The following is a 57,671-nucleotide window of genomic DNA, read 5'->3' as shown; positions in this document are numbered from 1 at the left end:
TCCGGGTGCAAGCATTTCATAACACCTGGCGTAACGCCTGTAGCTTCCTTTGTGTAATTAAGAGTTCTTTCTATTTGAGTAGCTGCCACAATGGCTATCTTTCTGCCACCGACAATAAAGTATATCGGCTTTTTGGCTTCCTCAAGATTAACTCCTGCCCCTACATAAGGAATGCCTTGTAAATTTAGGGTATTTAATGTATCTAAAAATCCAATTTCATCATAGTCATAGACATGATTGTTGGCCACACTAACTGCGTCAACTCCAAGCTCTTCGAGCAAAGCAACTCGACTTGGATCTGCTTTAAATGTATATGCCTTTCCAGCAAGAGGAGTCCCTCTGTTTGTATAGGCAAACTCATTATTAACAAGAAGAATATCAGCTTCTCGCATTTCTTCTAACAAATCTGCCGAAAAGCAATCTTCTATTCCATTAATTTGGCTGTCCATAAACTCTGTTGTAGCTATTCCTTCTGCAAATGACAAATCGCCGGTAAAATCAAGAACTATGTCTCCATAGACTGGCTTATCTATTACGTATGTTTTGTCATAGGAATAACTCTGCAAGCCTGTATCCATACAGTACTCGTACCAAAGTACATGAATACTCTTGCCAGTAAGTTGATACCAAATTTCTGGTGTTTGGAAATTTGCATAACTTGCAATTTCCTCTATTACATCCTCACCATATTCAGATGTAATCATCGCGAGAAAAGACTCGTCTATAGGATGACCTCCTATAAACTCAATTGTACTATTGTTTAAAATCGTATCCCACGCGTCCGTTAAATCCGCAATTTCAATGATTTCCGGCTCGCTAGCTTCAAGATTTACGGTATCAACCTCAATTGTTTTGTGTCCGCATCCTGTTAGTAAAGAGATAACAACCGTAACTATCGCTATGCAAAAGTTACATTTCTTCATTAATCTGTGCCTTTACTCGGACAACAGCCTCCATAGCGCCTTCATAACCCGAATCAGCCGCCATTTCATAATACGACAAAGCTGTTTCCAAATTCCTCTCAACCCCGTACCCGTTTTCATAAAGAAAACCTAAATTAACCTGAGCAATTGCATAACCCTGCAATGCTGCAAGCTTTTGGTAATAAACTGCCGATGCAAAATCTACATCTACACCAAATCCATTGTAATACATGTAACCAATCTGGTTAAGTGCTGGTGCGTAGTCTGCATCTGCTGCGATAAGATAATACTCCATCGCTTTTTCATAATCTCTATCTACATCTAAGCCATTTTCATAAATCTGGCCTAGGTAATAGCTAGCCTTAGCGTAGCCGTTGTCAGAAGCAGCTGTAAAATACTCGATAGCCTTTTCTGTATCCGCTTCTACTCCATTGCCTTCTACGTAAAGAAGACCAACTGCTGTATTCGCAAGATTGATAGCATATTGATCTGCTAAATCTGTGCTTTCTGATTTGGTAACCCTTGAATAGTAATCAAAAGCCTTTTTGTAATCCTGAGCAATGCCAATACCATGCTCATATGCATAACCTAGATAGTATGTACCATCTATATCTCCGGCAATCTGTGCCTTGTATATGTAATCGTAAGCTTCTTCTGCTTTTTCTTCGTCTTCTGTGGATATTTCTACTTCTTCTGATTCTTCTGTGTCAGTGATATCCATATCCTCATCAGATTCATCAGCGAAAAATGCTTCTGGTAACGATGCCATTATAACTCTGGCCTTGCCAACGTAAGCATTATCTGAGCCACCCTCAATGGCAGCATCAAAAAGCTCCTCTGCTTTTTCTAAATCCTGCTCAACACCTGTGCCTGTTAAGTAGAAATAACCAAGTGCACATGTACCGTCAACATTTCCTGAATCAGATGCCATTTGATACCAGGAAATCGCCTCAGCAAAGTCCTGCTTAACATCCTCTGTGCCGTACTCTAGCATACGACCAAGCATAACCTGTGCGTCAGTGTCGTCCTCATATGCAAGAACTTCAAGCTCACTATATGAAAGAACTGTATAATCCTCAACTTCCACGTCGTCAAATGCGACCTGTTCAGTAGTATCTACTGTATCCTCTACTTCCTCTTCCTCTTTCTTGCCGCAGGCAATAAGTGAAAGCGAGCAAAGGCCTAACATAAAGTATAAACGAAATTTTCGTTTCATAAATTCCTCCAAGGACAAAACGTCCATCAGCGCAAATTATATCATAAAATGAACTTATTTAAAACAAAAATAGCGCACCAGAAACTGGTGCGCATGTAAAACTTTAGGAGTTTTTACTACTTATAATTGACAATTTCAACAAAGTCTTTCCTAAAACCCAATTTTATTAAGCATTAACGATTTTACCGAAGTCTGGCTTAAGTGAAGCACCGCCGATAAGACCACCATCAATGTTTGGCTTGCTAAGAAGCTCAGCTGCGTTAGAAGCATTCATAGATCCGCCGTACTGAATACGAACAGCCTCTGCTGTAGCACCATCATAAAGCTTAGCAATAAGCTCACGGATGAATGCACAAACTTCTTCTGCCTGATCAGCTGTAGCTGTCTCACCTGTACCGATAGCCCAGATTGGCTCGTAAGCGATAACAAGGTTCTTTACCTGGTCAGCTGTAACGCCTGAAAGATCCCAAGTAATCTGACGCTCAATCCACTCCTTGTATGTGCCAGCCTTGCGAAGTGCAAGTGACTCACCACAGCAAAGGATTGGTGTAAGACCAGCAGCAAATGCCTTCTTAACCTTAGCGTTGATAAGAATATCATTCTCACCAAAGATGTCACGTCTCTCAGAGTGACCCATGATAACGTACTTAACACCAGCATCTACAAGCATAGGAGCTGAAATTTCGCCTGTGAAAGCACCCTTATCCTCGATGTAGAAGTTCTCAGCACCAACGTTTACGTTTGTGCCCTTTACAGCCTCTACTACAGGAACGATGTCGATTGCAGGTACGCAATATACTACGTCTACATCATCGTTCTTTACTAAATCCTTAAGCTCAGCAACAAGCTTTACAGCCTCAGAAGGTGTCATGTTCATCTTCCAGTTGCCGGCAATAATTCTTCTTCTTGCCATTTTTTCTCTCCTTTACGAGAATAGAACTTCGCTAGTTACGCCTACAAGCCTTAGTATCTTTTCGCTCGACTAGAATGTCTCGCGCAAAAGATCTAAGAGCTTGTTGTCTACTAGCTTGTTCAATTCTCTTAATCTACATAAATAAGATTTATTTACCTTTACGATTTATTTATCGTCTGCTGCGTAAACGCCTGGAAGCTCCTTACCCTCAAGGAACTCAAGTGATGCTCCACCACCTGTAGAGATGTGGCTCATCTTGTCAGCGAATCCCATCTGGTTAACAGCTGCAGCTGAATCACCACCACCGATGATTGTTGTAGCATCTGTCTCAGCAAGTGCCTTAGCAACTGCTTCTGTACCTACAGCAAGTGCTGGGTTCTCGAAAAGACCCATTGGTCCGTTCCAAAGAACTGTCTTAGCTGTCTTAACCTTCTCAGAGAAAAGAGCAACTGTCTTAGGTCCAATATCGCAACCCTCTCTGTCAGCTGGCATGTTCTCTGTATCATATGTCTCGCACTCTACTGGAGCGTCGATTGGATCTGGGAAGCCTGCGATTGTAACAGCATCAAGTGGAAGGAGAATTTCCTTACCCATGCTCTTAGCCTTCTCGAGCATTTCCTTACAGTAATCAAGCTTTGTATCGTCGCAAAGTGACTTACCGATTTCGTAACCCATAGCCTTCTGGAATGTGTAAGACATACCACCACCGATGATAAGTGTGTCGCACTTCTCAAGAAGGTTGTTGATAACGTTAAGCTTATCAGCTACCTTTGCACCACCAAGAATTGCTACGAATGGACGTACAGGATTCTCAACAGCGTTGCCAAGGAAGTCGATTTCCTTCTGCATAAGGTATCCAACTACGTTTGAACCACCCTTAGCTGTGATGAACTTTGTAACACCAGCTACAGAAGCGTGAGCTCTGTGTGATGAACCGAAAGCATCGCATACATAATCATCTGCAAGATCAGCAAGCTCCTTAGAGAATGCCTCACCGTTCTTTGTCTCTTCCTCGCCACGGAAACGAGTATTCTGAAGAAGAACTACATCTCCTTCCTTCATAGCCTCAACTGCCTTTGTAGCAGCTTCTCCTGTTACGTTGTAATCAGAAACGAATGTTACTTCCTTACCAAGCTTCTCTGAAAGACGCTTTGCAACTGGAGCAAGTGACTCGCCCTCGTTAGGACCATTCTTTACCTTTCCAAGATGTGAGCAAAGAATAACCTTTCCACCATCAGCAATAAGCTTGTTGATTGTAGGAAGAGCTGCCTTGATACGTGTATCATCTGTGATTTCGCCTGCCTTAAGAGGTACGTTGAAATCGCAACGAACAAGTACACGACGACCCTTAACATTAATGTCATCTACTGTCTTCTTATTTAATGCCATAATTTTATCCTCCATATAAAATAAAAAAGGGCTCGGTCCAATAGGACCGGACCCTTAAAAGTCGTATTTCGTAAAAACGAATTAAGCTAACTCTGAGAAGTACTTGATTGTACGAACCATCTGAGATGTGTAGCTGTTCTCGTTATCATACCAAGAAACAACCTGTACCTCGTACTGATCATCAGAAACCTTAGAAACCATTGTCTGTGTAGCATCGAAGAGAGAACCAAATCTCATACCTACGATATCTGAAGAAACGATTTCATCCTCGTTGTAACCGAATGACTCGTTAGCTGCTGCCTTCATAGCTGCGTTGATACCCTCAACTGTAACGTCCTTCTTGTTTACAACTGCTGTAAGGATTGTTGTAGAACCTGTTGGTGTAGGAACACGCTGAGCAGATCCGATAAGCTTTCCGTTAAGCTCTGGGATAACAAGACCGATAGCCTTTGCTGCACCTGTTGAGTTAGGAACGATGTTAACTGCTGCTGCACGTGAACGACGAAGATCACCCTTTCTCTGTGGGCCATCAAGTGTCATCTGATCACCTGTGTAAGCGTGAATTGTTACCATGATACCAGACTGGATTGGAGCGTACTTGTTAAGTGCGTCAGCCATTGGTGCTAAGCAGTTTGTTGTACATGAAGCTGCTGAAATGATTGTATCAGAAGCCTTAAGTGTCTCATGGTTTGTATTGTAAACGATTGTAGGAAGATCGTTTCCTGCTGGTGCAGAGATAACAACCTTTCTAGCACCTGCATTGATGTGAGCCTGTGCCTTTTCCTTTGATGTGTAGAATCCTGAGCACTCAAGAACTACGTCAACCTTAAGGTCACCCCATGGGCAATTGTTTGCATCTGGGAATGCATAGATCTTGATTTCCTTACCGCAAACGATGATTGAATCATCTGTGCAAGAAACCTCATCTGCATGCTCATACTTTCCCTGTGATGAATCATACTTTAAAAGATGTGCTAACATCTTTGGGCTAGTTAAGTCGTTGATTGCTACTACTTCGTAACCTTCTGCTCCGAACATCTGACGGAATGCAAGACGTCCGATACGGCCAAAACCGTTGATTGCTACTCTTACTGCCATTTTTAAATCCTCCTAAAGATTCTTTTAAAATTTTCTTTGAAGCTCTCAAAGAGCCCCGTATGCACTTTATTTTATACAACATCAATCTATAATTCAACCCCAAATTGAAATATTGTTAAAATTTTCTCAATGTACTTATATTATTTGTATTTTCAAACAATATTTCTTGCGCCTGTCAGTATCATCAATTAATATTTAGTTACTTATACAAAGGAGGCTACAACAATGTTTTGTGACAATCACATGCACTGTAATTTTTCAGGAGACTCCGACGCGTCTCCTATTGATATGATAAACTCTGCAAAAGCAAAAGGCCTGCTAGGTATTACTTTTACAGACCACCTGGATATCGACTATCCTAAGCAGTTTGGATTCTTCGATTTAGATTTAGAGAACTACTATTCTACCTTGCACAAACTTGCAAAGCAGGAATCAACTGATAAATTCACCATATTGAATGGACTAGAGGTTGGCATTCAGCCACATGTTGTTGATAAATGCAATGAAGCTGTTAATGCTCATCCATATGACTTCATAATTGGAAGTACTCACCTTGTGGATAAATGGGACCCATACTTCGACAGCTTTTGGGAACGTGATACAGAAAGCGCTTTGCTAAACCGCTATTACGAATCTATTCTTGAGAACATTACCGCATTTACGAATTTTGATACAGTTGGTCATTTGGATTACGCATTTAGATATGCACGAAACCCAGAGACAAAGCACAACACACATCAACCATATGCAGAAATCATTGATGCCATCCTTCAGCAAATTATAAAGCTAGATAAGGCATTGGAGGTAAACACTGCCGCATTCAGAAAAGGAATGGGTGCTCCCAATCCTGCTCCATCTATTATCAAAAGATACAAAGAATTGGGCGGTAAAATGATTACACTAGGTGCCGACGCACATACTCCCGAGGATGTTGCTGCAGATTTTGATAAGCTACCTGACTTATTAAATGATTGTGGCTTCCATGAATATTATGTATTTAAAAACAGAAAGCCTGAAGCTTATCCATTGAGATAGGCCTCAGGCTTTTTCTTAATCGTTATCTAATTTTAAAAGAGAATTAACAAGTTCCTCGCAAATTTCCAACTCTGACTTACCATCAGTTTCAATTATGATATCAGCTGCAGCAACATATTTCTCTCTTCTTTTAAGCATCAACTCTTCTATAAATTCAACACTCTTATTATTTTCAATAAGAGGTCTATCATGGCTATCCTTTACTCTTTCAAGTATTGTCTCTGGCTTTGCGGTTAAAAGAACAACACGTCCATTCTTCTTCATCTCCTGGACGTTTACATCACGCATTGGTGTACCACCACCACATGAAATTACAACATTACGCTTTGACTGCATTTCCTTCAATAGGTTTGTCTCGGCATTTCTGAAGTGCTCTTCTCCATATACCTCAAAAATATCAGAAATAGACATGCCCTCTCTATCAGAAATAACCTGATCCATCTCTACCACTTCCATGGCAAAGCATGTGCTCAAATAATCAGAGATTGTGGTTTTACCTGCTCCCATAAATCCGATTAGTACAATATTGTAATTAAACAAATGTCTAGCTTGAATACGCTTGGCATTTTTAACTATCGAACTATAAATGTCCTTTACTTCCTTGCCGTGACGTTTCCCTTCCAAACTCTTGTCTAACCAGCGGTCTCTTTTTTCATCCTGTTCTGGCTGTAAAATCTGCAAACCATTCTCTTCTTTGTATGCCATAATTTCCTCAACAATGGCATTTCTCATAAGCAGTGCATTAAGAATAATTTCGTCGTTCTGAGCAAGATGCTCTCTTAACATTTTGAGCTGTTCCATGTCTTATTCCCCTTTGATACCTTGTTTTGAATAGTATCATACTAAAAAATCAGACAGAAAGAAACAACTTTTTCCTTCTGTCTGATAAATAAATTTTAGATTAAATTAACAAGGAAGTTAAATCTTAAAGAAAATCATGTCTCTCAAGAACCTTGATAATATCACGACCCTCTTCTGTACCTTCGATAATACGACGAGCACGCTTAGAATCACCAATATTGTAAATCTCAACATTTGTGTCTTCAAATGCAGTATTTAACTCATCGATGATAGGTGTGTTAGCGCGCATACCAAGGCAGATGAATCCTAAATCAAAGTCAATGTTTTCGATTTCGCCTTCTGGATTCTTAACGATAAACTTGTCGTTGCATACTTCCTGAAGTGCTGTATTTGTCATCTGACGAACATTGTACTTAGCCATCTTTGCAGCTGTATCGCACTTTGTGATTGGATCAAGTCCGTTACCAATAATAGGTAACATCTCGATGATAGTAACTTCAGCACCTCTTTCTGTGAAGTATTCCATAACATCAAGACCTACGGCACCGCCACCAACAACAGCAACCTTCTTACCTGTCATATCCTCTGGATATGTATCAAGACGCTCAATCATCTTAATAACTGTAGCTACATTTGAATCATCCTTATCAACAAGGTCTAATAATCCCTTGATAGGTGGTAATGTAGGGTTTGAACCTGTAGCATTTACGATGATATCAGGGTTCAAGCTCTTAATCTGATCAACTGTAGTATTGTTGTTCTTAAATATGAAGAGATTTCTTAATTTGCTAGCACGGTTAATCATGTACTTAGGGAAATCAGCAAGTCTCTTCTTGTCAGGAATCTTTGAAATCTGAACAGAAAGACCGCCAAGCTCTGCCTTCTTCTCAAGAAGGAATGTTGTACATCCAACCTCTGCAGCTGTACAAGCAGCTTCAAGACCTGCTGTACCACCACCGATAACTACAACGTTGCAAGGCTTGTTAACCTTTCTCTTGTAGTATTCGTCATTAGCGTTAACAGCTGGGTTTACTGTACAACGAATTGGAAGGTTAAGACCAATTCTGTGGCCTGCACAACCTACGTTACATGAAATACACTTACGAAGCTCATCCTCACGGTTGAACTCTACCTTATTTACCCAATTAGGATCTGCAATAAGACCACGGCCCATACCGATGATATCAGCATCTCCTCTTTCAAGAATTTCCTCAGCGACCTTAGGATCACGAATATTTCCCATTGTCACACAAGGCTTGCCATATTTTTCCTTAACAGCCTTTGCCATGTATGAACGCCATCCATCTGGAAGATAGTTTGCATCAATCTGGAACTGAATAGAACTATTAAGACCAGCAGAAACGTCAAATACGTCTACTTCTTCCTGGAAGTACTGTAAATACTCAATTGCGTCCTCTAGTGTGTTTCCTCCCTCAACAAACTCATCAGCACTAATACGGACAAAAATTGGGAAAAATGGTCCTACCTGCTTTCTTACTTCTTCTACAACAAGCTTTGTAAATCTAGCGCGATTCTCTGGTGATCCGCCAAACTCATCTGTACGCTTGTTAGTAGTAGGTGAAAGGAACTGGCTCAAAAGATATGAGTGACCAGCATGAATTTCAACACAGTCAAAACCGGCTGTCTGTGCACGCTTTGCTGCCTCACCATACTTCTTTACAATATTGTAGATTTCTTCCTTCTCAAGTGGACGTGGAATCTCTCCGCCTGCCTTTGAAGGGATATCTGATGCAGAAACTGGCTGCTCTCCTGTACGAGCAGAAACAGCTGACGCACCAGCGTGGTTAATCTGAATACCTACACAAGCGCCATGCTTATGCATTCTCTCTGTAAAGTAATATAAACGTGGAATGAAATTGTCATGATCAATTCGAAGCTGGGTTGTACCATTAGAACCCTGTGGTGAAAAGACACTAGCATTTTCAACCATTAATAATCCTGTACCACCCTTAGCTCTCTGCTCATAGTAATCAATATGAACAAATGTCATCTCACCATTCTGATCACCGTAGTTAGTTCCCATTGGTGTCATCATGATACGATTCTTAAGTGTCATACGACGAATTGTAAGTGGTTCAAAAATGTGTGGATACTTATTTCTCATTATAGAATGCTCCTATTTACAAACAAAATTTACGTGATAAGAGCTGTCAAGATGAAAAGCGGGCATGCTTTCCTTTTTTATAAGAAAAGTATAATCCCGCTTTAATATCAAAATCCAATTCATTTTTTGTAATTAATTAGTGCATAGAATGTACCAATATGAAGTCAATCATACGTTTTACGGCAGGCATCTGATATCGCCCCTTCATATATGCCATATAAACAGTGTGTGAAAGACTATATTCTGTGGAAAGCTTCTTTATTATAACGTCATTTCTGTGAATACTATCTACATCCGCAACAAGGGCTATTCCAAAGTCAGCTGCAACAAGGGCTGCTATACCATTTTCGTCAGGTGATTCACAGATAAAGTTAGGCTCAACCTTATTCTGCAAAAAGAAGTCCCTGGTCAGACGACCTAAGCCTGATTTGCGTGTGTATCCCAAAACAGGGTATTTTTCAAAAATTGATGCATCTAAGGTATCGTTTTCTTCCAATGGATGTCCCTTAGGAATAATAACCACCAGTTCCTGTTGTAATATAGGAATAAACTTGATATTTGGCTCATCCTTCACAAAGGAACCAAATATAATATCGTAGTTACCTGACTTTAAACCTTCTATATTTTTAGAAGTGATATCCTGATGGAAATTGAATGTTACTTCGCTATTTTTATCTTCTAATAGGAAAGCTCTACAAACATTCGGAATAAACGAACCAGCAAGTGGAGCCACATATGCTAAATCAATATGCCCTCCTGAACCTGTCAATTGATGCATTTTTCGATCAGCCAAGTTGATTTCATTTAGAATTCTATCAACGTGCTCATAAAAAATATCTCCTGTTTTGGTCAAAACTACGTTTCGTCCAGTTCTTTCAAATAAGACTACTCCCAGCTCTGATTCAAGGGCATTTATTGAGCGGCTAAGTGATGGTTCTGATATATGAAGCTTTTCTGCAGCCTGATTGAAATGCTGTAATCTAGCGGCCTCATAAAAATACATCATTTGATTTAGAGTCATAGTTCTCCTCTCTCTGTTTTGCACAATATAATTGTTGTATTTTCATTACTTATTATCAATTTTACCACAATTAATAGCTAAAAGCTATTAATAATATGCAATAGAAGTATTGGAATTATTCATTAATACACATTAGAATATTATGTATAAAGACTGTTAAGATTTTAACAAAGGGCATGCAAAATCTTAAAGAATTTATGGAGGAATTAAAATTATGGCAGAAAGAATTACAGGACACACAGAGCTTATCGGACTTATGGCTTATCCAATCAGACACTCAAGCTCACCAGCTATGCACAATGAAGCATTTGCATATCTTGGTCTCGATTATGCTTATCTCGCATTTGAGGTTGATAATAGCACACTCGAGGATGCTGTAAAAGGTATCAGAGCACTTAAGCTTGTAGGCTCAAACGTTTCTATGCCTAACAAGACTGTAGTAGGTAAGTATCTTGATAAGTTATCTCCTGCTGCTGAGCTTTGCGGAGCTGTAAACACAATCGTAAATGAGAACGGTGTTCTTACAGGTCACATCACAGACGGTATCGGTTACATGCAGTCACTTAAGGACTACGATATCGATGTTATCGGAAAGAAAATGACAATCGTTGGTTGCGGCGGTGCTGGTACTGCTATCCAGATTCAGGCTGCACTTGATGGCGTTAAAGAAATGTCTATCTTCAACGTAAAGGATGCTTTCTGGGATAACGCTCAGGAAACAGTAAACAAAATCAACGAGAGAACAAACTGCAAGGCTACACTTTATGACTTAGCAGACCTTGATGCTCTTAGAAGAGAAATCGCTGATTCTTACCTTCTTGCAAACGCAACAGGTATGGGTATGAAGCCACTTGAGGGCCAGACATGGTTACCAGATACTTCATATCTTCGTCCAGACCTTATCGTAACTGATACAGTTTACGCACCAGCTAAGACAAAGTTCCTTGAGATGGCTGAGGAAGTTGGATGTAAGAGAATGAACGGTTTTGGAATGATGTTATTCCAGGGCGCTGCAGCATTCAAGCTTTGGACAGGCAAAGAAATGCCAATCGAACACATGAAAGAAGTACTTGGAATTAAGTACGAGTAAATTTAAGGAGAAAAATATGAACAAGAAATATTTTCCAGCAGCTTTAATTCTTTATTTGAATTACTTTATTCACGGAGTTGGTTGCTCAATCTTAGGACAATCAGTTATTAAGGAAGCTCTTGCTACTAGCTGGGGTGTTGAGGTAATGTCAATCACTGCTATTTCAGCAGCACTTGGTCTTGGTAGACTTATTGCTCTTCCATTCGCAGGCCCTCTTTCAGATAAGTTAGGTCGTCGTATTTCAGTTATGATCGGTGGAGCTTCATATGCTATCTACCTCATCGGTCTTGCTATGGCATTCAACGCTGGCGTTAACGGCGGTTATCAGATTGCTTACATTTGCGCTATCGTTGGTGGTATTGCAAACTCATTCCTTGATACTGGTATTTACCCAGCTGTTGCTGAGATTATCAGCGATGCTCCTGGTGTAGCTACAATGGGAATTAAGTTCTTTATCGCTATTTCACAGATGTTACTTCCATTCTTCCTTGGAATGACAGTTGCAACAAACGCAGCAGGTCTTGTTTCTTACAACAGACTCTTCTATGTTTGCGGCGTTGCTTACATCGTATTACTTGTACTTATCCTTATCCTTCCACTTCCAGATTCAGATGCAGCTGCAGCTGAAAAGAAGGAAGGTCTTATCGATAGCTTAAAGCACACTCACTTCTCTATCGAGTCAGTTGCTATGATTCTTATCGGTTTCACATGTACAGGTACATTCCAGTTATGGCTTAACTGTGCACAGAACTTTGCTAAGACAAATGTTGGTTGGGAAGATCCTTCAATCATGCAGACATACTACTCAATGGGTACAATCCTTGCTCTTATCGTTACTGCTCTTCTTACACGTAAGATTAAGGACGTTCGTTTCATCGTTGCATACCCAGTTATCTGCCTTGTAACATTGATTTTAGTTCTTTCAGCTCCTTCAGTTGGATTATGTAAGGTTGCAGCTTTCGTTATCGGTTGGGCTGGTGCCGGCGGACTTCTTCAGATTGCTACATCAGTATGTAACATGCTCTTCCCTAAGATTAAGGGTACAGTTACAGCACTTGTAATGATTGCTTCATCACTTTGCAACTACACTATCCTTACAGCTGCTTCACAGATGACACCATCTGGCGTTATGGTTATGAACATCGTACTTACAGCTGTTGGCGTATTACTTGGATTATTTGTAAATCTTAGATACACTAAGATGGTAGATGCAAATTCATAAAACAGAGGAAAATAATATGAATACAGTAAAAGTTAGAAATGTTGTTATTGGCGAAGGTGTACCAAAGATTTGCGTGCCTATCGTTGGAAAAACAAAAGAAGACATCCTCGCAGCAGCTGCTTCATTCAACGGCGTTGCACATGATGTAGTTGAATGGCGTGTTGACTGGTTCGATGATGTGTTTGATTTTTCAAAGGTTGAGGACGTTCTTAAGGATTTAAGAGCTGCTCTTGGCGACACACCTCTCCTCTTCACTTTCAGAACAAGCAACGAAGGTGGAGAAAAATCTATCGAGAAAGATGCTTACGCTACACTTAATAAGAATGCAGCTGCAACTGGTATGGTAGATTTAGTTGATGTAGAAGTTTTTACAGGTGATGATATTGTTAAGGATATCGTTGCTAGCGCTCATGCAAACGGCGTAAAGGTTGTAGCTTCTAACCACGACTTCGACAAGACTCCTGACAAGGACGATATCGTATCTCGTCTTCGTAAAATGCAGGAGCTTGGCGCAGATATTCCAAAGATTGCTGTTATGCCTACTTGCAAAAAGGATGTAGTTACACTCCTTGCTGCAACAGAAGAAATGGCAAGCAATTATGCAGATCGTCCAATCATCACAATGTCTATGGCAGGCACAGGACTTGTTAGCCGTCTTTGCGGCGAAGCATTCGGCTCTGCTCTCACATTCGGTGCTGTTGGAAAGGCTTCTGCACCAGGCCAGATGAACGCATCAGACCTTTCTACAATACTTAATCTTATACATGGTTCAATGTAATTATTAAGTCTTATAAGGGCGGTTTGTGCTTAGCACAAATTGCCCTTTAATTTTAAGAATTTAGTGTAAATATTCTGAATTATTTTAACTTTACTTTGCTAAAGTATTTCATAATGTTTATACTTATATCATACAAACTAGCCAAAGGGGTACCATTATATGACTGGAATCAAACGTATTTTTTTCTTTGTAGACGAATACCTTGAAGAATTCATCATGGTCGTTCTTCTTATTGCAATGAGTGTCATTATGGGCATTCAGATTTTCTGCCGCTACATTCTAGGCGCTTCTCTCTCATGGTCAGAAGAAATCACTAGATATCTATTTATCTGGTCAGCATTTTTCAGTGTTAGCTTATGCACTAAAAAATGTATTTCAATAAAAATCGATCAGTTCATTCGAAATCTCAAGCCAAGAAAAAAAGCATCTGTTAAAGTATTAAATCTTACAGTAGAATTTGTTTTCTTTGTATATTTAATACCTTTTGCATACAGGTACCTTATGGCAACTATAGAAAGCGGTCAGGTTTCTCCTGCCTGCGGAATTCCTATGTATTACGTACAGTCAGCTCCACTTGTGTGCTTTACACTTTGCGCTATCCGCATCTTAGAAAGATGGTTTTTAGAGTGGCATAATGTCATCCATCAGGAAGAGCTCAAGGATTGGCCATCTCACTTGGCAGAGCTTGAAAGACGTGCAAATCTCAAGAATTCTATGAGTAATCTCCTTTCACAGGAAAACTTTAATAAAGAAATACTCGAACATGACAATACCAGCAACAAGGAAGGAGGAAATTAAGCATGAGCGCAATCACTGTACTTATTCTTTTTGTAATTTGCTTAATTATAGCCATTCCTGTATCAATCTCACTTGGTATTGTTGCTGTACTTCCAGGAGCGTTTGATCCTTCATTTACTGCAAGTGCAAGCTATGTAATCCGTTCCATGGTAGGCGGTATCGACAGCTTCCCTCTTCTTGCAGTTCCAATGTTTGTTTTATCAGGAATCATTATGGCTCACGGTCAGATTTCCAAAAAGTTATTTGACGTGTTCTCATATTTTATTGGTAAGAAAACTGCAGGCGTTCCATGTGCTGTAATCATCACATGCCTTTTCTATGGTGCCATTTCCGGTTCAGCTCCAGCAACAGTTGCTGCCGTTGGCTCCATGACTATCCCTCTTCTACTGAATATGGGATATGATAAAAAGTTTTCTACAGCAATTGTCGCTGTTGCCGGTGGACTTGGTGTTATCATTCCACCAAGTATTCCTTTTATTATGTACGCAATGGCCTCCGGTGAATCAGTAGGTAATCTATTTATCGCCGGCATCATTCCTGGCATTCTTATAAGTATGCTTTTAATGCTTTACGCTTATATTCACTGCAAATGCTGTGGTGAAGATAAAGAAAAGATTAACGCTGAAATCGACGCACTTCATTCAAAGGGATTTGGAAAAATCTTCAAAGACAGCTTCTTTGCAATACTTAGCCCAATCATCGTACTTGGATGTATTTATGCCGGCATAGCATCACCTACAGAAGCTGCCGTTATCTCAGTATTTTATGCATTGGTTGTCAGCTTATTTGTTTACAAGACAATTCGCATTTCCGATATATGGAATATTTTTGTGGAAGCAATGAAAACTTACGCACCAATCCTTTTCATTCTTGCTGCATCCACAGCATTCTCACGAGTGCTTACTTTAATGCAGGTGCCACAGCTTGTAAGCGGATATATTCTGGATAATTTTACCAACAAGATTATCCTTTTACTTGTAATCAACCTGTTCCTTCTTATTGTTGGAATGGTTATGGATACAACTCCTGCCATCCTCATTTTATCTCCTATCCTGCTCCCTATAGTTCAGGCTGTAGGCATGGATGGCATTCACTTCGGTATTATGATGGTTGTTAACCTTGCAATCGGATTTGTAACACCTCCAATTGGTGTAAATCTTTTCGTTGCAAGCTCACTTACAGATGTGCCTGTTATGGATATTGCTAAGAAGGCAATGCCTATGATTTTAATGTTCTTAGTTGCTTTGTTACTTATCACATTCATTCCAGCCATCAGCTTAGTTCTTTTATAAACCGTATCAGGAGAAACAATATGAGATTTAAACAACTACTAGCTTTATCAACATCATTAATGATTGTTTTATCATTTACATCTTGCGGAACATCCACAGCTGTATCTGAAACCCAGACTTACGCTTGGCCTCTTGGCACATCCAGCCCAGAGGATACAGTCACTCAGATATATGCCGAAAAATTTGCTGAAGAAGTATACGAGCTTAGTGATGGCCAAATGGTTATCCAGGTGTATCCTAACAGCGTTTTAGGTGGCGATAGGGAGTTGCTGGAATCCTGCAAAGATGGCGATATTCCTTTTATCGTACAAAACACAGCACCTCAGGTAACATTCCTTCCTGATGTTGCTATATTCGATATGCCATGTCTTTTCAGCACAATCGATGATGTACGAGAAAAGGTAGATAATCCTGAATTTATGGATAAAATATCAGAAGTTTATGTAGAAGGCGGTTATCAATTACTTGGATACGCTGATCAGGGCTTCAGAGTCATGACTACAAACTCTCCAGTATATTCCCTCTCAGACTTCAAGGGACAGAAAATCAGAACAATGGAAAACTCATATCACCTTGCATTTTGGAAGTGCCTTTCAGCCTCTCCTACTCCAATGACTTTCTCCGAGGTATACATTGGATTACAGCAAGGCACAATTGATGCTCAGGAAAACCCATATGAAGTTATTGTTTCAAACAGATTATATGAGCAGCAGGATTATGTTGTTGAAACCAATCACCTGCCTCATTTAATCTCCCTTGTAGCCAGCGATGAGTTTATGAACACTCTGACACCTGAGCAGCAAGAAATAATCAATCAGGCTGCTACAATCGCTACAGAATATGCTCGTCAGCAGTCTGATGACCGTATTGCATCAAGAATCGCTACTATCGAGGAAAGCGGTACAGAAATCATTCCACTTTCCGATGATATTCGTGAGCAGATTCGCGAAGCAGCCACACCTGTTTATGACAGCATAAAAGAAAATGTAGACCCCGAACTATACGAGATCTACACCAAAGGAATCTTATAAATCCAATATGTTACGACTACAAGCCTGAAGTTACTCCGTTCAAAGATATTTCACTTGAGTAACCTCAGAGCTTGATGTCTACATATTGGATTATTTTATTAACTCTTTTGCTTTTGACTTTATTCTAGTAAGTGTATTATCTACGGACTTCTCCGCCTTTCCCAATTTTGCAGCTATTTCTCTATAGTCATAATCCTGCATATATAACTCAAAGACTTGCTTTTCCATAGGAGACAAGGCTTTTTTCAGTCTGTCTATAAGGTCAAGATTCTCCTCAGCCTCGATAACAATCTCGGCAGGATCATCGGTAGTAAATGCAGGCTCTTCTCTCTCCGAGCCATCCTCATCATAAAGTGAAACGTAAGCGTTTAATGGCGAATGCTTTTTACGATTGCTGGCCTCGATAGCCTTAATCATTTGGCGATCAATACACATCTGCGCAAAATGGAAAAATGTAACATCCGAGGAAATATTATAGTCGCCAATAGCGCTGAAAAGCCCTATCATTCCCTCTTGAATAAGATCCTCGTTTTCTCCGCCAACCAAAAAGTACTTTTTGGAATTCTTTAAAACGAGAGGCTTATACTTTTCACATATAAAATTCAGGATGGCTTGATCGCCATCCCGATATTTTATGATTAACTCTTCGTCCGATAAATTACTGTATTCTTTGTCTAACGATTTCATAAGCTAAAACTCCACAAGCAACTGATGCATTAAGTGAATCGATATCACCAAACATAGGAATTGATGCAATCATGTCACAGTTCTTTTTAACTAAGTCAGAAACCCCATGTCCTTCATTTCCAATTACAAGACCGATTGAACCTGTAAGATTAAGGTCGTACATTGTTGTGCCACCCATATCGGCGCATACAAACCACATTCCCTGCTCCTTAAGTTCTTCCATTGTCTTGCTGATGTTTGTAACCTTTGCTACTGGTGTGTAGTTGATAGCACCAGCTGAAGCCTTCGCAACTGTTGCAGTAAGACCAACTGCTCTGTGCTTAGGAATAACAACACCATGAGCACCAACCTGGTTTGCAGTACGAATGATTGCTCCAAGATTGTGTGGATCCTCAATGTTATCAAGGATGATAAGGAATGGTGCCTCACCTTTAGCCTTTGCGCGTTCCATGATTTCATCAAGCTCAACGTACTCATAGCTAGCAGCATATGCAAGAACACCCTGATGCTTGCCAGTCTCTGAAAGCTGATCCAAGCGCTCCTTCTTAACAAAGCTGATAACTGTGTCCTTGCTCTTCTTTGCTTCTCTAAGTATTGTCTGGATTGGGCCATCCTTGCAGCCTTCCAAAACAAACAACTTATCAATAGTTTTTCCAGATCTAAAGGCCTCTAATACTGCATTACGGCCTTCTACAATTCTACTTTCTTCCATATCTAAAACCTACGTTTTTGCTACAATCACAATCATTAGATTTCTTCCATCGACTAGAACGTCTCTTCCAGAAACCTAATAGATTGTTATCTGCAAAAACTTACTCTTTCTAATAAAACTAAATTATAGAATGTCCAATTCCACGGCTTCCACACCGCGTGTCACAAGCTCACATATGCGGTCCATATCTCCTGTGAGATAAAGGTATCCAAGCACCGCTTCAAAGCCTGTAGCCTCCAGGTAGTCCATTGTAGATGCATTCTTTGCCTTTGTGTGAGGCTTGGAATTGCGGCCACGGCGATACCAATCAGATTCTGCTTCTGTGAGCTGGTCCATAAGGGCCAAAACCATAGCAGCCTGGGTCTGAGCCTTGACTACCTGACTTGCCCTTTGGTGAAGCTTGTTAACGGGCGTATTGCCCTTATTTACGAGGATAGAACGAATGATGATATCAAACACTGCATCACCAATGTACGCAAGGGTAAGAGGCGAATATGTACGAATATCCTTTTGCTCTATGCCAAACTGTTCATTAAAATAGCTGTTTAAATCAACTGCCATACTACTCCCTCACGAGTATCCTTAATCTCTACACCTTTTTCTAAAAGCTCTGCTCTGATTGCATCTGCTGTAGCAAAATCCTTTGCTTTCTTTGCTTCTGCACGGCGAGCAATTGCATCATTGATGAATGCCTCAAGCTCTGCATCAACAGATGTTGCATCATCTGCTAAAGCCTTCGCATGTCCAATCAAATCAAGTGATAATACCTTATCAAAGCTCTCTACAAGAGCAAGCTTTGTCGCATCGTTTGTATCTGCCTTGAGAGCATCATAAAGAACTGTGATAGCCATTGATGTATTTAAGTCGTTTGATACTGCCTCAAGGAACTTAGCCTCGTATTCAGCCTTAACAGCCTCATCAACTGCCCCATCATTCTTGAGCTCTGAAACACGCTTTACAAGCTTGTTGTAAGCCTGAACTGTGTTGTCCAAATTCTCCCAAGAGAATACAAGTGGCTTGCGATAGTGTGACTGTAAGCAGAATAATCTGTATACAAGTGGGTCATATCCCTTTTCCTGAAGAACAGAAACTGTAAGGATTGCGCCCTTTGACTTTGACATCTTACCTGACTGGTCATTAAGGTGATTGCTGTGGAACCAGTAATTGCACCACTTGTGACCAAGATATGCCTCTGACTGAGCAATTTCGTTTGTATGATGTGGGAAGATATTATCAACACCACCACAGTGGATATCAATATATTCACCAAGGTGCTTCATTGAAATGCATGAGCACTCAATGTGCCATCCTGGGTAACCAACGCCCCATGGGCTGTCCCACTTAAGAGCCTGATCCTCGAACTTAGACTTTGTAAACCAAAGAACGAAGTCAGTCTTGTTTTTCTTATTAACATCCTCTTCTACGTCGTCACGAACGCCAACCTCAAGGGCTTCCTTTTCAACTGATGAAGAGAATACGTAATAATCCTGAAGCTTGCTAGTATCAAAGTAAACATTTCCACCAGCTACATATGCATAGCCCTTTTCAAGAAGGACCTCTACCATGTGGATGAACTCTGGAATGCAGTTTGTTGCAGGCTCGATAACATCTGGACGCTTATTTCCAACTGCATCGAAATCCTTGAAGAAAGCATCTGTGTAGAACTTTGCAATCTCCATAACTGTCTTGTGCTCACGCTTTGCGCCAGCTACCATCTTGTCCTCACCTGTATCTGCATCAGATGAAAGATGTCCAACATCAGTGATGTTCATAACACGGCGAACATCGTATCCTGCGTACTCTAATGACTTAATAAGAGCATCCTGCATGATGTATGTACGGATATTTCCGATATGTGCGAAATGATAAACTGTAGGGCCGCATGTGTACATGCTAACCTTCCCCTCTTCGTTTGACTTAAACTCCTCAACCTGTCTATCTAAAGTATTGTAAAATGTAAATTTTCCTGCCATTACTATTCTCCTCTTTTGCATCCTGCGCATCCTTCGCAGCTACGTCCTGTGTCCATCACTACATTGCTTCCATCATAAAATTCGTAGAGTAAACAGACTGCCTGAGCGCTGATGCCTTCTTCTCTTCCTGTGAAGCCTAAATGCTCCTCTGTAGTAGCTTTGATATTAACCTGGGAAACATCTATACCAAGACACCTGGCTACATTTTCTTCCATCTGATCAATGAATGGTCGAAGCTTTGGTGCCTGCGCAATAACTGTGGCATCCACATTTCCAACTACATAGCCTTCGTCCATAACGAGCTCACGAACCTCCTCCAATAGCTTCTGGGAATCAGCTCCCTTGTATTTAGGATCAGTATCTGGAAAATGTGCCCCTATATCCTTAAGCCCTGCTGCTCCAAGAACAGCATCTGATATTGCATGTAAAAGTACATCTGCATCGGAGTGACCTAACAGACCAAGTGTGTGCTCGATTTTAACACCACCTATGATTAAATCACGGCCCTCCACAAGCTTATGTACATCATAACCTGTACCTATTCTCATGTTGCCTCCTAATAATATAAAGAAATCTGCACTAGTGGCAGAATATCACCTATCAAACTACTGTATTATAACAAAAAAAGAGGACTATTGATAGTCCTCTTCCATTAATGTATCCATTTTAGCTTTGGTCTGTCTTCTTATCCTTCTTCTTGAAAGAAAACCCCTTTCCTTTCTTTTTTCTAACAAAGAATATAATACATAAAATAATTGCAATAAGAATGAGATAAGGCAATAGATAGATAATAGCTATCACGAAAGCCTGAATAAAAGCTACAAATCCTGCAAACGAGCTACTAAATGCCTCAACAAAACGATTCCACGCAGTATCTGCTTTTACTTCGCTATATGTGGCAACTTCAGTGATATCGATAGAAACTGTGCTGTAATCTATCTGATCATCATAAGCTTTCTTTTGAGCTGTGTAGCTTTCAATCTGATACTGAACCTCATTGATGCGGTCTTCGATTTCCAGTAAATCCTCAAGGTTATCAGCCTGCTCCTCAAGCTCCTGCAAGCGTTCTAACTTTGTATTTAAGCTTTTTAGTCTTGCTTGTACATCCACATAGCTTGAAGTGATATCATCAACACTTTCGCTCTTAGATGCAAGCGAGCCAACTTCTCCTACACTGTTCATAAAAGCTTCGTATTTGTCTGATGGAATACGGGCTGTAAAACTTGCGCTCCGGCTGCCATATTCCTCATTACCATATGATGAAGTGCTTTCGAAATAACCTCCGTTAGATGTAACAAGGTCCTTGATAGCAGCCACATCATCATCAAATGTCTTTGACTCAAGACTAATATATGATGTGTATATAAGCTTGCGGCTGGTATCATATTCCTCTAAATCTACATCTACTTCACTATCACTCTCGTTGGAGTAGCCAGTCTCTTCATAGGCCTCGTAATCTCCACTGTCGGTTAAGCCAAAGCTATCATATCCAGATGACTTTGATTCGGTAGCTGCAAATTCAGTTGTACCACTTGAATCTGCTCCCCCGCAGGCTGTAGCAAACAACATCATACCTACAACTACTAGTGCTAATAATCTTTTTCGCATAACCCCCTCCTTATTTAGCTATTAAAAATCAAATCCGTACTGTTCTTCGTTATCCCAATAACCTACATTGTTATCGTCATAGAAATGCTCACCAAGTGTAAAGCCTGAATCTGTGACTTCCTCTATGTAAAGTGTCGTATCCATATGTCCTTTTGCTTCGATTCCATTTGAAACTTCATACAAATCTACGCTGATTCCATCATTTACAAGAAGAACGAAATTACCTTCATCATTGTGAATGAAATATCCTGTAATCCAGCTTCCATTGCCGGACTCCTCTTTCAGCTCTTCATCGTCTACTCTTAAAATATAGTAGTTCTTGTCAGATTCTTCATCCCAAGTGTTGACAATACTGATATTCTCAAGCTGGCCATCATCGTCAAAATCAACGCTGCTATTAAGTCCTGCATTAGAAAGACTAATTACATATGACGCACCTTCAAGGGGAGTATATCTGTCGGCAATTTCATCGTACTCGGAATAAGGAACTGTAAACGAAATCATACCAGCTGCATATGGTGCAATATCATACTGCTGGAAAACAAATGTTATTCCTACATCATCTAAATAAAATTCGGGCTGATATCCATTTGAAAACTGCTCATTGATTACTTCTTTATAATCAATTACATCATCTTCATATAGGTTTGCTCTAGCCTCTTCTGAAGATGTAGCTATTGCGTTTAATATGTATTCCTTAGATGTATCTCTGATAGAATCTGCATCACCAAGGTCATCTAAAGTAATTTGCTCGCCTGTTCCTACATCGAAGCTAACGCCTGTAAATGTACCACCGCCATGAGCACCTCCCATGTATGTGTAATCATTAAGAATAAAGCTAAGGACTTTATTATCACGACGCTGTATATCTACTGTGATATTCTCAGAATACTTCATTTCGTATCCTTCGTCACCCATTTCTTCATTCTGCTGTTTAGCATCTTCGTTCATGCTATCAATGCCAGCATTAAAGTTTGATACTACGCCTGAGAAATAATCATCAATAGCTGCCTTAAGCTCTGGATGATCGTTATCTGTAATCTCAAGGCACTGCACCTGGCCTTCGAAATAATCATAGCCCTCGGCCTTGACAGATGTATATGCGATTTCTGGTGCTGTAGCGCTAGAATACTCTTTTTCTGTATTCTCTTCCTCCTGCGTCTGTTCTGTAACCTCTATTGTATCTGTATCCTGTGAATCTGTATCTTTTGCACAAGCCAACATAGATGTGACTGTAACTGCACAGATTGCAAGCATAGCTATTCTCTTTTTCATTAATCGTTCCTCCGTAATACCTAAAACTCTAAAACTATGTTTAAGTTCAGTATACACATTCTCTGTATTATATCAAGTAGTACAGTAAAGATTTTAGAATTCTTTACATTTACTTTAGAAATACAAAAATAGGATCCCCAAAGCACCCTTAGGGGATCCCATCTTGAAAGGAGGATTTATTGTAATAAAAGAAATAGTAAACTATTTAACTACCAGTCTCTTTGCGCCTTCTGCAGCAAGTGGACTACGAACAGTTTCACTTTCTTCGAAAGTGATTTGAGCACATAAAGTTGAGCCCTTCATTCTTTCTGCCGCAAATGTAAGACCGTTGTTCTTTCTGTCAAGCTTTGGAGAATCAATCTGATCAGGGTCACCAAGAAGAACTACCTTTGAACCCTTGCCAGCTCTTGTGATGATTTCCAAAATCTGACCAATTGTACAGTTTTGAGCTTCGTCCACGATAATATATGAATTAACCAGTGAACGTCCTCTCATATAAGCCAATGAACAAATCTCAAGGATACCTGTTTCAAACATATCCTCTATTTGAATCTTAATCTGCTCTTTCTCCTCGTTCTGTCCCTTCAAAAGAACCTGCAAGTTATCCATAAATGGAGCAATCAAAGGAGTCATTTTTTCTTCCAAATCACCAGGGAGGAAACCTAAATCATTGTCAGAAAGTGTATTACTTCTAGTAATCATGATTCTATCGTATCCGTTATGATAATACCCCTGAAGACCTGCTGCCAGCGCAAGGAATGTCTTAGCAGTACCTGCACTACCCTTTAATATAACAAGCGGCAGTACATCTGGGCTTGCTAATAGCGCATATAATGCAAATCGCTGACCTACGTTTCTTGGCTGACAATAAGGTGTATAAAAATCTCTATCCTTTAATAGGTGCCATCCATCTGTCTTAAATGTATAAAGAGCAGAATTGCTTCCATCCTTGCAAATTCCAAATTCATTTTCTATAAAGCCCTTATTAAAAGGACTTTCGATATCTTCTGGAGTGATATCCCTTCTACCTGTGTAATTCTCATTATCAAGAATCATTTCGTTGTGATAGCCCTGGACAACGCAACCACACATTGTAGCATTAATTCTCATGGATATATCATTTGTAACCAGAATAGTTTCAAGCTCAGATTGCTTTGCAATTCCCAGTACACAGTTGATTATTCTATTATCAGGCCTATCAAGAGAAAACTCAGCTGGAATCAGCTTTTCAAATTCAGATTCTTTGGCGATGATAAAAGTACCGCCATTTGGCATCGTAACCCCCTTTGCATAATCGCCTTCAACAGATTCGATGTTTCGAATGCTCTCTCTGGCGCCATAGCCCACTTCCGCAAAAGCAGTTTTCTTTGAATCAAGCTCTTGCAACGTTGTTGTAGTGATGAGAACATTGTTGTCATCAAAACCAAAAAGTGCTGTAGGGCAGTGAATCAAGATGTTTGTGTCTAGTACGTAGTTTTTCTTCATAGGGTCACGCTCCTTTATTAATTTGTATAATCTAATTTTATACCAATTAAGCACTAAGTTCTACAACATTTTGTGCTAAAGTATGTAAACTTTGTGAAAATAGACACCACATCTAGAACTGTCCCAAATAAAAAAACTGGTACCCGAAAGCACCAGTTTTATCATTACATATTGAATAATTCTACCTCTGACATAAATGGAATGGACTGCGCGGCTCCCTGTTTTTGAACTGCAAGAGCAGCTGCTTTAGAAGCATTCACAAGTACATCTCTCATAGTCTGTTTCTTAAGGATTCCAGCAATTAAATATCCTGTAAATGTATCGCCTGCCGCTGTGGTATCCACTGTATCCACATCAAAAGCTGCTTGATACAATTCCTCATCTCCGTGGTGGAAAATAGAACCGCCCTTTCCAAGGGTCAGAACGACTTTCGCATTAGCAAAGCTTGCTTCCATTGCAGCAACTATTGTGGTAGGTGTTGTCTGACCTGTCAGCTGCTGGCCTTCTGTCTCGTTCAAAACAAATATAGAAACCTTGCCCAAATCGCATTCATCTATGATTTCATTCATAGGCGATGGATTCAAAACAATTGTCATTCCCTTTGCAAAGGCCTGCTCAATTATATATGGAAGCTCATTTACCTCATTTTGAAGAAGAAGTATATCCCCTGTTTCAAAGTTCTTTAGAACTTCATCCACGTATTCTTTTGTGTTCTTTTGATTTGCACCGCCAAATAAAACTATGCTGTTTTGGCCCTCATCATCCACCTGAATGATGGTGTGACCGCATCTGCCGGTTACTGTTTTGATATAGTCTGTTTTGATGCCGCATTCCTGGCATGCATCATAAAAATCCAGACCTTCTTCTCCTACCAAACCTGCATGATAAACAGGCACTCCTGCTCTGGCTAATGCCACAGATTGGTTGAAGCCCTTTCCTCCCAAATGCATCTGCACATCGTTAGAAGAAATAGTCTCGCCTTCCCTGACAATGTGTGGAACCTGATAGGTATAGTCTAAATTAAGTGAGCCGAAATTTAATACCTTCATAAGCACCCCCGTAGACATTAAATATGTCCAACTAATAATAATCCAGCTAATCCGTAGTATGTAACAACAGCAACCAAATCGTTAACTGTTGTGATAAGTGGACCTGAAGCAACTGCTGGATCCACTTTAATCTTATGGAAGAAAATTGGAATTATAGTTCCGATAAAGCTTGATACTATCATAGCAATAAAAAGTGAAAATCCTACGATACTTGATACTCTAAAGGCGGCAAACCAAATATAGCCTTTAAATACATGTAAATATAAGGCTATAAAGAACAATGCCAATACACCAAGGATTAATCCGTTTGTACCACCAACTCGCATTTCCTTAAGGACAAATTTGGCCTTTTCAAGACCTGAAATTTCCTCATCCATAAGCACGCGAATAGTAACAGCCAGTGACTGAGTTCCAACGTTTCCTGCCATATCAAGAATCAATGACTGGAACACAACAACAATTGCAACTGATGCAACTACTTTATCAAAAATACCGATAACTGAGCTTGTTACAAGACCAAGGCCAAGTAAAAGCAACAACCATGGAATACGCTTTTTGATACTCTCTGGCAAGCTCTCATTTAAATCTTCCTCTGCAGTCAAACCAGCCAACTTAGCGTAGTCTTCACCCATCTCATCATCTACGGCCTCGATGATATCCTGAGATGTGATAACACCAATGATTTCATCGTTAGGATTAAGAACTGGGATAGAATCCTCAGCGTAATCCTTTAAATCTTCGATTGTATCTGCAATCATGGCATCCGCTTTTACGCTTGGATAGCTATGACTGATGACATCGTCCAATGGTGTGTAATCGCGGGCCAAAATAAGATCACGAAGATCGATAGCTCCGTAGTATTTCTTGTCCTCATCCTCAACATAAATAGTGTTGATATTGTCGTTGTCCTTTGACTGAGAAATCAAGGAACGCATTGCCTGCTTAACAGTGAAATTCTTTGCGATAACAATGAAGTTGGTAGTCATCATGCTACCGATTTCATCCTCATCATAAGAATTAATCAGTCGTACATCGGCAGATGCATCCTTATCCATGAGGGCGATGAGCTTCTCTCTCTCTTCCTCATCCTCGATATCTTCCAAAGCATCAACCGCATCATCGGCATCCATGTTTTCCAGGACGTCAGCAGCCTGCTCTGGTGTAATCTCTGCTAAATATTCACCTACATCTTCAATATAAGGGAAAAACTCTGATAGACGTTCAGCTCCCAAGATATCGAACAACCTTCTACGGTCCTCTGGCTCCAGTGCCTCATACGCTTCGGCGATATCGTTTTCATGATAATCGTCCAGAGCCTCCATAAGCTCCTCTGCGCTGATATTAGAACGTAGCAGGTCGATGATTTCTTGTAACTTGATGTCCTCTAATAAATCCTTTGTTTCCATGTTACTTTCTCCGCTATAAAAAAAGAATGTCATGTCTGATTTAGATGACGATGACATTCCTTACTTACATGAAAACAAAGCTCTTTTGATATTAACAAAAAGAACAGCTAATCATATGTATAAAAAATGTCTCGTCGCAGCATAATCGCCCATGACTGTCTGATTTATCCATAGCTGTTCTCCTTTCTTTAATTTGAATATATTGTTTGAATTTTACATAAAAAACATAACATAAAAAACAAGACTTTGTAAACCCCATTTAACAAAGTTTTTCAACCATTTCTCTATTAAATACTACTGATTTTACACCATCAACTTCTATCTGATATAAAGCGTTTGCTGCAAGGTGCTCTGCGGCCTGTTCTACGTTTCTGATTCCTGTCGAAATTACAAACTTTTCCATAACAGCATCAAGTCCGTCTTCTGTTACCTGACACTCTTCCGGGCTCATTCCAATTCGCTTTAAAACCTTTGGCAATGAGAATCTACGGAAGATTTCTTTCTTCTCCTCCACTGTATAATCTGGAATATCGATTACTGCAAATCTGGACATAAGTGGTGCTGAAATATCAGCCTTTACGTTTGCTGTAGCGATTGGATAAACACCCATAGTTGGAATCATACATTCCATATAATTGTCAGTGAATCCCAGATTATCAAGAAGAGTTAATAACACATCAGCTGGATTGCCGTTGCCCTTGCCTGAATTTGCTTTATCCAACTCATTAATGATAAACACCAGATTGCTTGTGCCTGAATTTGCAAAGGCTTCCATAATGATTCCCGGCTTTGCATTAGAATAAATTCGCGAGCTACCAGTAAGCTGCTCAGGGTCATTGATAGAACTCATATCAAGAGTTGTCCATGGCAATTTCAGGATACGCGCTACCGCATATGCGATTTGAGATTTACCAACTCCCGCCGGGCCACATAAAAGCAAGCCATAGCTTGGCAAGGTATGAGTACGATTAACCTGAATTACAGTCTCCATAATTCGCTGCTTCACTGATTCAAGACCGTACAATTCCTCATCAAGAATTCGTCTTGCCTCAACCGGATCAATGGCCTCAAAATAATCACTCTTCCACTGGATACTTGTCATGATTGAAAGAGCTCTTTGAGCATGACGTCTCTCCTCAATTGTAACCTCAGCAGATTTTGCTACAGCCAGATTTCTTCTAGCCCAAAGGCGAATATTATCAGGAAATGTTCTGCCAGCGCAGGTAATAAAATCGGTGATAGACTGAATGCTGGTAAGCTTCATATCATCTCCGTCTTCTGCATCCTCCTCATCCAGTTCTTCCTCTGAAGGTGGATTAGAAGCAAAGAGACGTTCCATCATAAACTGTAGAAAGCCATCCTCTGATGATAGTTTTCCGTTTCCTGTGGATGTCTCGCGAATCTTGTAAACTGCATAGCCGTCCTCAGTGTTTGCACCAGAAAGTCTAACTGGAATGTGATTCTCTCCAAGCCATCCAATCAAGCTGACAAAACGAGAATCCACTCGCAATATATCCTTTGAAATAACACCATCTGCAAGCTCAGCTTCAAAGCTGCTCCTAGCAATAGGATTTGTAAACACACCATTTACATGATGGCTCAGCTTGCCATCCTTATCTTCTATTATAATAATAGGCTTTTCTGGACTGGCCTGAGGCTCATCAGATTGAAAAGTAGTGTATGTCTTCACTGCCTCGCTGTTGTCTTTTTCTTCCTGTGCAAAATCAAATACTGGCATTTTTCTCTCCTTAATCTCCATTTTTATCTTTTTGATTGTAGCAAAACTCTTTAGCATGGTAAAGAGTTCTCAGAAAGAATCTTGCAAGTATACTTGCATTCTATTTTTAATTTAGAGGCAATATTTTGCTATTGCATAAAAAATGTGGATAACTCTCCAAAATTTATCTTAAAATTCGATAAGTTATCCACATGTTATCTTTCAACAATATGAAATTAATTATTTGATAATAATCAGATGATTATAAATATTTCTTTTGCTCTGTAAAGCCTCGTCCTTTAACTTCTGAAACACGACTTACAATAATAAATGCTTCTGGATCTATTTCATGAACAAGCTGCTCAGTCTTGGCAAGCTCTCTTGCTGTTACAATTGAAAGAGTGATTTCAGTATCCTTGCCAAGGTAACCAGTGCGACCATACATCACAGTAACACCGCGGTCGATATCCTGAAGAATTGCTCTACGAATATCGTCACTTTTCTTGCTGACAACCTTAATCTGAGTTCTTGCCTTTCCAAGGATAAGCATTCTATCAAGAGTGTTTGTATATATAATTACAAGGATTATTCCATAAAGTACTAAAGTCTTTTCTGTAAATAAAGCCTGCAATACTAAAATGCAAATATCAAATACCCACATAGCACCTGAAATAGGGGTTCCAAAGAACTTGTTTAGAACTATAGGTGGAATATCCATTCCTCCAGTGGATGCGCCTGTACGAATAACTATTCCCAGGCTGACACCTATAAAAAGTCCACCAAACACAGTGCAAAGCACTATATCATCAGTAGGCCTAAAATAAACTGCAAGTATTTCCGCTATATGAAGTTCTACGGGAAAACAGAAAGTTGAAAGTAATGAATTGGCCGCAAACCTGCGCCCCATCACCTTCCATCCGATAAGGAATAGACATGTGTTTATTACAAATACCACATGAGGGACCTTCCAACCAAGCATATGGTGAAAGAACAATGCTATACCGGTGCCTCCGCCAGTAATTAAGCCAGATGGCTCAATAAAAAAAGCAACTCCCAAGGCATAAATAAAATTTCCAAGTACTACAATCAATGCTGTCTTTAATATCTGCTTCATTTCACACCTGTTTTAATAAAAATAATTAGCGAATATAATCTTCGCAACAGGTTGGATTGTACACCATTTGCGGACATTTGTCAGCACAGCACGGTAACGCATTAGCAGACTAAAGTGCCTATAAAAAAATAAAGCTAGAATGTTACGAATACATGCTAGCTTTATTAATTATCATCCACTTACTTATCAAACTTTAGGAAGTGCATTCGGCCATCTTCCTTCTTTACCTCGCGCTGAGGCTTTTCTCCTACCTCTGGGTTGAAGAAAACACCCTTGAGGCTGTTGGTGCGAGAACGAATGCAATCTGGACAATAGCGTCCGTAGCGGATGCTGCAGCCACAGCTTTCGCACTGCACATATACTGGGCTTCCCTCTGGAATCTCCAAACGCCCTTGGCGAAGCATACCATTGATAATATCAACTGGCACGCCAGTATGTTCTGAAATGATGATAGCTGGTGTGGCACCATGCTCATCGATATATTCCTTGACTCTGCCGAAATCATCGATTTCCTGATTGCCACAATCAAAACATTCGTATCGGCCTCCTCCGATATATCGGATACGACCTTTGCATTTTGAACATCTATTAGGTTTTCTCTCAAGAAATTCCTTGGTGAATTTCTCTTGTTCAGCCTTTGTTCCCATTTAAAATCCTCTTATAAATCAAATTCGTTTGTGATGCTCTCGTCAAGAGCTACAGTATCAGCTCCTGCCCCTTCAAGCCCCTCTCTGATAAGTTTCCAGTTCTGTAAAAACCAAACTGTCTGAGCAGGATGCTTGTATAAAGAAAGCATCTGTGCGCCCTCGTACTTGTATGGATATACTAAAGGTATGTTGCTTGGTCTAGCTGTAGTAAAAAACAAAACATTCTTATAAAGATGCTTTGTGATTGCATTTGGAGTAACGCAGTAGAAAATATTCTCTCCAAAATCGGTAGAGTACCAAAACTTCATGCTAGCTTGATCTACATCCGAAGGTTCCATACCAGTAACCTCGAATTCATCTACACGAAGCGACTTCATTTCAAAGTCCTCTTCGTCATCCTCTTTTGCTTTTTTAACGGCATCCTTCCATTTTTTAGCCTCTACCGGATTCATCAAGCCTGCAAAGAATCTGTTTTCTTTTTCCGCCTTTTCTGAATCCTCTTCACTCTCGCTAGGATCCCTGCCTGTCTTTAACCAATAATTAATTGTATTAAGATTATTTGTAAGCAATCTCACATGTGGTGCGTACTGTTTGTCCATTTGCACCATCAGCTTAAGGTAGTATTCAAATTCTTCTCTTGCCGCCTGCAAAGCGTTCTTTCTTTTAAAGTAGAAAGGCAAACCTACAAGAGCAGAAATGCCTACAATAATAACACAAATATTAACTGCAACCCAATTCATAAATCATTTACTCCAAGTTAAATAAATAATATTGAATATCCAATCAGTCCTATCAGCACAATCAAAAGAATAGTATTTATTACGGTAAGACTAGTCAAAGTGGACATGCTTCTCTCCTGCTTTTTAAGCCTGTCCGCATTGTACACTTCCTCGATTTTTGCTGAAAAATCCTTGGTAACACTATCCAATTGCTTTTTCAAAGGTGTGCCATAATCTAGAGAATCCTTTAGGTCATTAACCTTTGTCTCTAAAGATTTAAGTAATTTTTCATTACGCTCCTGATTGTCAGCCACCTGCTGTTTAATGTCATTATTATCATGACCAAAAAGCTCCAGGGTCTGCTGCATAGCGTAGATTTCCCCCTGAAGTCTATCAATCTCCCCACGAATGGATTCCTCGTCCATGCTTACATAACGATGCCTAAAAATAGGTTTTCCATTATATTCGTTTTGCATAAACTTCTCCCTTCTATGCGTATTATCCTGAATTTAGTTTACCACTTTTTTACAACAATTTGTATACTAAAAGACAAATTAATACTAAATCTAGAAAAGGCAGCTAGAGTGAACTAGCTGCCTAAAAATATACATATCTATTATAAAGAGAATTGTGCAACGAAATCCTGAAGCTCTTGAGCATTACCTGCAAGACGGTCAGAAGCCTGGGCAACTTCATATGATGATGCAGTCTGCTCCTGAGATGCAGCTGATACATTTGAAGTCTCATCTGCAACTGAAATACTCATCTGCTCTATGTCATGGATATTCTTTGCGATAGTATCTGTTCCACCGGAAAGCTGTTCTACGATGGCGCTCATTGTATTGGATTCCTCAGAAATAGAGTTAACCATATTTACAATATTATTGAATGTTTCGCCAGCTTCGTTTACAAGCTCAGAACCATTGATAACCTCTTCAGCGCCCTGTTTCATAGCCTCTACAGCCTCTCTAGAATTGTTCATGATAGCTGCAATAAGCTCATTAATCTTCTGGGCCGCCTGATTTGATTCGTCAGCTAGCTTTGAAATCTCGCTGGCAACAACTGCAAATCCTTTACCCATCTCTCCTGCACGAGCAGCTTCGATTGAAGCGTTCAGTGAAAGAAGGTTTGTCTGGCTTGCGATTTCTGCAATTGTAACAACAAATTCGTCGATGCTCTTTAATCTCTCACCAAGATCATCTACTACTCTTGCAGAGTTCTCAACTGAATCCTTGATGGTATTCATCATATCTGTTGCATTAGTCATATCTGCCGCACCATTGATAGCAGCTTCATTTGTAGATTTAATCATTTCAGAAGAACGATTAATTGCTTCCTTGAATTCCTGCATATTTGTAACAAATGAATCTGTTTCTGAGCTAGCATCTGTTACTGCACTAATCTGGCCTGAGCATGAGTTTGCAACATTTGTACAAGAAGTTGCAACCATCTCACTGGCTTCTGCTGACTGTGATGCAGACGCCGAAAGCTCTTCTGACGCTGATGCTACAGAAGATGTGGTATCTGAAATCTGAATCATGAGGTCTCGAATATTTTCATGCATCAAATCCAATGCCTCAGATATTGCACCTATTTCATTATTATGGCTCTTCAGCTTTCGAACCTCTTCCATTGCTTCATTTTCTGTAAAGTCTCTATTAGACATTCGAATCATCTGATTAGCTGCTTTAGTTATAGGCTGTGTGATTCTGCCTCCTGCAAGGAAGGCTGCAACAGCACCTATAATAACAAGGACAAGCATAATTACTACAGTTTCTATGATACTCTTCATCAAAGCTTGATGTGCATGTGCCTGATACTCAGCAACAACTACATCCAAATCATCAACCCATACACCTGTACCCATTACCCAATCAAATGGCTCATAGTAAGCTGTATAGTTAATCTTTGGAAGTTCTTCCGTCTCATTTGGTTTTGCAAACATAAGCTCGGTATAGCCACCGCCTTCTTGCATACCATTTTCAATCATCTGCTGAATATATTTATTTCCAGATGAATCTGTAGCATCCCATCTAGACTGGCCTTCTGTATCTCTGCCTAAAAGAACTACATTCACACCTTTTGATGTATCAACCCAGAAATAACCGTTACCGTCATCATATCTAAGCTCGCGAATAATATCAGCCGACTCCTTTTCAGCCTCTGCCAGTGTCATTTCGCCATTCTGGTATCTGCCATACATAACCGCGCAGATACTCATTGCTTCTTCTGTCTCATGCTTTAATTTAAGCTTAACATCCTCAACAAGTCTCGAGCTGTAAACATCAACCTGAGTATTGTTTGTATTTACGGTATTGATAATAGAAAATACCGAAACAATAGCTGCAGAAAGTATTACAGATGCCATTACAACTCCAACGAGAATTGTCTTTAAACTCCCCCTCTTCTTTGCTTCTCCTGCCATAGTAAAAGCCCCTCCTTGGCATAGTGACTATATCAGTTACTATAGCATTTAATTTCTGACATTTTTGCATTTTCACAGATAGTTCACTGATAATTCAAAATGTTGCACACCCATTTATGTCTTCAAATCGACATAATATGCCAAACCCATAGACCTTTGCAAGATATCTGTTAACATACTTATTGATTGATAACATTCTAAAAGAGCCAGTTGCTATGTATTTTATAGGGACTGACTCTTTCTCCATTTTTCTTAAGATTTAGTATACTTCATAAGCATTTCAATGTAGTTTTTTGTCAACTGAGACTGTGGCACATTGCCAGGAAGGATATAACCTATCTCCATGTAATCGTCCACTTTCAACGGCTTTGCGATGATGCTTGGACCATTTAATTCTTCACTGATAACACCGCTACAAATAGTATATCCGTTAAGACCAATCAGCAAATTAAAGAGCGTTGCTCTATCTCTTACAATTATTTCCTTGTCACTATCGATGGTGCTAAGTATTTCCTCTGAAAAGTAAAAGGAGTTGTGGCTTCCCTGCTCGTAGGAAAGACGTGGATAGGCCTTCAAATCATCTAGCGTCAGTGCTTTCTTCTTGGCAAGTGGACTGTTCTTTCCAATGAAGACATGTGGTTTCGCCTTAAATAAAGAATGAAATACCAGGCCATTGTCACGTAAGGTTTTCTTTATGACAGTTTCGTTGAATTTGTTCAGATACAGAATACCTATTTCACTTCTGAGCCTTGCCACATCCTCGATAATATCGTAGGTTTGGGTCTCCCTCATATGAAATTCGTATTTGTCACCGCCATACTGCTTTAGCAGCTCTACAAATGCTTCCACTACAAAGGAATAGTGCTGGGCTGATACGCAAAAACGCTGCTTGCTGTGGCCAGCTCCTGTGTACTTTTCTTCTATAAGATTTGTTTGCTCCAGCACCTGTCTGGCGTATCCTAAGAATTCATCTCCCTCTGGAGTGATCTCGATTCCCTTATTGGAACGGTTGAATATGGTGATGTGATATTCATTTTCCAGTTCCCTGATAGCAGATGTTAAGCTTGGCTGAGCAATAAAAAGCCTCTTTGCCGCTTCTGTAATATTTCCTATTTCTGCTACTTCTACTACGTATCTAAGCTGTTTTAGGGTCATTTTCTCACCTTCCTATACATTGCCACTTCATAATTATTAATAGATTTATTTTTGATTATAACTTTCTTAATAGATTTTATCTATGGTCAAACTATCATTTTTTATATTTTACCTACTAATCAACTAGGCCTATAATCCTCAACATAAGTTAATGAACGTTGCGCAATATATTTATAGTAATCAAAAGGAGAATAAGAAAATGAGTAATATTAAGACACCATACAGATACGATTTTGTAGGAAGCTTTCTTCGCCCACAGGCCCTTAAGGATGCAAAAGCTGATTTCTTAGCAGGAAAAATCAGTGAGGATGAATTCAACAAGGTAGTTGATGAGGAAATCACAAAGGTTGTTGCTAAGCAGAAGGAGCTTGGTTTTCATGTAATCACCGATGGCGAGTTCAGAAGATCATTCTGGCACCTTGATTTTATGTGGGGATTCGATGGAGTTGCCCATGAAAATACAGGCGGCGGAGTTGATTTTGATGGGGAGCTTGCTTTACTTGATGACACTTATCTTGTAGGCAAAATCAAAGCAAAGGCGCATCCATTTGTTGAGTATTATAAATTCTTAAAGCAGTTTGAGGATGAAAATACAGTTGCTAAATATACTATCCCTGCCCCAGCTCAAACATTTCAGCAGATGATTGTTCCTGTAAACTTTGAATCTACCAGAAAATTCTATGCTAATAATGATGAATTGATTCATGATATCGCTGTTGCTTATCAGGATGTTATTAAACAATTCTACGATGCTGGTTGCCGTAATCTTCAGTTTGATGATTGTACTTGGGGTGCTATTGTAGGCACTGCTGCAAAGCAGAGATATGCTAGCCTTGGAATTGATATTGAAGAAGTGAAGCGACAGCTTCTTGAAGTTAATAATCTGGCACTTGAAAACAAGCCTGCAGATATGACAATCACATCACACATCTGCCGAGGCAACTACCACTCTACTTTCTTTACAAGTGGCCCATACGACACAGTTGCTGACTATGTATTTGCAAAAGAAAATGTGGATGCATTGTTCCTTGAGTACGATGATGCTCGCTCTGGTGGATTTGCTCCTCTTGCAAAGGTATCTTCTGATAAGAAGGTAGTGCTAGGACTTATTACAACAAAGCGTCCTCAGCTTGAAGATAAAGAATCTATCAAAAAACGTATTTACGAAGCAGCAAAATATATTCCACTTGAGCGTCTAGCTTTGAGCCCACAGTGTGGCTTTGCTTCCTGCGAAATCGGCAACAAGCTTACCGAAGAAGAACAGTGGGCTAAGTTGAAGCTAGTAAAAGAAATTGCTGAAGAGGTATGGCAGAACGATTAATTCAGCTCGATGAATTTTTCGATTGCTACTGCTACTCCATCTTCATCATTGGATGGTGCAATAAAATCAGCCCATTCCTTGGTCTCATCCTGTGCATTTGCCATGGCCACAGAAAGACCTGCGTAACGCATCATAGGAATGTCGTTGAAACCATCGCCGCAGGCAATCAGATGCTTGCGATCAATGCCAAGACTTCCTAACAATATTTCTAGAGATGATGCCTTTTCAATTCCTTGTGGCATTATCTCTAGGAAAAATGGCTCTGAGAAGAAAACATTAACAGTGCCATTAAACTTTTCATTAAGCTTTGCTTCTACATTTCTAAGAACCTTGTGATCACCCACGCATAAAAACTTAACAGGTGGATCAAGCTGTGCTTCCTCATCCAGGTGGAATACCTGCCTGATTGGAATGTTATTGATTTTTGATTCCAGCTGCACGTACTGATTATTCTCGTCGTTTGAAATAATGCCCTCTGAATCATATGTAAGTGTGGAAACATTGAATTTGTTTGCACAACGAAGAATATCTGCATAGTACTTTTCAGGAATAGTTTCTCTGCGGACAACCTCTCCTGTCTTGCAATCGATAATCATACCACCGTTATACGCCAGTATGTATCCTCCTACCTCTTCCAGGTGAAGCTGCTTTGCAATCTTCTTTATGCCTGGTACTGGACGGCCTGATGCAAGTATTATCTTTACCCCAGCCTTTGCAGCCTTCATTATTATTTCTTTATTTTTGTTACTAACCTCTTTTTTACTATTTAAAAGAGTTCCGTCTAAATCTAGTGCTATTGCTTTATATTTCATAAGGCATATCATAGCAAGCCGATTAGGTTACGTCAAATGGATTTTTTCACTTGTGATATCCAGAGTTAAACATTAAAATAACACTAGCAAAAATAATGACTGGAGGTTTTTATGGAAGATAAAATTACACTTACTATTGGGAAACAAAAAAACATTGCTCTTATCGCACATGATGGAAAGAAGCCACTTCTTATTCAGTGGTGCGAAGACAACAAAGAAATTCTTAAGAATCATTTCTTATGCGGCACAGGAACTACAGCCAGAATGATTTCCGACAAAACAGGACTTCCTGTTAGAGGCTACAACTCAGGCCCTCTCGGCGGTGACCAGCAAATCGGCGCAAAGGTTGTAGAAGGCAGAATCGATTTAATCGTATTCTTCTCTGACCCTCTCACAGCTCAGCCACACGATCCTGATGTAAAGGCGCTGATGCGAATCGCTCAGGTTTACGACATTCCTATCGCTGTCAACAAGGCATCTGCTGATTTCATGATTAAATCAGAGTTTATGGATACACCTTACGACCACGACGTTATCAATTTCCAAAAAAATATTGCTGATCGAGCAAACACACTATAGTACCACCCAAAATAGACACATTCTCTTGATATACTTTTCTAGTATCATTTTATAGCTTTTATTGGGGATGTGTTGAGTATGAGAACTAAAGATCGAAATGATTTTTTATGGTTGGTATTCTTTTTTATAATCTTTATCAATGGATTTGAAGCTGGAGGTTATCAGGCCAGTTTATTAAATATAGGAAATACATACGATTTATCTACAACAACCAAGGGGTTATTTGCCTCTGTAGAGCTATTTGCCACAATGCTTGCGCCTATACTTCTTGGCGCATGGGCAGATAGAACTAATAAATTGAAATGTATTAAAATCCTGCTTTCCATACAAGTGATAGCAGCTTTACTGATTGGCCTTTTGACATCGAAGGTGCTCTTTGTAGGTGGAGTCTTCTTTTTAGGACTCACTACAAGTGCCCTCCAGTTTATTTCCATTGCAGCTCTTGCTGATTACTATCCTATCAGTTACCACAAAAAAATAGGCTATCTCACATCTATGTATGCATTGGGCGCATTTGTAGCGCCTCTAGTTGTTGCTGCGTATTTGAATATGGGATTTAGTTGGAAAATATTATTTATCTTTCTATGTATAGCTAGTGCCGTTGCGCTACTAGACATAGTTTCATCTAAAAATGAATTCAGAGAATTAGCAGATACCACTACGGAAGAATTTACGTCCGCTGGTCCATTTATTCTAGCTGGAATAATCATGCTGTGTGTGGTTATGTGTATTTATGTTGGATATGAAAATGGATTTGCTTTCTTTGTAGATACTCTATTTGCTAATGAATTTAAATCTGCTTTAGGAAAATATGCCTTAAGTCTGTTTTGGATTGTTATGATTCCATCGCGAGTATTAGTAGGCCATAACGCTAAACATGCTTACCAAATACTAATTGGTGCAATAGTAGCAATTCCTTCTATAACCGTGCTCATCGCCCAGCTTTCCAGTGATGTGGCAGTGCTTCTGCTATGTATTCCACTGGGCTTCGCTTGCGGCGCAATCTATCCATGTGTTTTAAATCTTGCTATGCCTTTGTCTGGAAATCACAAGGCTACTGCCACAGGCTTAATCACAACAGCCACTGGTATCGGAGGCGTGGTATTCACTGCCCTCACTGGATATCTCGGGGACATGTTGGGCCTCCGCCAGGCTGTTATGATGCTGTCAGCGTTTTTCGTCTTATCACTAATATCAGTAATAATATTAAAGATTCGCTGGATTAAAAAAGATTAGTTTTATAATGAAAAATATGCAAGTGCTATTGCGCCTGGGCCAGCGTATGTACCAATTGTAGCACCTACAACTGTGTACTGAAGCTGATCTTCATGGCCCTCGTAAATAGCCTTTGAATCTTCTACATATTTAGTAAGTACTTCCTGGGAGAAGCCTGAATAAGCAAGGCACAATGGCTTGCTAAAATCTATCCCACCAGAATTAGTAACAAATTCTGTCAGCATATTGTGGCTCTTTTTTGAGCCTCTAGCCTTGCCGATAACCTTAACCAAGCCATCCTCGATTGTGATTACAGGCTTAATCATTAGCATATTTCCTGCGAAGGCTGCCGCTGAAGAAAGTCTTCCACCAAGCTTCAAATACTCTAAAGTATCAAATGCTGATATTACATGAACGTTCTTCATTTCTTCCTGGATGATAGAAATGATTTCATCACAAGATTTTCCTTCGTCTCTAAGCATAACTGCTCTTTGCACCAAAATGTACTCTGAAATGCAGAATTGCTTAGTGTCAACGATGTGTATGTTGTCTGAGTAATCCGCTGCTGCAAGGGTGGCACTTTGATAGCATCCTGAAACTCCAGATGATAAGCAGAAATAAATAAGCTCATCCCCAGCTTCATCAGCCTTCTCAAACTCCTGCGCATAAACATAAGGTGAAATCTGGCTTGTCTTAGGCACTTCATCCGTTTCGATTAATTTATGATAAAAATCCTCTGCGGAGAGTGTAACACCATCTAAATACTCTTCATCCCCAAATCTTACATTTATGGGTAATACTGTCACTCCCCATTCCTTAGCTACATCCTGTGGGATATCACTAGCGGAATCTGTGATTATTCTTATTGCCATTCTATTGTGTCCTTTCCTAATTACTTAAAAAATTAAATATATCTTAATTCAGTTATTTTAATTATTTGCAATTAGGAATGCAAGCCTTTTTTCTTATCACTTGTGTCTTATAACCTCAAATCGCTGAAGCTGAACTGGTTCGTCCATGCCGATACCGCCCTTTTGGCGGGCGATAGAAATTTGCTGTGCTACAGAGTCTACCCCATCCAAATCTGGAAGCAATAGGCCTCTACGATTTCCACTGCTTACAATTACACCGTAGCGTTTAACATCCAATTCATCTGGTGAGAATATAGGCTCTGGCTCGCTTAGCACATCCACATTAATTTCCAAATCAGGCAGCTCCTCTGGACTGATTGGATTAAAACGAGTATCTCTTGTTGAAGCGCTAATGGCGTTTTGAATAATCTCTGCCGCCACGCACTCGGTGGTAGGAAGGATTGTTCCAATGCAGCCTCTCAGACGACCAGCCTTGTGGATGGATACAAATGCTCCGGCTTGCTTTGATACCAGCTCTTTAGGTAAATCAGCTGGCATATCTAGCACCTTGCCACGCAAAATATAGCTTTCCAGGGATTTCTTGGCCAGCTTTACATATTCGTCAGCCGGCTCCTGTGAATCCTGTAAATGTGCATTCAGCTTTGCCAGATAAGTGTCTCTAAAACGACGATTCTCATCCTCTCCTGTCACATAAAAAGATGCAATTCCATAGCCAACACCTGTCACATCCTGATGAGAATATACATGAGCATCTACAGCCTTTCCGTCCAAAGAGCCAGCCATTATGACAAATGAACGATGACCACACTCTGCCGCTTTCTCACAGAAATCCTCTTTAAAATCAAACATCTCATCAAAAGCTGCACGGCCAGCCACGTCCATAATCCTCTGGTCATAGACAGGTCCCTCTTTGGCGAATCCATAAGGCCCATAGTCCTGAAGCTTGTGAGATAAATCACCGCTAGCAACGAAAACTACCTTGCGATTAACCTCATCTACAGCCTCCTGTATCATCTGACCTAATCGATAATGGTCCAGCAAACCTAAGCCTGAAAGGCCGATGCGCACAATCTGCCCCTTGGCATATTTCTTCCTTATAAACCAAAGAGGAACCATGGTGCCATGGTCTAGCTCTGGATCACGCTCGCCTAACGTGCCTGCTGGAAAGCTGGCGTCATAGGCGATTTCGTTGATTCTATCTACAAGCTCTGTGTCATATTCTTCCTGGAAAGATACCTCCGGTGCGTTGAATCTGGCGAATGAACCTTTCGCTCCCTTTCCCGGAGAAATATGGAAATAGTCCGAATACATGATGCTGTGTGGACTAGTGATGATGATTGTATCCGGTTCAAGCTTCGCTATTTCATCTGCCACCTTTTCATAGGCATCGATAGTCTCCTGAACCTGAGCTTTGCCACCGCGGCCTACAGCCGGCACAATCATCGGTGGATGTGGAACCATAAATGCTGCTAGAATTGCCATAGTATAACCCCTCCCTTAACAGTTTCCTGTGTAAACATATTTCAAATGTTGCTTCGCTATATCTTTTAAATGATAGATAGTCTCCACCGGCGTAGCGCCTCTATCTACCATATGAAATCTTGGGAAAAATCTGGAAATGTGCAAAGGAATCTCTGGATTTACTGAAGCTATCCAACTGCTTAGCTTATCCATCTCCTCATCTGAGTCATTCTCCCCTGGAATAATCAGCGTGGTAAGCTCCACATGGCAATGCTTCGCTGCCTCCTGGATAAAGTCCATTACCATCTGCCTGTTCCCCTTTAACACGTCCTCATAATAATGGTCTGTAAAGCCCTTCAAATCGATATTCATAGCATCTACATAGGAGAACAATTCTTTCACCGTAGATACATCGGCCATCCCGTTTGATACTAAAACAGTTTTCAGGCCCTTTGCCGAAAGAAGCTTTGCTGTATCTAAAATGTATTCGTATGATATCAATGGCTCATTGTAAGTAAAAGCCACTCCAATATTTCCATTTGCCCGCTGCTCATCAGCTATCTGCGCCAGCGTCTCAGGCGATACGAACCTTGCCTCTCTCTTGCTATCATCCACTTCATCACCCCATGAAATGTGATAGTTCTGGCAAAATGGGCATCGCAAATTGCAGCCATAGCTTCCCACAGACAGAATATAGCTGCCCGGATAAAATCGATTCAACGGCTTCTTCTCAATCGGGTCCATAGCAATCGCCGTAAGCATCCCATAATTCTCCGGCACGATGATGCCCTCCCTGCAGGTCCTCACCTGACAGAAACCATATTTACCTTCTGAAATGTTGCAATGCCTGTAGCATAGGTTACATACTGCCATAACTCCCCCCTCGGCTCCAATTATTCTTAGAAAAAAAGCGGTGCATAAGCACCGCTCTGCTATATACTATTTTACCTCTACAAGCTCAATTGTAAAGTTGAGTTCTTTGCCAGCCATCTCGTGGTTTGCATCAAGAGTGATATTTGTATCATCCTTTGCAACAACCTTTACTGGGAATGGTCTGCCATATGGATCCTGTAAGTATACCTGCTGGTCTACTTCTAAGTTTTCTGAACCTGGAAGCTGTGCAATTTCAATTGTGAAAACTGCTTCCTCGTCACGCTGGCCATAAGCTTCCTCTGGCATAAGGTGAATGTCTACCTTTTCGCCAACTTCCATGTTTGCAACAGCCTTGTCAAAGCCCTTAATCATCATGCCTGCGCCACAAACAAACTCAAGTGGCTCGCCTCTGTCGTATGATGAATCAAACTGTGTACCATCGTTGAATGTACCTCTGTAGTGTGTACGGCATGTCTTGCCTACATTCTTGCCCTCGAACGCTGGCTCAGAATGGCATCCGCCGCAACCAGAGTGTCCACCACAGCTATGTCCTTCCTCGTGATCACCACATGTGTGACCCTCGCCATGGTGATTGCAATTTACCCCAGAGTTGATAAGCTCACCCTTAAGGTATGCCTCAACTGCTGCATCAACATCGCCAGATGCACCGGCGCAAAGCTCGATACCATTTTCGCTAAGTGCAGCCTGTGCGCCGCCACCGATACCACCGCAGATAAGTAGGTCGATTGAATTGTTGCTAAGAAGACCAGCTAAAGCACCGTGGCCCTGTCCGTCAGAACCGATAACCTCTGATGAAACAACCTTTCCATCTTCTACTTCGTAAATCTTAAACTGCTCAGTGTGTCCGAAGTGCTGGAACACCTGACCATTTTCATATGTAACTGCTATTCTCATTTTATACTCCTTTAAAAAACAAAATCCTTGCTATTATAACTGTAAAAGGAGTATTAAGCAAATGAACCCACACTATCAAAATCTGGAAGTAATAAACATCTGCAATTACACTGGCTCACCTATAGACACGTCCCCGGAGATTCTCTCTCCCAAATGATTGGCCCATCGCTCTGGGTAAGCCGAGAAATAGGAAATATTCTCCTCTTCGCGTCTCTTCACATAAACAGGAAGAAAGCTCCATGCAATGGATGGCAATCCCACCGCAATCAAGTACAGTGGCCCAAATATCAGTGACTGAATTGTATGTCCATACTCATGAACCATAAGCATTTTAGAATACTCATCCTTGGAGTACTCCTCTTTCTGATTTGGATAGAAGCAAAATGGGTCATCCGAAACAAACAAAAACATCCCTAGGGACAAGCTGGATTTGCTCTTCCACTCTGTGACTATCGCTCCCTTGTAGGAATAGTGCTTGCAGTTTCTGTTCAATAAAAAATATATTGCCCCTACTAATGTCTGTGGCAATCCCCATGTACATTGCAAAACTCTATAAATGATTTTCATTTATTCCCCCTTATGAATCTGGCCCTCCTCATCAAAGTACACCAGGTCTCCTTCGTTAATATCTCTCTTATACAAATCAGCATCAGGAACTTCGCGCTCAATTTGGTTGCCGGCCTCATCTTGTAATATCACAAGGACCTGCGGTACGTAACCTGCAGGTCGCTCTTCACATCCATAATCTGCTTCTAGGATTTTCTTTAATTTGTAGGTCATAATAATTCTCTTCTGTTGAAAACTTAATCAATCTATAGTATTATTCAATATAAGAAAAGGTGCTACCGATAGACGGACAGCCCTTTGGTTAAATATTAATTCTTATAAGATAAGAAGTAATCGAACCTTTGGCTTGGGCGATTACTTCTTTTTCTTATGGTCTTTTAGCCGTATATCTACATTTTCTCTCCAAGCTTCTCAATCAAAGTAATATCCGCTGGCAACCAATCAACGTCCCCAAGTTGCTCCTTAGTTAGCCACTTTGCTGCTTCGTGTTCCTTGAGAACCAAATCGCCTTTTACAATTTCAGACAAGAAGCAATCCATTGATAAATGGAATGATGGATAATCATACTCGATAGTGTCAATCAATTCACCAACACTTATCTCTGTATCCAACTCCTCCATAATCTCACGCTTTAATGCCTGCTGTGGAGTTTCACCTTCTTCGATTTTTCCACCAGGAAATTCCCAGCCATCTTTGTATTCACCGTATCCTCTTTGAGTAGCGAATATTATTGGCTGGCCATTCTCATTTTCTGCTTTTATAACTGCTGCAACTACTCGTACTGTTTTCATATAAATTCCTTTTCGATACTAGAATAATCTTCTACCCAACCAAATACAGATACATGCACCTACTACGGAAACAATCAGGCTTCCGAATTGTCCACTGGCAGATAGCCCTAAAAGATCAAATACAAATCCTCCTACAAATCCTCCAGCAATACCGAGGATTATATTCTTAATCCATCCAGACTTTTCTCCCATTATAAAGCTGGCGATAAAGCCTGCTAATGCTCCAAATAATAGTCCAAATATTAAACTCATAAAATAACCTCCGAATGATATATGATGATAAGGAATCACAAATTCTTTCCTAATTTAGTAGCATACATAATAATACAATGATACTAAAACTTGACATATACTTTAATAACCATTTAAATATACATAATACTCCACATTATCTATAAATTGTTTACAAGGAATATACAATGAAAAAAGACCCTAATAAAACACAAATATTGAAGCTAAAAGAGCAGGTCAAATTGCTCAAAATTAAAAATAATTATTACGAACTAGAATTAAATAAAAAAGAAAGACTTCTATCAAAACAATCTGAACAAATTCTTACTCTCACCAAAGAACGGTCACTATATTTAAAAACAAAAGCTGATAAATACATAGAGATTGTTTCTTATTGGCTCAATCTAGCATTACAAGTAATAGTGTCATGCACCTCTATTTTCATTATTAATAAACTATCAAATGAGCAAAATGTTAATACCTCTTTATTCTCATTTGTTTTTCTTTTACTATTTCTATGTATTATATCTGTAATGTTTAGAGATACAACTATTAACGAGCATGTACCTCTGCATAAAATCATATTCTTAATATGGGATGGAATCAGTTTTTATGTGCTATCCTTAATAATAAACTGTATTACATACGGCTTTACAACTACCATTCAAGTTATTAATTTCAATCTTTTTTATTTAAACACAATTATACTTATATTATCACTTTTTATTTTATGTATTATTACGGTGCAGATAAGCAAGCTTCCCCAAAACAAGACTTGCCAAAAAGTTGTGCGTATAATATCAACGTTGATCTCCGCACTTATAATTGTATTAATGCTAAACCACCCACTTATGAGATAGAAACACTCTATTATCTTACCATAAGTCTTCTTTTATTTTTTTATCTCATAATCTAAAAAGTTTTTATTTAACCACCGTGGTCAAATAAAAACTTTTTTACATATCACTAATAATTTGCCACCCCGAAGTCATATTGTAAATAATCCGGTAATTCCTCATCCATAGGAATGTCATACAAATACGTGATATTTGTTTTACCTGTGCTCGCATCTAACTTATTCTGTTTGCGCTCATTATTAAAATGACCATCCCCCACATAAATATATGGCTGCTGAACACCATTTTCGTTTTCTACTTTTCTTATGAAAAGATGAACATACTTACTCATCCTTAAAGCTCGTAGATCATTATCAGAGATATTGTTCTCGCATTCCCACTGGAATAGTTTAGGCTCCAAAAACTTATCTTTATAATTCAATCTTTCTTCAACAGAAGCATCTTTTTTTAACGAAGCAAATACGAAAGCGTCATCTCCATAAAAATATGTCCCCTTAAAAATATGACCCGGATTCTTAAGCATCTTTAACTGAACTTGCTCTATTCTATAATCATGATAGAGAACAAACTTCTCGTTATTTCGATAGGCAATTTCATACTGTGTGATTCCATATCTAATCAAATCTTCTAGATACTCTTTAAGCTGATCATCTATATCTACAGTAAGTGCATACAGTCCCTCTTGATAATTTATAGCTGCCTTCTCAACCATGAATCTAATAGCATGATCCAATTCTTCATCAGTACAATTTTCTATAAGACCTCTAGCAGAACTTCTTAATTCATCTACCATCATTGGACCATCTAACAAAAGTTGTATTAAAACATATTCATGCTTTCTTACTAATGGAAGAAATCTCGATACATACTTTATATACTTTATTTGTTCATCTGAGAACACTGGCAAGTTCTCTTCTCCAATTCCCTGCAGGAAAGAATAATAGCATTCTGTTTTCCTATTATTTATCTTTATCTGCATAAATCTCATAAGATCTGGAGCACAATCATTATTCAAGTAATCCATGTGCTTAGGTGGAAACTCAGCATTTATATACTTTTTAAAATTATAATAATCCTGTTCTAAATAATGCTTGCTATTAAAATTCTCGCTATCTATGCTCTCAATTATTTCTTTCTGGCTTTCTTCATCAAAATGAATCTCTACACCATACTTTTCAAGTCCTAATGCTGAGAAATTATCTCTAACTAATGACTTCATTAGTCGTTTTTCTATCACAAAATTCTCAGCTAAACTTCCCATGGCAAAAGCGATTTGTACACTACGTTTATAGCTATTTCCAATAAAGTCCAAAACTGTAACATATTCTTTATTATCGTATTTACGAAGTCCTCGTCCTAGTTGTTGTATAAACACTGTAGAACTATCTGTTGGACGTAAAAATAAAACCATATTACATCCAGGTATATCTACACCCTCATTTAGAATATCTACTGTACAAAGAATTTCTAAATCCGCTGATTCGTTTTGCAAATCATTATATGCTTTTATTCTTTCTCCAATAGTATTCTTTCCTGTCAAATATGCTGTGTGATAGCCCTGTTCCTCAAGCTCCGCTGCCATCATACTTGCATGAGTCACATTTCTACAAAACGCTAAAGCCTTCAACTTACCCGCTGGCCTATATTCTTCTATCTTTTCTCTAATAAATGAACAATGTTCCGGAGTTGCTAGCTGTGAAATCATTTTTCTTTCTTGTGATTTATTTAATCCGTAATCTACCAAACTATCTCTTATGCCATAATAATGAAATGGAACAACTAATTCGTTAATAATAGCATCACGCAATCTGAGCTCGTAAGGAACATTAGTATCGAATAATTCAAAAACATCCTCATTATCCATTCGCTCTGGCGTAGCTGTTAGACCAACCATAAATTCCGGCTGAAAATAATTAATTATTTTTTTATATGATTCAGCTGTTGCATGATGGCATTCATCCATGATGATGTAATCGAAATCATGCGGATTAAATAAACCCAGATTTTGACTAAGGATAATATTTCCTGCAAAAACAAAATCTGCATCTAATTCCTTACAATCTTTATTGTAAATACCATAAGTATGTTCATTTCCGAAAACCTCTCGAAATGTTTCCAACGCTTTTTGTAAAATAGAACCTTCGTGAACAATATACAGCAATCTATCTGGATTGAAATTTCTAGCATCAAACGCAGCAAGATAAGTCTTTCCACTTCCTGCCGCCGCAACAATAAGTGCTCTGCGCATTCCCATTGCTCTATATCTATTAAGTTCTTTCATAGCTCTGCGTTGCATGTAATTAGGATTTACATTCTCGGAAGTAGACTCATAATCCATATCCCATCGTTCAATCGCAAAATTCAATTTTGAAACGTATTTAGCTATTATTTCTCTGTCAAGCTCATATGTACCATTCCATTTATCATTGAATTCGAATAGCATTTGGTGAAACACATTATTAGAACGACTATCGCGTATTACTAAGTCCCACTCCACGTTTTTCAACAACGCATAACGCGTGATATTAGATGATCCAACAATCAATTCAATTTCATCATCAAATTCAAAATAATATCCCTTCGAATGGTAACCAATTGTCATGTATCCATCATCATGAAAGCTCTCAAAATCAAGATGACATTTGAAATTAGGATACTTGTCCATCCAAACCATAAAGGTTCTCAATGATTCTATATCTGTAAAGTTTTGATATGTGGAGGTGATTATCTCGCCCTTAACACCTCTAGCAAGAGCTGCTTCAATATCTTTAATCAACAAAACTAGGCCAGCCTTTTTGATAAAACTGACCGAGATCTTAAATGCACTACATTGCCTTAAATCATCTTTAATTCGACTTAAAAAAGTTTGCTCAGTGTAATTTGTTAAGAATATATTCTTCACGATACTCCCTCATAAAAACAATTAATCAAAAAATATTGTTTTCCACATTTATTATTTCTTCATCTTCCCACTATTAACAATATAAATACCCGCACTTACAAGTGCCAGCGCCACCAATGATTTCCACGAAATGTTTCCCCACTCTCTCAGGAAAATGGCTGATAACAACGCGCCAAAGATTGGATTCGTAAATCCGTATACGGTAACGGTAGAAACCGGATTGTACTTCAGCAAAAGTCCCCACACCGAGTAAGCAACTGATGAAACCAGTGCTAGGTATACTATCAAAAGTATTCCCTGTCCTGATGATTGGTGCAGTCTGCCTCCGCCTGCCAGGCCAACCAAAATCATCACTATGCCGCCGATTATAAACTGATAGCCGCTAAGCGTTACCGGGTTCTCGTGCTGTGAATACTCCTTTATCAGCACTGAAGAAATTGCATAGGATACAGATGCAATAAGGATGAATCCCTCACCATTAAAAGCGATACCAGTTCCGATGCTACCGCTGCTCAAACTTACAAGGATTACTCCGATTGCTCCAAGGATGCATCCTGTCAATTTGCTGACTGTCATGTGCTCCTGCTTTTTCACTATGCATGCCAGCAGGATTGCAAAGAATGTGCTCATTCCATTAATGATTGATGCGTTGACTCCTGAAGCATGTGCCAGGCCTATATAAAAGAAAAAGTACTGCAATATGGTTTGGAAAATGCTAAGAGTGCATATCATTTTCCATGAGCTTGCCTTTGGTACTAATACCTTCTTCTGTGAAATGCTTCCAAAGATTACCGCCAGCACTCCTGCAAGCGAAAATCTAATTCCCGCAAATAAAATCTGTGACATTGAATCTGCTGCATCCACTCCGAAAATACGATACCCTATTTTGATGCTAGGGAATGCGCTGCCCCACAGCAAGCAACAGACTATAGCTAAAGCACAAACAACATATTTATTACTAAGTGATACTTTATTTTTCTTGATTGATTCCAATTAACAATTTCTCTCTTTAATCATTATTTCTTTTCAAATACTCATCCCCAGCTTAAAAAGATGACTGCACAAAAAGTGCAGCCTTATTCTTATAATTCATTATATTTCTTATTGCTTCCCCTGGACTTCTCCACAGGGTACTTTGCCTCATTCTTGTCCATCTTCGCATTTACGATTTCATCCTCATCAAGGCCAAGCTTATCGAGCATGTTTCTGCAATACACGATTACATCTGCGAGCTCTTCCTTCACATGGTTGATATCGTAATCATCGTCGCTCCACTGAAAGCATTCAAGCAATTCATTTGCTTCGATGGAAATAGACTTTGCCAAGTTTGCTGGTGAATGGAACTGGTCCCAATCACGATCTATTGTCATTTTTCTTATACGATCTATAGTTTCCTGTGTCATAACATATCCCTTTTCTTGTGTTTTCTAACAATGCTAGTATAGCACAGTGGTACTTTTATGGCACTTTATTTTGTGCCCACCAGTATAAGTACTTCACTTAAACAAAAAGCCCCACATGCACTTCATGCATGTGAGGCTTTGCCTATTCAATTAGAAAATCTGTCCTGGAAGCTTAAGCTTCTTTTTGGGTGGAAAAGCTTTATCGAACTCCTCCACATCATTATCACTAACATAATATCCCTTAGGAGTTTGATAAACTCCCTCGATATCGTCTAGATATCCTGGTTTCAGCTCCTTGCAGAGAAAGAATGATGCATCCGCACCCTCTGGCAAATCATGGTATCTGATGCCAAATTTGCTTGCATAATCAAAACCACTTTTGCCATAGAATTGGATATTGCCTTCAAATAAAACTGCACCAAATCCCATCTGGGTGGCCTTTTCCAGCGAATAATCAAGAATGGCTTTGCCATATCCCTGACGCTTCAACTCTGGAATAATACCAATTGGACCCATTGTAAGAACGTCCACGATTCTGCCATCATCTGCTTCAATAAACGTCTTCATGAACATATTCTGCCCTATCAGCTTTCCATCTTTCTCCATCACAAAATCAAGCTCTGGTATGAAAGCTGGGTCATCTCGAAGCACGTGAATCACATAATGCTCGCTACATCCTGGACGATATACATTCCAAAATGATTCTCTTACTAGGTTCTCAACCTCTCTATAGTCTTTCTTCTCTTCTAATCGAATAATATAGTCATTTTTATTCATTGATATACTATGAAGCTGCCTGCTCAGAATCCTCATCCTCAGCATCAGCAACCTGGTTCTTTGATGCAATAACCTCAACAACTACCTGGTCAGCGTTTGTGGTTACATCAACTTTCTTGTTCTTTGAAATAGCAAGATCTGCAACAGTAACTGTATCACCAAGTCTTAGTGAGCTGCAGTCTATTTCAATCTTCTCAACTACATCTTCGGCCTTTGCTTTGTAAGCTACCTCTGATACTAGCTGCTCTAAAACACCTTCTGTAACAGCTTCCTTGTTTTCAAGAACAACCTCGGCTGTTGCGTGGATAACCTCGCCTTTAACAAGCTCCTGGAAATCCATCTCTACAATCTGATGCTTAGCTGCATCATAGTGTAGTTCCTTAAGTAACACATTGTACTTCTTTCCTTCCAAATCCAGAGTCATCTGAGTGTGCTTGCTCTTTCTGAGTGCCTCAGCCTCTTTAACCTCGAACTGGAGTGGGATTGATTGTTCGATATCCCTACCGAACAGGTTACCTGTAACGTAGCCCTCTCTTCTCAACCTCTTTGCCTTCTTTTCCATGTCACGTCTTTGTACTCTGTAAGTATCCATTTGTCTCTTCCTCCTAAAATACAAATATTTGAGCAGGGAAATTTGCGGAATGTCGATATTCAATTGGCGTTTCGTTTGTTTCTCGTGTTCGACTCTGTTATAGTCCTCTTTTATTTAATAGTCAAGTGTTACTTGTTACTTCTCCTTTTACATCCTTTAAATAGCATCTTATTTGACGCACGTCAAATAAGATGCTATTTTTATCCATCCTTTATTAAATTTAGTCGTACTCTTCCTCCAAATGTCTAAACTCTGTGCCAAATACACTTTCGTAAACCAATATGGTTACCGCATCGCCCTCTTCGTATTGGCTGTATGTATTTGACCAGACCTTATACTCTTCGTATAGTCCATCATCATCTATAACTTGAAATATGTAGGTGGTGCCTCCTCTTCGACTACTATAACTGTGTTTGCTACGTAATTCTGCAGTAATTACTGTTGGCTCTCTGCAAAGCATAATAGAACCACAGTACACAATCTGCCCTGAAAGCATCAATATCACAAACAAAATTAAAAGCTGCCTTACCATATTTGTCCTGATTGGCATCGTATTTCTTCCATAAAAAACATTTTTTATGATTGACATTACTAGCCAAAAAGCAAACGTAAAAACTAAAATAGCTACATTCATATAGCCCAATTCGTATATATGATAATTATTACAAGCGTAACGAGCACGCATATACAATAATACGATTCCAATTATCGGTGTAGCCAAAAAGAAATCTGGATTGAACCAAAACTTTCTTTTGCAATTGACTTTGTCCGGAAACTCGTCGTTCCATTGAAACAACATAGCATCTTGCCAGAAAATGATTCTTGCAGCCCCCCATATAAAGGCCACCATACAGACTTTCCACAATAGATTTGTAGGAACAATCTCCCCACCTTGAATAAAAAAGAAATATATCAAAGCTGCTATATTAAACAAATAGCGTGAAATCATAACATAGTATCTAGCAATCAATGAAGGTGGTTTAAAATACAGTTTTTCTCGTTTTTCCTGCTTTTCCTCTTTCTTTGAAGCACTCTTATTCACCGGTCTCTTGTTACATCTTTTTTGCAAATACTCAAATAGTTCATGTTTATTGGACGTTAAATCTGCAGTTGAGCACGACCAGCACTCTCCTTGATAATAGATTTCAAGGGCTTTCGCATTTTTTACCTTGCTATCTTTCTTTAAAGAAAAATACTCTATCAAATTAGAATCACCCTCAGCTGTTTTTGTAAATATTTGCTTAATAGTGATGTAACTTCCTTCTATGATTATCCGGTCATATAAAGCAGAAGCTGCTCCATATGTAAACAATAATATAACTCCTAAAAATATTAAAAAACCGATTATATGCCATATATTGTCAGTAATGCAGTATACACGTCTTTCTTCCGAGGACAGCGCATCTACTATACAAATTACCGCAAAAGCATAAAGTGCTAAAGTAAAAAATATATACGTAAATCTATATTTCCAATTATATTTGATTTCTATTCTATCATCCGTCAAATTCATATATTCCTACAAGCAAACCTTTCTGGCAAAATCCAGTCCCTCAGGATCTTCCTGGGCAATAATTAGCGGTCTGCTGCCCTTTATATCTAGCAAATAATCTATGGTCTTCTGCTTGGTGTCAGCGTCCATCCCTTCAAATGGTGAATCCAGCACTATAAAATCCGCTGGTGTAAACAAGGCCTTTACAAGCTCCACCAACCTGCGCTCTGGAACAGATAGTTCTGATACTGGGATGCTCTGTCTGTCCGGCTCTATAAAGCGGGTCAGCTCCTCTATGGCTCTTCCTTTGCTAGCCCATCTGTGTGCCTTTTTTACATTCCAGATGGCATCCTTCTTCAGATTTAGCTGGCCATCCTGAGAAACATATGCACTTTGCAATGTAGGATACTTGTAATCTCCCATCCTACACACTTTTCCCTCATCCGGTTTCTCCATCCCCATAAAGATTTTGAGAGCTGTAGTCTTGCCTGACCCCTTAGGCCCAACAAATGCATAGCATCTGCCATCTTCTATTTCCACATTAAGATTCTCCAGAACCTTGTTACCATCATATGATTTGCTAATGTTTTCTAGTATGATTGTCATTTTGTTTAACCCCATCTCATTATTCTCGACCTAACTTACTAAATTTTACCACAAATCAGTATCAGTAACGAATGTCTATGTGATGCATTTATTAAGTAGTTAGATTAGAGGACCTTATTCAATTTTTCCTCAAGAGCAGCCTTTGGCATTGCGCCAAGGGCGCTGTCTACTAGCTTACCATCTTTGACGATTGCAAAAAATGGAATGCTTCTCACATTGAATTGACTAGCTAGTTCTGGCTGCTCATCTACATTGACCTTGCCAACTTTTGCTCTTCCATCATATTCTTCTGAAATCTTTTTCACTGCTGGCCCCATCATTTTGCATGGCATGCACCAGTTTGCGTAAAAGTCTATAAGAACAGGCTTGTCACTGTTTAATACTTCCGAATTAAAGTTATCTGATGTAAATACATATTCCATAATCGTACCTCACTATTCTAATCATCTTTCTTTTAATCAGCTGATAAGAACATTATATGTGGTACGGAAATTATATCAAGTACGCAAAAATAACTTACCTAGTCAGAAAAACCTGACTAATTAAGCTTATCTTTATTGATTTTTCCCTCGGAAATCATTTTTGATACCCAAAGCTTGAGCGATTCCACAGTCAAATCGATTTGCTCAAGTTGCTTTTGAATCGCAAGAAAATCATCAATTTCATCATCAGAGATTATACCGTCGGCAGTGATATCAATGAAACGCTCTTTCTGATTGTTGAGAGAATTCAACGCGGACAACATACCAAGTACAATCTCAGGCAGAGATGACATCTTCACCTCAGGGACTGTTTCCTGGCCGATTTTACACTGATGAGTGCAGTAATAGTTGCATAAATCCTGGCGCTTGTATGCGTTTGCCAAATCCACAACATCTTCCGGATAGATTGCGACCTTACCAGTTTCGATTTTTTCAAGACGACTTTCTGTCATCGAACCTATCAATTCGCTAGCCTGAACTCTTGTAAGTCCAGCTTCCTCACGAGCCTTGAAATATACACTTTTGTCTTCTCTAATTGATTTTCTTCCCATCGGTATCATCCTCCTAATAAACTCATTATATCTATTTTGCTAAAAAAGAAAAATAGCATATATTGATTTGCCAAAATAGTGATATATTAGTAAGAAATATAAATGTAAAATCTAAGTAAGAAATCAAACAAACCACTTATTTATAGAAAGGGAAGGTACTTAATATGAACGGAAAAAGATTATACAAAAGCAACAATAAAAAGATTTGTGGCGTTTGCGCCGGAATCGCAGAATACTTTGATGTAGATCCAACACTTGTAAGATTGATTTGGGCAGCAGTTACACTTGCAGGTGGAAGCGGAATTATCATCTACATCGTTGCAGCTCTTGTAATGGATGATAATCCAGTAGACGTTGTATAACAAAGGAGGCATTGTTATGTCAGTTTTATTTGGAATTTTATTTTTCATGATTTTTGGAAAGATGATAGGTTTAGCTTTCAGAGCCACATGGGGCATTTTTAAAATAATGCTTTATATCGTCTTCTTACCATTGTTTTTGTTAGCACTTGTATTTGGCGGATTGATGTATTTGGCTTTGCCAATACTAATCGCAGTAGGTGTGATTTCACTGATTGCAGGTGCAGTTGATTAACTACAAAATCTTTATTGAACTAGAAAGCATCTTATTTGACATACGTCAATAAGATGCTTTTTGAACAATATCTTACTTCTACTAAACTCACACTAACCTAACTTTTCTAAAATAATCTATCAGTTTCAAATAGATTAAGCCTACAACGATTAAAAAGATTAACAATACCAAAATCCACCATGCACTTCCCATAAATGAGTTTCTTCCCGCATAGGCACTTAAGAAATTGTACGCTATTATATTTTATATAAGTATAATAATTGGTGCCCCATTATATTTCTACAATATGACGGATATTTTATATATTTTTAAGAATTACTATCTGCAATCACTTTTTACTCACAGATAGTAGTCATTTCCTGATTTCTTACTCTCTGGAATCTCTTTTTCTTCCCGGATAGTAAGTTTTCTCCACTTTCTTACTATCTAGATTTGCTTTTTCTTTTCAGATAGTAAGTTTTGCCTACTTTCTTACTATCTTAAATCTAATTTTTCTCCCAGATAGTAAGCCCGGCCGTTTTTCCTACTGCCTAAATTCGAAATCTCTCCCCAGGCAGTAGTTCCGACCAATTCCACTACTGCCTAAATTCAAAATCTCTCCCCAGGCAGTAGACCACGGCCAATTCCACTACTGCCTAATATCAAAATCTCTCCCCAGGCAGTAGCCACGGCCAATTCCACTACTGCATATATTCAAAAATCTTCTCTCAGGCAGTAGCCACGGCCAATTCCACTACTGCATATATTCAAAAGTCCTCTCTCAGGCAGTAGCGTCAGCCAATTCCACTACTGCCTAAATTCAAAAGTCCTCTCTCAGGCAGTAGCCCCAGCCAATTCCACTACTGCCTAAATTCAAAATCTTCTCTCAGGCAGTAGTCCCGGCCCGCACAGCCCGCAGCCAGCCCAAAACAAGCTCGGCAGCCAGCCCAAATCAAGCCCCGCCCCACAAAAAAGAGCCAGCGCAAAAGCACTGGCTCTACAATTCCAATCTCAATCCTAAATTATCCTACCTTACTGCCTTCATATCTCCTCTATCCAGCAGCCTGACAAATATTTCCGCCAGAGCTGGGTCGAACTGGGTGCCGGCGCATCTAAGGATTTCAGCTCGAACTGTCTCATCGTCCAGACGCTTTCTGTAGACACGGTCCGATGTCATGGCATCATAGCAGTCAGCTAGGCAGATGATTCTGGCAACAAGCGGAATCTCCGTCTCCTTCAGGCCATCAGGATAGCCTTTGCCGTCGAATCTTTCATGATGATATCTGATTCCATCCTTCAAATCCTGTATTGTTGAATCCATACCATCCATAATGGCCGATCCAATTTCTACATGCTTCTTTATGATTTCATATTCCTCATCGTTTAGCCTCTCAGTTTTGTTAAGGACGCTATCAGGAACACCAATTTTTCCAATATCGTGCATGTTGCCAATGTATTTAATGCGCTCAATATCTTCCTCGGTAAAGTCATAATCAGCAGCCATTTCCCTGGCCAGGATAGATGCATAGTATCCCACTCTTTCTGAATGACCACCTGTATATTCATCCTTTGCATCAATTGTACCAGCAATAGTCTTTATGGTATTTACGGTAGCTCTTGCACTCTCCGCTTCACGTAGTTTTGTCTCTGCAGTCCAATCCACAAGAATCTGAACCACAGTTGTAATCATCAAACATACCAAACCAATGCATGCAAATAATCCAAAGGCATGATTTTCAGTAGTATAGAATGCAATTATCTCCATTCCACATGTAGCAAGCATCAAATCCATGCCCACTGCTACCACCCGATATTCTTTTATCCTGCCTATTCGGACATCGTTGACTATTGTGCACATACTCATCAAAAGGCTCAATACCATTATCAGGTGGGCTACTGGTAAACTCTTGAAAAGCTCTACCAATCCTGCAAAATGCAAGGTGAAGTTTAAGGCTATTACAATCGTGCCCACTAACTCCGCTATAAAATAGAATTTGTGATAATACTTATGCTGAACTTCATCGAAATACATGCAAGCCAGCACTCCCACTAGCTCCATTGCTGAATAAGAAAAATACTGAATCATGGTTGTCTTCGCAAAAAACAACTGGCGTATCATTGATTCCGCAAACATCCAAATCGAGATGTCTATCATAAGCAAGCTCAGATAAAACACCAATCTATGATTCAGATTAGTCTTTGAAAAAATAAGTGAAAACGCAAAAAGAATTATTCCCAGCGATAAAATCATTTCGGCTGCAAGATTTACCGGGATATTCTGATAGATTACATTGAACCAGACGTTATTTCCATCGCCTAGTTTTATTTCATTTATGATGCCATACACCTTTGCACGGATTTTGATTGTAATTTCCTTTGATGCATCTTCCGAAGATAGTTTGGTAACCACATATGCACTAGGAATATAGTAGGACATAAATGGAATGGATTCTGTGGAATACTCTGACCTGAGCTTGCCATCTATGTAAACATAAACATCCTCGATGTTTGCGCGAAACATAAGGCTGCTGTTGTCCTGCAAATTATCTGGCAATGTATTTGTTATTACATAAACTTCTTCTCCATCAAAATCCGTTAAAAATGGCAATTGTATGATTCCCCGGGTACCATCTTCCATTTCTAAAATCCAATCCTGGTTGAAATCCTGGGCTGCAAAAGAGCCCACTGGTGCCTCGTGAGCCACGTCCGTGGAAAAAATAGCTACAACATCCATAAAAAGCGACATTGCAATGATGGAGTAAACACACCATTCCACTAGATTTTCAATCAAGGATTTTTTATAATCCATACAATACCTTCCCGCAACTATCCGTTCTTCCTGGTAAACTTAATCAAGTATCCTATTGCTTTCTTTCCCTTGTGAAGCCTTGAAAACTCTAAGTAATAATCTTGCTCCTGCATGGTGAATTCCTTGCCAGCCATACTATCCTCAGCGCCCGATTCAACATACTTCATCAAATCCTGTCTAAGGAAGGTGTTAAACCTGCCACCATTTCCCGGAATCTTTTCTTCCTTCTCCCACTGTTTAAGCTCGGGGAAAAGGTTAAAAGCATTCTCATTACAGTCCATAAATA

At 39.5% G+C, this 57,671-nt stretch carries 57 protein-coding genes (2 of these 57 cut by a window edge); 12 read left to right on the top strand and 45 right to left on the bottom strand.

From position 1 onward, the window contains the following. From BM102_RS06145 to gap, 5 genes are all read right to left on the bottom strand, one after another. Positions 1 to 923 carry the 5' portion of a CapA family protein gene (locus BM102_RS06145; RefSeq protein WP_090480070.1) on the bottom strand. It extends 457 nt beyond the left edge of the window, so 923 of the gene's 1,380 nt are visible here — the first part of the coding sequence; it begins with the start codon at positions 921 to 923; the stop codon falls past the left edge of the window. Continuing rightward, positions 910 to 2,139: an SEL1-like repeat protein gene (locus BM102_RS06140; RefSeq protein WP_177194918.1), complete on the bottom strand. Its 1,230-nt coding sequence runs from the start codon at positions 2,137 to 2,139 to the stop codon at positions 910 to 912. The genes BM102_RS06145 and BM102_RS06140 overlap by 14 nt, the downstream gene beginning before the upstream one ends. 166 nt (positions 2,140 to 2,305) lie before the next feature. After that, complete coding sequence (gene tpiA / locus BM102_RS06135) at positions 2,306 to 3,052, bottom strand: triose-phosphate isomerase (protein WP_074790640.1); 747 nt, start codon at positions 3,050 to 3,052, stop codon at positions 2,306 to 2,308. 165 nt (positions 3,053 to 3,217) lie between these two features. After that, positions 3,218 to 4,441 carry a phosphoglycerate kinase gene (locus BM102_RS06130; RefSeq protein WP_044933920.1) on the bottom strand — a complete coding sequence of 408 codons (1,224 nt, stop codon included), beginning with the start codon at positions 4,439 to 4,441 and terminating at the stop codon, positions 3,218 to 3,220. 81 nt (positions 4,442 to 4,522) lie between these two features. Continuing rightward, positions 4,523 to 5,539, bottom strand: a complete 1,017-nt coding sequence (gene gap, locus BM102_RS06125) for a type I glyceraldehyde-3-phosphate dehydrogenase (protein ID WP_015549339.1) — start codon at positions 5,537 to 5,539, stop codon at positions 4,523 to 4,525. A gap of 225 nt (positions 5,540 to 5,764) precedes the next feature. On the opposite strand from gap, the gene BM102_RS06120 reads away from it, so the two are divergent. Beyond that, a complete protein-coding gene (locus BM102_RS06120) occupies positions 5,765 to 6,574 on the top strand; it encodes a histidinol-phosphatase HisJ family protein (protein WP_090480063.1) in 810 nt (269 codons plus the stop codon). Between the two features lie 15 nt (positions 6,575 to 6,589). On the opposite strand, the gene BM102_RS06115 is transcribed toward BM102_RS06120, so the two are convergent. The 3 genes from BM102_RS06115 to BM102_RS06105 form a co-directional block, all read right to left on the bottom strand. Next, positions 6,590 to 7,375: a shikimate kinase gene (locus tag BM102_RS06115; protein WP_044933915.1), complete on the bottom strand. Its 786-nt coding sequence runs from the start codon at positions 7,373 to 7,375 to the stop codon at positions 6,590 to 6,592. Between the two features lie 124 nt (positions 7,376 to 7,499). Then, the gene (locus BM102_RS06110) at positions 7,500 to 9,500 is read right to left on the bottom strand and encodes an oxidoreductase (RefSeq protein ID WP_090480059.1); all 2,001 of its coding nucleotides are present in this window, start codon (positions 9,498 to 9,500) and stop codon (positions 7,500 to 7,502) included. A 136-nt stretch (positions 9,501 to 9,636) separates the two neighbouring features. Next, positions 9,637 to 10,521: a LysR family transcriptional regulator gene (locus BM102_RS06105; RefSeq protein WP_090480057.1), complete on the bottom strand. Its 885-nt coding sequence runs from the start codon at positions 10,519 to 10,521 to the stop codon at positions 9,637 to 9,639. A gap of 214 nt (positions 10,522 to 10,735) precedes the next feature. Here BM102_RS06105 and BM102_RS06100 point away from each other — a divergent pair, with 214 nt between their 5' ends. The 6 genes from BM102_RS06100 to BM102_RS06075 all read left to right on the top strand — a co-directional run bounded on the left by BM102_RS06100 (position 10,736) and on the right by BM102_RS06075 (position 16,732). Next, positions 10,736 to 11,611: a shikimate dehydrogenase gene (locus tag BM102_RS06100; protein WP_044933910.1), complete on the top strand. Its 876-nt coding sequence runs from the start codon at positions 10,736 to 10,738 to the stop codon at positions 11,609 to 11,611. 16 nt (positions 11,612 to 11,627) lie between these two features. Then, positions 11,628 to 12,833, top strand: a complete 1,206-nt coding sequence (locus BM102_RS06095; RefSeq protein ID WP_090480055.1) for an MFS transporter — start codon at positions 11,628 to 11,630, stop codon at positions 12,831 to 12,833. Between the two features lie 16 nt (positions 12,834 to 12,849). After that, on the top strand, positions 12,850 to 13,611 hold the full coding sequence (aroD, locus tag BM102_RS06090) for a type I 3-dehydroquinate dehydratase (protein WP_044933906.1): 762 nt from the start codon (positions 12,850 to 12,852) through the stop codon (positions 13,609 to 13,611). A 159-nt stretch (positions 13,612 to 13,770) separates the two neighbouring features. Next, on the top strand, positions 13,771 to 14,409 hold the full coding sequence (locus BM102_RS06085; RefSeq protein ID WP_330371721.1) for a TRAP transporter small permease: 639 nt from the start codon (positions 13,771 to 13,773) through the stop codon (positions 14,407 to 14,409). 2 nt (positions 14,410 to 14,411) lie between these two features. Beyond that, a complete protein-coding gene (locus BM102_RS06080; protein ID WP_090480052.1) occupies positions 14,412 to 15,701 on the top strand; it encodes a TRAP transporter large permease in 1,290 nt (429 codons plus the stop codon). 59 nt (positions 15,702 to 15,760) lie between these two features. Beyond that, on the top strand, positions 15,761 to 16,732 hold the full coding sequence (locus BM102_RS06075) for a TRAP transporter substrate-binding protein (RefSeq protein WP_081821950.1): 972 nt from the start codon (positions 15,761 to 15,763) through the stop codon (positions 16,730 to 16,732). A 90-nt stretch (positions 16,733 to 16,822) separates the two neighbouring features. Here BM102_RS06075 and BM102_RS06070 read toward each other — a convergent pair whose 3' ends face one another. The 17 genes from BM102_RS06070 to BM102_RS05990 form a co-directional block, all read right to left on the bottom strand. Beyond that, positions 16,823 to 17,419, bottom strand: a complete 597-nt coding sequence (locus BM102_RS06070) for a sigma-70 family RNA polymerase sigma factor (protein WP_090480050.1) — start codon at positions 17,417 to 17,419, stop codon at positions 16,823 to 16,825. Continuing rightward, the gene (gene rlmB, locus BM102_RS06065) at positions 17,391 to 18,131 is read right to left on the bottom strand and encodes a 23S rRNA (guanosine(2251)-2'-O)-methyltransferase RlmB (protein WP_090480047.1); all 741 of its coding nucleotides are present in this window, start codon (positions 18,129 to 18,131) and stop codon (positions 17,391 to 17,393) included. The genes BM102_RS06070 and rlmB overlap by 29 nt, the downstream gene beginning before the upstream one ends. A 123-nt stretch (positions 18,132 to 18,254) precedes the next feature. Further along, entirely contained in the window at positions 18,255 to 18,692 is a 438-nt protein-coding gene (locus BM102_RS06060; protein ID WP_044933898.1) for a Mini-ribonuclease 3, read from the bottom strand. Beyond that, a complete protein-coding gene (gene cysS, locus BM102_RS06055; protein ID WP_090480044.1) occupies positions 18,677 to 20,104 on the bottom strand; it encodes a cysteine--tRNA ligase in 1,428 nt (475 codons plus the stop codon). Before cysS ends, BM102_RS06060 begins: the two co-directional genes overlap by 16 nt. 2 nt (positions 20,105 to 20,106) lie before the next feature. Next, entirely contained in the window at positions 20,107 to 20,652 is a 546-nt protein-coding gene (ispF, locus tag BM102_RS06050) for a 2-C-methyl-D-erythritol 2,4-cyclodiphosphate synthase (protein ID WP_090480042.1), read from the bottom strand. 118 nt (positions 20,653 to 20,770) lie between these two features. Further along, complete coding sequence (locus tag BM102_RS06045) at positions 20,771 to 21,712, bottom strand: DUF4349 domain-containing protein (RefSeq protein WP_090480039.1); 942 nt, start codon at positions 21,710 to 21,712, stop codon at positions 20,771 to 20,773. A 21-nt stretch (positions 21,713 to 21,733) separates the two neighbouring features. Beyond that, positions 21,734 to 22,987 (bottom strand): DUF3298 and DUF4163 domain-containing protein, encoded by a 1,254-nt coding sequence (locus BM102_RS06040; RefSeq protein WP_090480036.1) that lies wholly within the window; start codon positions 22,985 to 22,987, stop codon positions 21,734 to 21,736. Between the two features lie 201 nt (positions 22,988 to 23,188). Beyond that, entirely contained in the window at positions 23,189 to 24,472 is a 1,284-nt protein-coding gene (locus BM102_RS06035; RefSeq protein ID WP_044933890.1) for a PhoH family protein, read from the bottom strand. Positions 24,473 to 24,636: 164 nt separating this feature from the next. Further along, positions 24,637 to 25,521 carry a ribokinase gene (locus tag BM102_RS06030; RefSeq protein ID WP_090480034.1) on the bottom strand — a complete coding sequence of 295 codons (885 nt, stop codon included), beginning with the start codon at positions 25,519 to 25,521 and terminating at the stop codon, positions 24,637 to 24,639. A 17-nt stretch (positions 25,522 to 25,538) separates the two neighbouring features. Next, positions 25,539 to 26,927, bottom strand: coding sequence for a magnesium transporter (gene mgtE, locus BM102_RS06025; RefSeq protein WP_090480031.1), 1,389 nt, complete (start codon positions 26,925 to 26,927; stop codon positions 25,539 to 25,541). Positions 26,928 to 27,186: 259 nt separating this feature from the next. Beyond that, positions 27,187 to 28,665, bottom strand: coding sequence for an AAA family ATPase (locus tag BM102_RS06020; RefSeq protein ID WP_090394103.1), 1,479 nt, complete (start codon positions 28,663 to 28,665; stop codon positions 27,187 to 27,189). A gap of 241 nt (positions 28,666 to 28,906) precedes the next feature. Beyond that, a complete protein-coding gene (locus BM102_RS06015) occupies positions 28,907 to 29,758 on the bottom strand; it encodes a YitT family protein (protein ID WP_090480028.1) in 852 nt (283 codons plus the stop codon). Between the two features lie 179 nt (positions 29,759 to 29,937). Further along, positions 29,938 to 30,405, bottom strand: a complete 468-nt coding sequence (locus tag BM102_RS06010) for a hypothetical protein (RefSeq protein WP_049960228.1) — start codon at positions 30,403 to 30,405, stop codon at positions 29,938 to 29,940. A gap of 11 nt (positions 30,406 to 30,416) precedes the next feature. Beyond that, positions 30,417 to 31,145 carry a hypothetical protein gene (locus BM102_RS06005; protein WP_090480026.1) on the bottom strand — a complete coding sequence of 243 codons (729 nt, stop codon included), beginning with the start codon at positions 31,143 to 31,145 and terminating at the stop codon, positions 30,417 to 30,419. A gap of 17 nt (positions 31,146 to 31,162) precedes the next feature. After that, positions 31,163 to 31,600 (bottom strand): hypothetical protein, encoded by a 438-nt coding sequence (locus BM102_RS06000; protein ID WP_044933878.1) that lies wholly within the window; start codon positions 31,598 to 31,600, stop codon positions 31,163 to 31,165. 140 nt (positions 31,601 to 31,740) lie between these two features. After that, the gene (locus BM102_RS05995) at positions 31,741 to 33,549 is read right to left on the bottom strand and encodes a methyl-accepting chemotaxis protein (protein ID WP_090480023.1); all 1,809 of its coding nucleotides are present in this window, start codon (positions 33,547 to 33,549) and stop codon (positions 31,741 to 31,743) included. Positions 33,550 to 33,801: 252 nt separating this feature from the next. After that, positions 33,802 to 34,704 carry a LysR family transcriptional regulator gene (locus BM102_RS05990; RefSeq protein WP_090480019.1) on the bottom strand — a complete coding sequence of 301 codons (903 nt, stop codon included), beginning with the start codon at positions 34,702 to 34,704 and terminating at the stop codon, positions 33,802 to 33,804. 199 nt (positions 34,705 to 34,903) lie between these two features. On the opposite strand from BM102_RS05990, the gene BM102_RS05985 reads away from it, so the two are divergent. After that, complete coding sequence (locus BM102_RS05985) at positions 34,904 to 36,025, top strand: 5-methyltetrahydropteroyltriglutamate--homocysteine S-methyltransferase (RefSeq protein WP_090480016.1); 1,122 nt, start codon at positions 34,904 to 34,906, stop codon at positions 36,023 to 36,025. On the opposite strand, the gene BM102_RS05980 is transcribed toward BM102_RS05985, so the two are convergent. Next, entirely contained in the window at positions 36,022 to 36,837 is an 816-nt protein-coding gene (locus BM102_RS05980) for a Cof-type HAD-IIB family hydrolase (protein ID WP_090480011.1), read from the bottom strand. The two genes, BM102_RS05985 and BM102_RS05980, sit on opposite strands and share 4 nt — an antisense overlap. Positions 36,838 to 36,948: 111 nt before the next feature. On the opposite strand from BM102_RS05980, the gene BM102_RS05975 reads away from it, so the two are divergent. Then, on the top strand, positions 36,949 to 37,416 hold the full coding sequence (locus tag BM102_RS05975; RefSeq protein WP_044933864.1) for a methylglyoxal synthase: 468 nt from the start codon (positions 36,949 to 36,951) through the stop codon (positions 37,414 to 37,416). Positions 37,417 to 37,494: 78 nt separating this feature from the next. Next, positions 37,495 to 38,652 carry an MFS transporter gene (locus BM102_RS05970; protein WP_090480007.1) on the top strand — a complete coding sequence of 386 codons (1,158 nt, stop codon included), beginning with the start codon at positions 37,495 to 37,497 and terminating at the stop codon, positions 38,650 to 38,652. 2 nt (positions 38,653 to 38,654) lie between these two features. Here BM102_RS05970 and BM102_RS05965 read toward each other — a convergent pair whose 3' ends face one another. From BM102_RS05965 to BM102_RS05880, 17 genes are all read right to left on the bottom strand, one after another. Then, the gene (locus BM102_RS05965; RefSeq protein WP_074790700.1) at positions 38,655 to 39,503 is read right to left on the bottom strand and encodes a DegV family protein; all 849 of its coding nucleotides are present in this window, start codon (positions 39,501 to 39,503) and stop codon (positions 38,655 to 38,657) included. 96 nt (positions 39,504 to 39,599) lie between these two features. Beyond that, positions 39,600 to 40,985, bottom strand: coding sequence for an AmmeMemoRadiSam system protein A (gene amrA, locus BM102_RS05960; protein ID WP_090480004.1), 1,386 nt, complete (start codon positions 40,983 to 40,985; stop codon positions 39,600 to 39,602). A gap of 15 nt (positions 40,986 to 41,000) precedes the next feature. Then, complete coding sequence (gene amrS / locus BM102_RS05955) at positions 41,001 to 41,837, bottom strand: AmmeMemoRadiSam system radical SAM enzyme (protein ID WP_090480001.1); 837 nt, start codon at positions 41,835 to 41,837, stop codon at positions 41,001 to 41,003. 66 nt (positions 41,838 to 41,903) lie between these two features. Further along, on the bottom strand, positions 41,904 to 42,752 hold the full coding sequence (locus BM102_RS05950) for an FKBP-type peptidyl-prolyl cis-trans isomerase (RefSeq protein ID WP_090479999.1): 849 nt from the start codon (positions 42,750 to 42,752) through the stop codon (positions 41,904 to 41,906). Positions 42,753 to 42,857: 105 nt separating this feature from the next. Continuing rightward, entirely contained in the window at positions 42,858 to 43,319 is a 462-nt protein-coding gene (locus BM102_RS05945; RefSeq protein WP_090479996.1) for a hypothetical protein, read from the bottom strand. Further along, positions 43,320 to 43,532, bottom strand: coding sequence for a hypothetical protein (locus tag BM102_RS05940; protein WP_090479992.1), 213 nt, complete (start codon positions 43,530 to 43,532; stop codon positions 43,320 to 43,322). 176 nt (positions 43,533 to 43,708) lie between these two features. Continuing rightward, positions 43,709 to 44,110, bottom strand: a complete 402-nt coding sequence (locus BM102_RS05935) for a (deoxy)nucleoside triphosphate pyrophosphohydrolase (RefSeq protein ID WP_090479989.1) — start codon at positions 44,108 to 44,110, stop codon at positions 43,709 to 43,711. An 18-nt stretch (positions 44,111 to 44,128) separates the two neighbouring features. After that, entirely contained in the window at positions 44,129 to 44,362 is a 234-nt protein-coding gene (locus tag BM102_RS05930) for a GlsB/YeaQ/YmgE family stress response membrane protein (protein WP_090479985.1), read from the bottom strand. A 945-nt stretch (positions 44,363 to 45,307) separates the two neighbouring features. Continuing rightward, positions 45,308 to 47,977 carry a DUF3427 domain-containing protein gene (locus BM102_RS05920; RefSeq protein WP_143085466.1) on the bottom strand — a complete coding sequence of 890 codons (2,670 nt, stop codon included), beginning with the start codon at positions 47,975 to 47,977 and terminating at the stop codon, positions 45,308 to 45,310. Between the two features lie 174 nt (positions 47,978 to 48,151). Next, positions 48,152 to 49,093, bottom strand: coding sequence for a DMT family transporter (locus BM102_RS05915; protein ID WP_242942907.1), 942 nt, complete (start codon positions 49,091 to 49,093; stop codon positions 48,152 to 48,154). A gap of 89 nt (positions 49,094 to 49,182) precedes the next feature. Continuing rightward, positions 49,183 to 49,503 carry a nucleotide pyrophosphohydrolase gene (locus BM102_RS05910; RefSeq protein ID WP_090479977.1) on the bottom strand — a complete coding sequence of 107 codons (321 nt, stop codon included), beginning with the start codon at positions 49,501 to 49,503 and terminating at the stop codon, positions 49,183 to 49,185. A gap of 150 nt (positions 49,504 to 49,653) precedes the next feature. Next, complete coding sequence (locus tag BM102_RS05905; RefSeq protein ID WP_090479974.1) at positions 49,654 to 50,280, bottom strand: GNAT family N-acetyltransferase; 627 nt, start codon at positions 50,278 to 50,280, stop codon at positions 49,654 to 49,656. 7 nt (positions 50,281 to 50,287) lie between these two features. After that, the gene (locus tag BM102_RS05900; protein ID WP_074790722.1) at positions 50,288 to 50,872 is read right to left on the bottom strand and encodes a 50S ribosomal protein L25; all 585 of its coding nucleotides are present in this window, start codon (positions 50,870 to 50,872) and stop codon (positions 50,288 to 50,290) included. A gap of 220 nt (positions 50,873 to 51,092) precedes the next feature. Then, positions 51,093 to 52,184, bottom strand: a complete 1,092-nt coding sequence (locus tag BM102_RS05895) for a hypothetical protein (protein ID WP_143085465.1) — start codon at positions 52,182 to 52,184, stop codon at positions 51,093 to 51,095. A 207-nt stretch (positions 52,185 to 52,391) separates the two neighbouring features. Then, entirely contained in the window at positions 52,392 to 52,985 is a 594-nt protein-coding gene (locus BM102_RS05890; RefSeq protein ID WP_090479966.1) for an ATP-binding cassette domain-containing protein, read from the bottom strand. Between the two features lie 89 nt (positions 52,986 to 53,074). Next, on the bottom strand, positions 53,075 to 53,392 hold the full coding sequence (gene trxA / locus BM102_RS05885) for a thioredoxin (protein WP_090479963.1): 318 nt from the start codon (positions 53,390 to 53,392) through the stop codon (positions 53,075 to 53,077). 116 nt (positions 53,393 to 53,508) lie between these two features. Further along, the gene (locus tag BM102_RS05880; RefSeq protein WP_090394123.1) at positions 53,509 to 54,003 is read right to left on the bottom strand and encodes a helix-turn-helix domain-containing protein; all 495 of its coding nucleotides are present in this window, start codon (positions 54,001 to 54,003) and stop codon (positions 53,509 to 53,511) included. Positions 54,004 to 54,167: 164 nt separating this feature from the next. Between BM102_RS05880 and BM102_RS05875 the strand changes: the two genes are divergently transcribed. Beyond that, positions 54,168 to 54,365 (top strand): PspC domain-containing protein, encoded by a 198-nt coding sequence (locus BM102_RS05875; RefSeq protein WP_090394124.1) that lies wholly within the window; start codon positions 54,168 to 54,170, stop codon positions 54,363 to 54,365. Between the two features lie 16 nt (positions 54,366 to 54,381). After that, the gene (locus BM102_RS05870) at positions 54,382 to 54,597 is read left to right on the top strand and encodes a hypothetical protein (RefSeq protein ID WP_044933825.1); all 216 of its coding nucleotides are present in this window, start codon (positions 54,382 to 54,384) and stop codon (positions 54,595 to 54,597) included. Between the two features lie 1,006 nt (positions 54,598 to 55,603). Here BM102_RS05870 and BM102_RS05865 read toward each other — a convergent pair. After that, on the bottom strand, positions 55,604 to 57,385 hold the full coding sequence (locus BM102_RS05865; RefSeq protein ID WP_090479960.1) for an HD-GYP domain-containing protein: 1,782 nt from the start codon (positions 57,383 to 57,385) through the stop codon (positions 55,604 to 55,606). 17 nt (positions 57,386 to 57,402) lie between these two features. Beyond that, positions 57,403 to 57,671: the 3' portion of a histidine kinase N-terminal 7TM domain-containing protein gene (locus tag BM102_RS05860; protein WP_090479958.1), read on the bottom strand. The gene runs 724 nt beyond the window's last position; 269 of the gene's 993 nt are visible here — the last part of the coding sequence; its start codon lies beyond the right edge, outside the window; the stop codon is at positions 57,403 to 57,405.

This window comes from Pseudobutyrivibrio sp. JW11, assembly GCF_900115355.1.
Taxonomy (GTDB): Bacteria; Bacillota; Clostridia; order Lachnospirales; family Lachnospiraceae; genus Pseudobutyrivibrio; species Pseudobutyrivibrio ruminis.
Note: the sequence above shows the minus strand (reverse complement) of the source record. Positions and strands in the feature narration are given on the sequence as shown.

Bases quoted from the DNA above. Each gene is read 5' to 3' on its own strand.
- BM102_RS05900 (WP_074790722.1), bottom strand. From the start codon at position 50,872: ATGGATACTTACAGAGTACAAAGACGTGACATGGAAAAGAAGGCAAAG.
- BM102_RS05875 (WP_090394124.1), top strand. From the start codon at position 54,168: ATGAACGGAAAAAGATTATACAAAAGCAACAATAAAAAGATTTGTGGC.
- BM102_RS06115 (WP_044933915.1), bottom strand. From the start codon at position 7,375: ATGGAACAGCTCAAAATGTTAAGAGAGCATCTTGCTCAGAACGACGAA.
- BM102_RS05935 (WP_090479989.1), bottom strand. From the start codon at position 44,110: ATGAAAACAGTACGAGTAGTTGCAGCAGTTATAAAAGCAGAAAATGAG.
- gap (WP_015549339.1), bottom strand. From the start codon at position 5,539: ATGGCAGTAAGAGTAGCAATCAACGGTTTTGGCCGTATCGGACGTCTT.
- BM102_RS06130 (WP_044933920.1), bottom strand. From the start codon at position 4,441: ATGGCATTAAATAAGAAGACAGTAGATGACATTAATGTTAAGGGTCGT.
- BM102_RS06010 (WP_049960228.1), bottom strand. From the start codon at position 30,405: ATGGGAACAAAGGCTGAACAAGAGAAATTCACCAAGGAATTTCTTGAG.
- trxA (WP_090479963.1), bottom strand. From the start codon at position 53,392: ATGGAATATGTATTTACATCAGATAACTTTAATTCGGAAGTATTAAAC.
- BM102_RS06095 (WP_090480055.1), top strand. From the start codon at position 11,628: ATGAACAAGAAATATTTTCCAGCAGCTTTAATTCTTTATTTGAATTAC.
- BM102_RS06030 (WP_090480034.1), bottom strand. From the start codon at position 25,521: ATGAAGGTATTAAATTTCGGCTCACTTAATTTAGACTATACCTATCAG.
- BM102_RS06075 (WP_081821950.1), top strand. From the start codon at position 15,761: ATGATTGTTTTATCATTTACATCTTGCGGAACATCCACAGCTGTATCT.
- BM102_RS06060 (WP_044933898.1), bottom strand. From the start codon at position 18,692: ATGGCAGTTGATTTAAACAGCTATTTTAATGAACAGTTTGGCATAGAG.
- BM102_RS06005 (WP_090480026.1), bottom strand. From the start codon at position 31,145: ATGAATTGGGTTGCAGTTAATATTTGTGTTATTATTGTAGGCATTTCT.
- BM102_RS05965 (WP_074790700.1), bottom strand. From the start codon at position 39,503: ATGGCAATAAGAATAATCACAGATTCCGCTAGTGATATCCCACAGGAT.
- BM102_RS06070 (WP_090480050.1), bottom strand. From the start codon at position 17,419: ATGAAATCGTTAGACAAAGAATACAGTAATTTATCGGACGAAGAGTTA.
- BM102_RS05950 (WP_090479999.1), bottom strand. From the start codon at position 42,752: ATGAGAATAGCAGTTACATATGAAAATGGTCAGGTGTTCCAGCACTTC.
- BM102_RS06110 (WP_090480059.1), bottom strand. From the start codon at position 9,500: ATGAGAAATAAGTATCCACACATTTTTGAACCACTTACAATTCGTCGT.
- BM102_RS05945 (WP_090479996.1), bottom strand. From the start codon at position 43,319: ATGAAAATCATTTATAGAGTTTTGCAATGTACATGGGGATTGCCACAG.
- BM102_RS05975 (WP_044933864.1), top strand. From the start codon at position 36,949: ATGGAAGATAAAATTACACTTACTATTGGGAAACAAAAAAACATTGCT.
- BM102_RS06040 (WP_090480036.1), bottom strand. From the start codon at position 22,987: ATGAAAAAGAGAATAGCTATGCTTGCAATCTGTGCAGTTACAGTCACA.
- ispF (WP_090480042.1), bottom strand. From the start codon at position 20,652: ATGAGAATAGGTACAGGTTATGATGTACATAAGCTTGTGGAGGGCCGT.
- BM102_RS06020 (WP_090394103.1), bottom strand. From the start codon at position 28,665: ATGCCAGTATTTGATTTTGCACAGGAAGAAAAAGACAACAGCGAGGCA.
- BM102_RS05970 (WP_090480007.1), top strand. From the start codon at position 37,495: ATGAGAACTAAAGATCGAAATGATTTTTTATGGTTGGTATTCTTTTTT.
- BM102_RS05995 (WP_090480023.1), bottom strand. From the start codon at position 33,549: ATGGCAGGAGAAGCAAAGAAGAGGGGGAGTTTAAAGACAATTCTCGTT.
- aroD (WP_044933906.1), top strand. From the start codon at position 12,850: ATGAATACAGTAAAAGTTAGAAATGTTGTTATTGGCGAAGGTGTACCA.
- BM102_RS05880 (WP_090394123.1), bottom strand. From the start codon at position 54,003: ATGGGAAGAAAATCAATTAGAGAAGACAAAAGTGTATATTTCAAGGCT.
- BM102_RS05940 (WP_090479992.1), bottom strand. From the start codon at position 43,532: ATGACCTACAAATTAAAGAAAATCCTAGAAGCAGATTATGGATGTGAA.
- BM102_RS05980 (WP_090480011.1), bottom strand. From the start codon at position 36,837: ATGAAATATAAAGCAATAGCACTAGATTTAGACGGAACTCTTTTAAAT.
- BM102_RS05930 (WP_090479985.1), bottom strand. From the start codon at position 44,362: ATGAGTTTAATATTTGGACTATTATTTGGAGCATTAGCAGGCTTTATC.
- amrA (WP_090480004.1), bottom strand. From the start codon at position 40,985: ATGGCAATTCTAGCAGCATTTATGGTTCCACATCCACCGATGATTGTG.
- BM102_RS06080 (WP_090480052.1), top strand. From the start codon at position 14,412: ATGAGCGCAATCACTGTACTTATTCTTTTTGTAATTTGCTTAATTATA.
- BM102_RS05890 (WP_090479966.1), bottom strand. From the start codon at position 52,985: ATGGGGTTAAACAAAATGACAATCATACTAGAAAACATTAGCAAATCA.
- BM102_RS06045 (WP_090480039.1), bottom strand. From the start codon at position 21,712: ATGCGAAAAAGATTATTAGCACTAGTAGTTGTAGGTATGATGTTGTTT.
- BM102_RS06105 (WP_090480057.1), bottom strand. From the start codon at position 10,521: ATGACTCTAAATCAAATGATGTATTTTTATGAGGCCGCTAGATTACAG.
- mgtE (WP_090480031.1), bottom strand. From the start codon at position 26,927: ATGGAAACAAAGGATTTATTAGAGGACATCAAGTTACAAGAAATCATC.
- BM102_RS05905 (WP_090479974.1), bottom strand. From the start codon at position 50,280: ATGAATAAAAATGACTATATTATTCGATTAGAAGAGAAGAAAGACTAT.
- BM102_RS05985 (WP_090480016.1), top strand. From the start codon at position 34,904: ATGAGTAATATTAAGACACCATACAGATACGATTTTGTAGGAAGCTTT.
- amrS (WP_090480001.1), bottom strand. From the start codon at position 41,837: ATGGCAGTATGTAACCTATGCTACAGGCATTGCAACATTTCAGAAGGT.
- BM102_RS05990 (WP_090480019.1), bottom strand. From the start codon at position 34,704: ATGACCCTAAAACAGCTTAGATACGTAGTAGAAGTAGCAGAAATAGGA.
- BM102_RS06015 (WP_090480028.1), bottom strand. From the start codon at position 29,758: ATGAAGCAGATATTAAAGACAGCATTGATTGTAGTACTTGGAAATTTT.
- BM102_RS06035 (WP_044933890.1), bottom strand. From the start codon at position 24,472: ATGAAGAAAAACTACGTACTAGACACAAACATCTTGATTCACTGCCCT.
- cysS (WP_090480044.1), bottom strand. From the start codon at position 20,104: ATGGCAGGAAAATTTACATTTTACAATACTTTAGATAGACAGGTTGAG.
- tpiA (WP_074790640.1), bottom strand. From the start codon at position 3,052: ATGGCAAGAAGAAGAATTATTGCCGGCAACTGGAAGATGAACATGACA.
- BM102_RS06140 (WP_177194918.1), bottom strand. From the start codon at position 2,139: ATGAAACGAAAATTTCGTTTATACTTTATGTTAGGCCTTTGCTCGCTT.
- BM102_RS06000 (WP_044933878.1), bottom strand. From the start codon at position 31,600: ATGCAAAACGAATATAATGGAAAACCTATTTTTAGGCATCGTTATGTA.
- BM102_RS05865 (WP_090479960.1), bottom strand. From the start codon at position 57,385: ATGGATTATAAAAAATCCTTGATTGAAAATCTAGTGGAATGGTGTGTT.
- BM102_RS06085 (WP_330371721.1), top strand. From the start codon at position 13,771: ATGACTGGAATCAAACGTATTTTTTTCTTTGTAGACGAATACCTTGAA.
- BM102_RS05870 (WP_044933825.1), top strand. From the start codon at position 54,382: ATGTCAGTTTTATTTGGAATTTTATTTTTCATGATTTTTGGAAAGATG.
- BM102_RS06100 (WP_044933910.1), top strand. From the start codon at position 10,736: ATGGCAGAAAGAATTACAGGACACACAGAGCTTATCGGACTTATGGCT.
- BM102_RS05910 (WP_090479977.1), bottom strand. From the start codon at position 49,503: ATGACACAGGAAACTATAGATCGTATAAGAAAAATGACAATAGATCGT.
- BM102_RS06120 (WP_090480063.1), top strand. From the start codon at position 5,765: ATGTTTTGTGACAATCACATGCACTGTAATTTTTCAGGAGACTCCGAC.
- rlmB (WP_090480047.1), bottom strand. From the start codon at position 18,131: ATGGAAGAAAGTAGAATTGTAGAAGGCCGTAATGCAGTATTAGAGGCC.